The organism is Dactylosporangium sp. NPDC050688, assembly GCF_040654515.1.
GTDB lineage: Bacteria > Actinomycetota > Actinomycetes > Mycobacteriales > Micromonosporaceae > Dactylosporangium.
This window is the reverse complement of sequence record NZ_JBFAIC010000048.1, coordinates 1-56,530: the sequence shown is the minus strand read 5'-3', so window position 1 is coordinate 56,530 and position 56,530 is coordinate 1. Positions and strand designations below refer to the sequence as shown.

57 protein-coding genes and 1 tRNA gene (1 of these 58 cut by a window edge) are annotated in these 56,530 nt (G+C 72.5%); 30 read left to right on the top strand and 28 right to left on the bottom strand.

Annotated features, from left to right (window positions below):
* Positions 1-1,175, bottom strand: the 5' portion of a protein-coding gene (locus AB0H83_RS34715; protein ID WP_360102537.1) for a hypothetical protein. Its footprint begins 679 nt before the window's first position; only the first 1,175 of its 1,854 coding nucleotides appear in the window; its start codon is at positions 1,173-1,175; its stop codon lies beyond the left edge, outside the window.
* A 590-nt stretch (positions 1,176-1,765) separates the two neighbouring features.
* Entirely contained in the window at positions 1,766-3,484 is a 1,719-nt protein-coding gene (locus AB0H83_RS34710) for a copper resistance protein CopC (protein WP_360102535.1), read from the bottom strand.
* 131 nt (positions 3,485-3,615) lie between these two features.
* Between AB0H83_RS34710 and bcp the strand changes: the two genes are divergently transcribed.
* From bcp to AB0H83_RS34680, 6 genes are all read left to right on the top strand, one after another.
* Positions 3,616-4,089, top strand: a complete 474-nt coding sequence (gene bcp, locus AB0H83_RS34705) for a thioredoxin-dependent thiol peroxidase (protein ID WP_360102533.1) — start codon at positions 3,616-3,618, stop codon at positions 4,087-4,089.
* 66 nt (positions 4,090-4,155) lie between these two features.
* Entirely contained in the window at positions 4,156-5,727 is a 1,572-nt protein-coding gene (locus AB0H83_RS34700; protein ID WP_360102531.1) for a circularly permuted type 2 ATP-grasp protein, read from the top strand.
* 8 nt (positions 5,728-5,735) lie between these two features.
* Positions 5,736-6,683, top strand: a complete 948-nt coding sequence (locus AB0H83_RS34695; RefSeq protein ID WP_360102529.1) for an alpha-E domain-containing protein — start codon at positions 5,736-5,738, stop codon at positions 6,681-6,683.
* A gap of 85 nt (positions 6,684-6,768) precedes the next feature.
* Entirely contained in the window at positions 6,769-7,611 is an 843-nt protein-coding gene (locus tag AB0H83_RS34690; RefSeq protein WP_360102527.1) for a transglutaminase family protein, read from the top strand.
* 25 nt (positions 7,612-7,636) lie between these two features.
* Positions 7,637-7,709 (top strand) — tRNA-Leu (locus AB0H83_RS34685).
* Between the two features lie 52 nt (positions 7,710-7,761).
* Positions 7,762-8,493, top strand: a complete 732-nt coding sequence (locus tag AB0H83_RS34680; RefSeq protein WP_360102525.1) for a hypothetical protein — start codon at positions 7,762-7,764, stop codon at positions 8,491-8,493.
* A 397-nt stretch (positions 8,494-8,890) separates the two neighbouring features.
* On the opposite strand, the gene AB0H83_RS34675 is transcribed toward AB0H83_RS34680, so the two are convergent.
* The 3 genes from AB0H83_RS34675 to AB0H83_RS34665 are packed head-to-tail and all read right to left on the bottom strand — an operon-like array spanning position 8,891 to position 10,963.
* On the bottom strand, positions 8,891-9,382 hold the full coding sequence (locus AB0H83_RS34675) for a hypothetical protein (RefSeq protein WP_360102523.1): 492 nt from the start codon (positions 9,380-9,382) through the stop codon (positions 8,891-8,893).
* Between the two features lie 10 nt (positions 9,383-9,392).
* Complete coding sequence (locus tag AB0H83_RS34670; RefSeq protein ID WP_360102521.1) at positions 9,393-10,109, bottom strand: hypothetical protein; 717 nt, start codon at positions 10,107-10,109, stop codon at positions 9,393-9,395.
* A 38-nt stretch (positions 10,110-10,147) separates the two neighbouring features.
* Positions 10,148-10,963 (bottom strand): MOSC N-terminal beta barrel domain-containing protein, encoded by an 816-nt coding sequence (locus AB0H83_RS34665; protein ID WP_360102519.1) that lies wholly within the window; start codon positions 10,961-10,963, stop codon positions 10,148-10,150.
* Between the two features lie 96 nt (positions 10,964-11,059).
* On the opposite strand from AB0H83_RS34665, the gene AB0H83_RS34660 reads away from it, so the two are divergent.
* The 6 genes from AB0H83_RS34660 to hutH all read left to right on the top strand — a co-directional run bounded on the left by AB0H83_RS34660 (position 11,060) and on the right by hutH (position 18,983).
* Positions 11,060-11,920 carry a MurR/RpiR family transcriptional regulator gene (locus AB0H83_RS34660; RefSeq protein WP_360102517.1) on the top strand — a complete coding sequence of 287 codons (861 nt, stop codon included), beginning with the start codon at positions 11,060-11,062 and terminating at the stop codon, positions 11,918-11,920.
* A gap of 13 nt (positions 11,921-11,933) precedes the next feature.
* A complete protein-coding gene (gene hutU, locus AB0H83_RS34655; RefSeq protein ID WP_360102515.1) occupies positions 11,934-13,583 on the top strand; it encodes a urocanate hydratase in 1,650 nt (549 codons plus the stop codon).
* Between the two features lie 85 nt (positions 13,584-13,668).
* On the top strand, positions 13,669-14,874 hold the full coding sequence (locus AB0H83_RS34650) for an allantoate amidohydrolase (RefSeq protein ID WP_360102610.1): 1,206 nt from the start codon (positions 13,669-13,671) through the stop codon (positions 14,872-14,874).
* Complete coding sequence (locus AB0H83_RS34645; RefSeq protein WP_360102513.1) at positions 14,871-16,247, top strand: formimidoylglutamate deiminase; 1,377 nt, start codon at positions 14,871-14,873, stop codon at positions 16,245-16,247. Before AB0H83_RS34650 ends, AB0H83_RS34645 begins: the two co-directional genes overlap by 4 nt.
* A 49-nt stretch (positions 16,248-16,296) precedes the next feature.
* Complete coding sequence (gene hutI, locus AB0H83_RS34640; RefSeq protein WP_360102608.1) at positions 16,297-17,466, top strand: imidazolonepropionase; 1,170 nt, start codon at positions 16,297-16,299, stop codon at positions 17,464-17,466.
* A complete protein-coding gene (gene hutH, locus AB0H83_RS34635; protein ID WP_360102511.1) occupies positions 17,463-18,983 on the top strand; it encodes a histidine ammonia-lyase in 1,521 nt (506 codons plus the stop codon). Before hutI ends, hutH begins: the two co-directional genes overlap by 4 nt.
* A gap of 935 nt (positions 18,984-19,918) precedes the next feature.
* On the opposite strand, the gene rdgB is transcribed toward hutH, so the two are convergent.
* The 6 genes from rdgB to AB0H83_RS34605 all read right to left on the bottom strand — a co-directional run bounded on the left by rdgB (position 19,919) and on the right by AB0H83_RS34605 (position 25,226).
* Positions 19,919-20,515 (bottom strand): RdgB/HAM1 family non-canonical purine NTP pyrophosphatase, encoded by a 597-nt coding sequence (rdgB, locus tag AB0H83_RS34630; RefSeq protein ID WP_360102509.1) that lies wholly within the window; start codon positions 20,513-20,515, stop codon positions 19,919-19,921.
* Positions 20,512-21,240, bottom strand: a complete 729-nt coding sequence (gene rph / locus AB0H83_RS34625) for a ribonuclease PH (protein WP_360102507.1) — start codon at positions 21,238-21,240, stop codon at positions 20,512-20,514. Before rph ends, rdgB begins: the two co-directional genes overlap by 4 nt.
* Positions 21,241-21,254: 14 nt before the next feature.
* Positions 21,255-22,040, bottom strand: coding sequence for an SGNH/GDSL hydrolase family protein (locus tag AB0H83_RS34620; protein ID WP_360102505.1), 786 nt, complete (start codon positions 22,038-22,040; stop codon positions 21,255-21,257).
* A 111-nt stretch (positions 22,041-22,151) separates the two neighbouring features.
* A complete protein-coding gene (locus AB0H83_RS34615) occupies positions 22,152-23,258 on the bottom strand; it encodes a glycosyltransferase (protein WP_360102503.1) in 1,107 nt (368 codons plus the stop codon).
* Entirely contained in the window at positions 23,255-24,394 is a 1,140-nt protein-coding gene (locus AB0H83_RS34610; RefSeq protein WP_360102501.1) for a glycosyltransferase family 1 protein, read from the bottom strand. The genes AB0H83_RS34615 and AB0H83_RS34610 overlap by 4 nt, the downstream gene beginning before the upstream one ends.
* Before the next feature lie 79 nt (positions 24,395-24,473).
* Positions 24,474-25,226: an MBL fold metallo-hydrolase gene (locus AB0H83_RS34605; protein WP_360102499.1), complete on the bottom strand. Its 753-nt coding sequence runs from the start codon at positions 25,224-25,226 to the stop codon at positions 24,474-24,476.
* 349 nt (positions 25,227-25,575) lie between these two features.
* Here AB0H83_RS34605 and AB0H83_RS34600 point away from each other — a divergent pair, with 349 nt between their 5' ends.
* Positions 25,576-25,923 (top strand): hypothetical protein, encoded by a 348-nt coding sequence (locus AB0H83_RS34600; RefSeq protein ID WP_360102497.1) that lies wholly within the window; start codon positions 25,576-25,578, stop codon positions 25,921-25,923.
* A gap of 101 nt (positions 25,924-26,024) precedes the next feature.
* Here AB0H83_RS34600 and AB0H83_RS34595 read toward each other — a convergent pair whose 3' ends face one another.
* The 6 genes from AB0H83_RS34595 to AB0H83_RS34570 form a co-directional block, all read right to left on the bottom strand.
* Positions 26,025-26,975, bottom strand: coding sequence for a cysteine synthase (locus tag AB0H83_RS34595; RefSeq protein ID WP_360102495.1), 951 nt, complete (start codon positions 26,973-26,975; stop codon positions 26,025-26,027).
* Positions 26,976-26,980: 5 nt separating this feature from the next.
* The gene (locus tag AB0H83_RS34590) at positions 26,981-27,292 is read right to left on the bottom strand and encodes a MoaD family protein (RefSeq protein ID WP_033366108.1); all 312 of its coding nucleotides are present in this window, start codon (positions 27,290-27,292) and stop codon (positions 26,981-26,983) included.
* Positions 27,293-27,359: 67 nt separating this feature from the next.
* Positions 27,360-27,851, bottom strand: coding sequence for a M67 family metallopeptidase (locus AB0H83_RS34585; protein ID WP_360102493.1), 492 nt, complete (start codon positions 27,849-27,851; stop codon positions 27,360-27,362).
* A gap of 66 nt (positions 27,852-27,917) precedes the next feature.
* Entirely contained in the window at positions 27,918-28,358 is a 441-nt protein-coding gene (locus AB0H83_RS34580; protein ID WP_360102491.1) for a DUF2017 domain-containing protein, read from the bottom strand.
* A 59-nt stretch (positions 28,359-28,417) separates the two neighbouring features.
* The gene (gene clpS, locus AB0H83_RS34575) at positions 28,418-28,714 is read right to left on the bottom strand and encodes an ATP-dependent Clp protease adapter ClpS (protein ID WP_033366007.1); all 297 of its coding nucleotides are present in this window, start codon (positions 28,712-28,714) and stop codon (positions 28,418-28,420) included.
* Positions 28,715-28,729: 15 nt separating this feature from the next.
* Entirely contained in the window at positions 28,730-30,151 is a 1,422-nt protein-coding gene (locus AB0H83_RS34570) for a dynamin family protein (RefSeq protein ID WP_360102489.1), read from the bottom strand.
* 231 nt (positions 30,152-30,382) lie between these two features.
* Between AB0H83_RS34570 and AB0H83_RS34565 the strand changes: the two genes are divergently transcribed.
* From AB0H83_RS34565 to AB0H83_RS34550, 4 genes are all read left to right on the top strand, one after another.
* Positions 30,383-33,007, top strand: coding sequence for a LuxR C-terminal-related transcriptional regulator (locus AB0H83_RS34565; protein ID WP_360102487.1), 2,625 nt, complete (start codon positions 30,383-30,385; stop codon positions 33,005-33,007).
* A 17-nt stretch (positions 33,008-33,024) separates the two neighbouring features.
* A complete protein-coding gene (locus AB0H83_RS34560) occupies positions 33,025-34,308 on the top strand; it encodes a nicotinate phosphoribosyltransferase (RefSeq protein ID WP_360102606.1) in 1,284 nt (427 codons plus the stop codon).
* A complete protein-coding gene (locus AB0H83_RS34555; protein WP_360102485.1) occupies positions 34,305-34,877 on the top strand; it encodes an isochorismatase family protein in 573 nt (190 codons plus the stop codon). Before AB0H83_RS34560 ends, AB0H83_RS34555 begins: the two co-directional genes overlap by 4 nt.
* A 212-nt stretch (positions 34,878-35,089) precedes the next feature.
* Positions 35,090-35,467: an STAS domain-containing protein gene (locus AB0H83_RS34550; RefSeq protein ID WP_360102483.1), complete on the top strand. Its 378-nt coding sequence runs from the start codon at positions 35,090-35,092 to the stop codon at positions 35,465-35,467.
* Between the two features lie 1,757 nt (positions 35,468-37,224).
* Here the strand turns inward: AB0H83_RS34550 and ctaD are convergent.
* Positions 37,225-38,961, bottom strand: coding sequence for a cytochrome c oxidase subunit I (ctaD, locus tag AB0H83_RS34545; RefSeq protein WP_360102481.1), 1,737 nt, complete (start codon positions 38,959-38,961; stop codon positions 37,225-37,227).
* A gap of 140 nt (positions 38,962-39,101) precedes the next feature.
* On the bottom strand, positions 39,102-39,386 hold the full coding sequence (locus tag AB0H83_RS34540; protein ID WP_360102479.1) for a hypothetical protein: 285 nt from the start codon (positions 39,384-39,386) through the stop codon (positions 39,102-39,104).
* A gap of 311 nt (positions 39,387-39,697) precedes the next feature.
* Here AB0H83_RS34540 and AB0H83_RS34535 point away from each other — a divergent pair, with 311 nt between their 5' ends.
* The 4 genes from AB0H83_RS34535 (at position 39,698) to AB0H83_RS34520 (ending at position 43,333) form a co-directional block, all read left to right on the top strand.
* Complete coding sequence (locus tag AB0H83_RS34535) at positions 39,698-40,702, top strand: LacI family DNA-binding transcriptional regulator (protein ID WP_360102477.1); 1,005 nt, start codon at positions 39,698-39,700, stop codon at positions 40,700-40,702.
* Positions 40,703-40,837: 135 nt separating this feature from the next.
* A complete protein-coding gene (locus AB0H83_RS34530; RefSeq protein WP_360102475.1) occupies positions 40,838-41,425 on the top strand; it encodes a transcriptional regulator in 588 nt (195 codons plus the stop codon).
* 36 nt (positions 41,426-41,461) lie between these two features.
* A complete protein-coding gene (locus AB0H83_RS34525; RefSeq protein WP_360102473.1) occupies positions 41,462-42,196 on the top strand; it encodes a hypothetical protein in 735 nt (244 codons plus the stop codon).
* Between the two features lie 177 nt (positions 42,197-42,373).
* The gene (locus tag AB0H83_RS34520; protein ID WP_360102471.1) at positions 42,374-43,333 is read left to right on the top strand and encodes an acetylxylan esterase; all 960 of its coding nucleotides are present in this window, start codon (positions 42,374-42,376) and stop codon (positions 43,331-43,333) included.
* Between the two features lie 61 nt (positions 43,334-43,394).
* Here the strand turns inward: AB0H83_RS34520 and AB0H83_RS34515 are convergent, their stop codons facing one another.
* Positions 43,395-43,601 (bottom strand): RNA-binding S4 domain-containing protein, encoded by a 207-nt coding sequence (locus AB0H83_RS34515; RefSeq protein WP_360102469.1) that lies wholly within the window; start codon positions 43,599-43,601, stop codon positions 43,395-43,397.
* The gene (locus AB0H83_RS34510) at positions 43,598-43,993 is read right to left on the bottom strand and encodes an ankyrin repeat domain-containing protein (protein WP_360102467.1); all 396 of its coding nucleotides are present in this window, start codon (positions 43,991-43,993) and stop codon (positions 43,598-43,600) included. The genes AB0H83_RS34515 and AB0H83_RS34510 overlap by 4 nt, the downstream gene beginning before the upstream one ends.
* 100 nt (positions 43,994-44,093) lie before the next feature.
* On the opposite strand from AB0H83_RS34510, the gene AB0H83_RS34505 reads away from it, so the two are divergent.
* The 7 genes from AB0H83_RS34505 (at position 44,094) to AB0H83_RS34475 (ending at position 48,923) form a co-directional block, all read left to right on the top strand.
* On the top strand, positions 44,094-44,399 hold the full coding sequence (locus tag AB0H83_RS34505; protein WP_360102465.1) for a hypothetical protein: 306 nt from the start codon (positions 44,094-44,096) through the stop codon (positions 44,397-44,399).
* 329 nt (positions 44,400-44,728) lie between these two features.
* The gene (locus tag AB0H83_RS34500; protein WP_360102463.1) at positions 44,729-45,538 is read left to right on the top strand and encodes a M20/M25/M40 family metallo-hydrolase; all 810 of its coding nucleotides are present in this window, start codon (positions 44,729-44,731) and stop codon (positions 45,536-45,538) included.
* A gap of 93 nt (positions 45,539-45,631) precedes the next feature.
* Positions 45,632-46,249 (top strand): response regulator transcription factor, encoded by a 618-nt coding sequence (locus AB0H83_RS34495; protein ID WP_360102461.1) that lies wholly within the window; start codon positions 45,632-45,634, stop codon positions 46,247-46,249.
* A gap of 23 nt (positions 46,250-46,272) precedes the next feature.
* Positions 46,273-46,935 carry a phosphotransferase gene (locus AB0H83_RS34490; protein WP_360102459.1) on the top strand — a complete coding sequence of 221 codons (663 nt, stop codon included), beginning with the start codon at positions 46,273-46,275 and terminating at the stop codon, positions 46,933-46,935.
* 162 nt (positions 46,936-47,097) lie between these two features.
* Complete coding sequence (locus tag AB0H83_RS34485; RefSeq protein ID WP_360102457.1) at positions 47,098-47,319, top strand: hypothetical protein; 222 nt, start codon at positions 47,098-47,100, stop codon at positions 47,317-47,319.
* Between the two features lie 74 nt (positions 47,320-47,393).
* The gene (locus tag AB0H83_RS34480; RefSeq protein ID WP_360102455.1) at positions 47,394-48,266 is read left to right on the top strand and encodes a class III extradiol ring-cleavage dioxygenase; all 873 of its coding nucleotides are present in this window, start codon (positions 47,394-47,396) and stop codon (positions 48,264-48,266) included.
* A gap of 3 nt (positions 48,267-48,269) precedes the next feature.
* Positions 48,270-48,923, top strand: a complete 654-nt coding sequence (locus AB0H83_RS34475) for an MOSC domain-containing protein (RefSeq protein ID WP_360102453.1) — start codon at positions 48,270-48,272, stop codon at positions 48,921-48,923.
* On the opposite strand, the gene AB0H83_RS34470 is transcribed toward AB0H83_RS34475, so the two are convergent.
* Both AB0H83_RS34470 and AB0H83_RS34465 read right to left on the bottom strand, forming a co-directional pair.
* Entirely contained in the window at positions 48,913-49,446 is a 534-nt protein-coding gene (locus AB0H83_RS34470) for a hypothetical protein (protein WP_360102451.1), read from the bottom strand. The two genes, AB0H83_RS34475 and AB0H83_RS34470, sit on opposite strands and share 11 nt — an antisense overlap.
* A gap of 23 nt (positions 49,447-49,469) precedes the next feature.
* The gene (locus AB0H83_RS34465) at positions 49,470-50,447 is read right to left on the bottom strand and encodes a hypothetical protein (protein ID WP_360102449.1); all 978 of its coding nucleotides are present in this window, start codon (positions 50,445-50,447) and stop codon (positions 49,470-49,472) included.
* A gap of 101 nt (positions 50,448-50,548) precedes the next feature.
* On the opposite strand from AB0H83_RS34465, the gene AB0H83_RS34460 reads away from it, so the two are divergent.
* Positions 50,549-52,780, top strand: coding sequence for a bifunctional diguanylate cyclase/phosphodiesterase (locus tag AB0H83_RS34460; protein ID WP_360102447.1), 2,232 nt, complete (start codon positions 50,549-50,551; stop codon positions 52,778-52,780).
* On the opposite strand, the gene AB0H83_RS34455 is transcribed toward AB0H83_RS34460, so the two are convergent.
* The 5 genes from AB0H83_RS34455 to AB0H83_RS34435 form a co-directional block, all read right to left on the bottom strand.
* Positions 52,781-53,377 carry a thymidine kinase gene (locus AB0H83_RS34455; protein ID WP_360102445.1) on the bottom strand — a complete coding sequence of 199 codons (597 nt, stop codon included), beginning with the start codon at positions 53,375-53,377 and terminating at the stop codon, positions 52,781-52,783.
* A gap of 150 nt (positions 53,378-53,527) precedes the next feature.
* Entirely contained in the window at positions 53,528-54,307 is a 780-nt protein-coding gene (locus AB0H83_RS34450) for a hypothetical protein (protein WP_360102443.1), read from the bottom strand.
* Between the two features lie 72 nt (positions 54,308-54,379).
* Positions 54,380-55,150 (bottom strand): hypothetical protein, encoded by a 771-nt coding sequence (locus AB0H83_RS34445; protein ID WP_360102441.1) that lies wholly within the window; start codon positions 55,148-55,150, stop codon positions 54,380-54,382.
* Positions 55,151-55,196: 46 nt separating this feature from the next.
* Positions 55,197-55,544, bottom strand: a complete 348-nt coding sequence (locus tag AB0H83_RS34440; protein ID WP_360102439.1) for a hypothetical protein — start codon at positions 55,542-55,544, stop codon at positions 55,197-55,199.
* A 65-nt stretch (positions 55,545-55,609) separates the two neighbouring features.
* Entirely contained in the window at positions 55,610-56,071 is a 462-nt protein-coding gene (locus tag AB0H83_RS34435) for a hypothetical protein (RefSeq protein ID WP_360102437.1), read from the bottom strand.
* A 274-nt stretch (positions 56,072-56,345) separates the two neighbouring features.
* Here AB0H83_RS34435 and AB0H83_RS34430 point away from each other — a divergent pair.
* Positions 56,346-56,530: helix-turn-helix transcriptional regulator (locus AB0H83_RS34430; RefSeq protein WP_360102435.1), on the top strand; the 185-nt coding region annotated here is incomplete at its 3' end.

Here is a 56,530-nt window from a genome sequence, read left to right as displayed (position 1 = left end):
AGGCCGGCCCGGGTGCCGCCCTTCGTCGGCTGGGACGGCAGCGTCGGCAGCACCAGCCGCTCCTCGGCCCGCCGCGGCGGCCAGGCGAGGATCAGCAGCGCCAGCAGGAACACCGCCGTGCCGAGCATGAGCAGCCCACCGGCCGTCGGCCCGAGCCACGCCGGCGCCAGCCGGGCCGTCACCGCCGCGTCGATCCCCGCGGTGCCGTCCGCGTTCATCACCACGAGCGCCAGGTGCCGCCCCCGCAGCGCCGACGGCGACCAGGTCAGCTGCGCCGCCCCGTCGACCGTGACGCTCTTCGCCAGCCAGAACACCTGCCCCGCCGGCCCCGCGCCACCGCCCGCCGCCGGCCCCGTGCCACCGCCCACCGCCGGACCCGCGGCATTCGGGTCGGCGGGGTTCGCCCCGGCGGGGTTCGCCGCGTTCGGGTCGGCACCGGTGGCGTTCGGATCGGTGCCGGCGCCGGTCGCGTTCGGGTCAGCGCCGGTCGTCCCCGTGCCCGTCGCGCCGGGGCCAGCGGCGGCCGCGTCGGGGTTCCCAGCGGTAGCGTCGGGGTTCCCGGCGGCCGCGTTCGAGTCGCCGGTGGTCGCATTCGGATCACCGGCGGCCGTGTTCGGGTCGCCGGCAGTCGCGCCGGGGTCGCCGCCGACCGTGTCCGGGTCGCCGGTCGACGTGTCCGGTCCGGACGTGGCGCCGGGGTTTCCCACGCCCGGCTCGCCGGAGGCGGCGGCCTGCGCCCCGGCGCCGGGGTCGCCCTGCCGGCCGGCGCTCGCCGCGGCGGCGCGGGTCTCGACCTCGGTCAGCTCGACGGGCAGCGGACCGCGGGCCAGCCGCACCCGCGACACCTGCGCCTGGACCTGCCCGCCGAGGTACCGCTGCACCGCCGTGTCCTCCGCCAGCCCGATGAACAGAGGGCCGCCGGAGCCGACCGCCGACAGGCTGAGCGTCGTCTGCCCACCCCGCGCGAACGGCGCGTCGGCTCGCAGCAGCGCGTCGATGTCCGGCACCACCACCGCACGCCCACTGGAACGCAACCGCTCCAGCCGCGCCGTGAACGTGTCGTCACCGGCACGATGCTCCATGGCCACCCAGAGTCCGCCACCGGCAAGCGCCACCGGCACCGCGATGAGCAGCAGCAGCGCGCCGACACCTGCCCGAACCAGACGCACGACCATGGCAGCGGCCCCTTCCCCCAGCAATCCGAAGCCGACAATACCGCCAAAAATCCGCCTAATTACCTTCTTTCCACCAAACCCGCTGATCGACGCCGAATTCCCCGCCTACGCGCCAGATCGGCCGTGTGCAATACAGCGACCCCGTCATCCGAGACCCACAAGACCCCACTCGGCAGACCGCGCAGCCCCGCCGAACCCGACCACCGCCGGGCACCGCCAAAGGCACCCACCGCGAGACGCCACTGACGCCCGCCACCAACCTGACCACCGCCAGGCACCGCGAAGACATCCACCGCGAGACACCACCGAAGACCCCGGCGAGGCAGCCCCGGACGCAGCAACCGCACAGCGCCGTCGCCGACCCGGACACCACCGCCCGAATCCCACGACGCCCCGCCCCCACCGAATACGCAAAAGGCGCATCAGTCCTCAGACGAACAAGACGCCAACCACACGCCGACCCGCCGCCCGGCCCGGGCACACCGCCGGCCCGGACTCGCCGACCCAGCCGGACAACGCCAGTTGCGCCGGAGCCGCCAACCGAGCCAGACCCGCCGGATGCCGGCTGAGAGCACGCCACTCCCCAAACATCAGCCCCGGATCGGCACCTGCACGGCGATCGTCGTCTGGTTCAGTTCGTCGACCCGGACGGTGAACTTCAGCTCCCACGTCCCCGCCGGCGTCAGCGTCACCGAACCCGACGCGTGGTCCGGCGTGATCGCCAGCGTCGGCACCACGATCGGCTCGATGCCCTTCGACGGCAGCGCCGCCGTCGCCTTCCACTCCGCGACCGACTGCGGTCCCGAGCCGTCGGGCTTCATCGCGTACAGGTGGACGGTGTTCGGCCCGACCCGCCCCGGCGACACGTCAACCTCGAGCTTCACCAGGTTGGTCGTGACCGTCGTGCTGAACGGCCCCTGGGCCGCGTTGTCCCCCGCCTGCGCGCTGCGGGCCGGAGTCGTCTGCACCAGTACCGACGTGAACCCCAGCACGACGACGGCGATCAGCACCTCGATCATGACGGCGCGGCGCAGCCGCAGCCGGTCGGCGGGTTCGGCCGGCGGCGCGTCCACCAGCTCGTCCTCGTCCTCAGCCTCGTCGTCGTCGGCCGTGGCGGGCGCGGGCGTGAAGCGCCGATTGGTGATCCGCCGCGAGTACGCCGCGACGCCCAGCACCACGGCCAGCAGCCCGACCTTGATCATGACGAGGCGCCCGTACGTGGTGCCGGTCAGCGCGTCGACGGTGCCGATCTCCACGAGGGCCTGCGCGGTGCCGGCGAGGACGAGCACGGTGATCGCCAGCATCGCCCACCCCGACCAGACCGGCACGATGGCCGTGAGCTCGCGGGTGTCGGCGCGGCGCAGCAGGAACGCGAACAGCATCACCAGGCCGCCGAGCCACACCGACATCGCGGCGAGATGCGCGGCGTCGGCGACGACGGTGAGCGTCGGCACCGGCGAGGCGCTCGGGTGCCCGGAGATCGGCCAGGTGGCGAGGCCGACCACGCCGAGGATGACCAGCAGCGTCTGGTCGATCTTGCCGGCGCGCCCGGCGATCAGGGGGCGCAGCAGCACCGCGACGGCGACCGCGACCGCGACCCGGATCAGGTGTGCGGCGCCGAACGGGGTGCCGAGCACGTCCCGGGTCGCCGTCGAGGACACGTCGAAGAGGGTCGTGCCGGACGTGTACGGGATCTGCAGGTACAACTCGAGCACCGCGCCGATGGCCAGCAGGCCGGCACCCGTCAGCGCCACCCTGCCGGGGTCGCGGGCGGACAGCCGGCGCGGCCACAGGGCGAACAGCACGAGGGTCGGGCCGACCAGCAGGACCAGGCCGGCGAAGCCGATGAAACGGGCGCCGGACATCGCGTTCTTCACCAGGGCGTCGGTCTTGACGTCGGCGCCGGTGTCGGCTTCGCCGGGCACGGCGGAGACCTGCCCGTAGGAGAAGCTGTAGCCGCCGCTCACGGGGTGGCTGTCCGCGGAGATGACCCGGTAGCTGACCAGATACGTGCCCTTGGGCCCGTCCGCCTTGAGCGGGATGACGAGCTCGGTGTCGCGCGCGACGGGCTTACCGGCGTCGGCGCGGGTGCCGTCAGGTGCGGTGACCCGGATCTTGTCGGCGACGATCCGCACGGGCTCGCTGAACGTGAGCGTGATCTCGCCGGGCAGCTGGTCCACGACACTGCCGGCGACCGGAGCGGTGCGCTCCAGGAGCGCGTGCGCGCTGGCGGGCGCGGCAGGCAGCACCAGGGTCAGCAACGCTCCGAAGAGCGCCGCCAGGGCAATGGACCATGAGCGGCGGGTCATGCCGACCATGATTTCGCGCTTTTGGCGCCGATGCCGCTGCGGGGGTCAGGTTTATACGATGCGTCACGGTGCATGGACGTACCGCTATCCGGCGCCATCGCTGCCACACTCGCGCGATAGAGTGCCGGACCATGACGACGACACGCCTGGAGCCAGGTGACACGGCTCCCGAGTTCACGTTGCAGACGGATCGCGACGAGCCCCTGTCGCTCGCCGACCTCCGGGGCCGCAAGGTCGTCCTCTACGCCTATCCCGCGGCGATGACGCCCGGCTGCACCAAGCAGGCGTGCGACTTCCGTGACAATCTCGCCTCGCTGAAGGCGGCGGGCTACGAGGTGATCGGCATCTCGCCGGACTCCCCGGCGAAGCTGGCGCAGTTCCGCGAGCGCGACGCGATCACGTTCCCGCTCGTGTCGGACCCCGACCGGTCGGTGCTGAAGGCCTACGGCGCGTTCGGCGAGAAGCAGAACTACGGGCGCACCGTGCTGGGCGTGATCCGCTCGACGTTCGTCATCGACGAGAAGGGACACATCGAGCGCGCTCTGTACAACGTCAAGGCGACCGGGCACGTGGCGAAGCTGCGACGGGACCTCGGCCTGGACTGATAGCAAGATCGGCGGCGAAAACACACTGGTAATGCGGCTGAAACGGTCCGTGCCTAGGCTCTCGTCATGGCGGACATCTTCGACGACTACTCGATGTCCGGGGCGTCCGGAGCGATGTTCGAAGCGTGGGACGAGATGTTCGAGCGCCCCGGTCAGCCGCGCTCGCCGTATCGTTCGCTGTTCGCCGCGCTGCAGCCGCTCGCCCCGGCCGATCTGCGGTTCCGCGCCGACCAGCTGGCCCGGGTCTTCACCGACCGGGGAGTCACGTTCGCCTTTGCCGGCGAGGAGCGGCCCTTCCCGCTGGACCTGATCCCCCGCATCCTCGACGCCGGCGAGTGGGACCTGCTGACGTCCGCCGTCCAGCAGCGGGTCAAGGCGCTGGAGGCGTTCCTCGCCGACATCTACGGCGCCGGGCGGGTGTTCGCCGACGGCGTCGTGCCGCGCAAGCTGATCACCACCAGCGCGCACTTCCACCGGCAGGCGTATGGCATCGAGCCGGCCAACGGGGTGCGGGTGCACATCAGCGGCGTCGACCTGATCCGGGACGAGGAGGGCAGGTTCCGCGTCCTGGAGGACAACCTGCGCATCCCGTCCGGGGTGTCCTACGTGATCGAGAACCGGCGCGCCCTGACCCACACCATGCCGGCGCTGTTCGCCGAGGCGCGGGTCAGGCCGGTCGACGACTACCCGGCCCGGCTACTGGCGGCGCTGCGGGCCGCGGCGCCGGAGGGCGTCGAGGACCCCACGGTCGTGGTGCTGACGCCGGGCGTCTACAACGCGGCCTACTTCGAGCACGCGCTGCTCGCCCGGCTCATGGGCGTGGAGCTGGTCGAGGGCCGCGACCTGATCTGCAGCGGCAACCGCGTGCGCATGCGCACCACGCAGGGCGAGCGTCCGGTGCACGTGGTGTACCGGCGGGTCGACGACGAGTTCATCGACCCGCTGCACTTCCGGCCCGACTCGGTCATCGGCTGCCCGGGCATCGTCAACGCGGCCCGCTCCGGCCACGTCACCCTTGCCAACGCGGTGGGCAACGGGGTCGCCGACGACAAGCTCGTCTACACGTACGTGCCGGACCTCATCCGGTACTACCTGTCGGAGGAGCCGCTCATCGACAACGTCGAGACGTACCGCCTCGACGACCGCGACCCCGACGTTCTGCACGACGTGCTCGGCCGGCTCGACCAGCTGGTCCTCAAGCCGGTCGACGGCGCGGGCGGCAAAGGCATCGTGATCGGGCCGCAGGCGTCCGAGGAGACCCTCGTCGCGCTGAGGAAGCAGGTCGAGAAGGACCCGCGGGGCTGGATCGCGCAGCGCCCCGTGGCACTGTCGACGTCCCCGACGCTGCTCGGCGACCGGGTCGCGCCGCGCCACATCGACCTGCGGCCGTTCGCGGTCAACGACGGCAACGAGATCTGGCTGGTGCCCGGCGGCCTGACCCGCGTGGCGCTGCCGGAGGGCGCGCTCGTGGTCAACTCCAGCCAGGGCGGCGGCTCGAAGGACACCTGGGTGCTCGCGCACCACACCGACCCGGCGCCGGCCGCGCCGCGGGCGAGGCTCGTGCCGGAGCCGCGGGACACCGGCGGCAGCCCCCGTGACAGCGGGCCGGCCGCCGCGCAGCTCGCCGGACAGCAGTAGGAGGGGCCGTGCTCAGCCGTATCGCGGAGTCCCTGTTCTGGATCGGCCGCTATATCGAGCGCGCCGACGACACCGCCCGCATCCTCGACGCGTTCCTCGGCCGGCTCCTGGAGGACCCGTGGGCCGATGAGGACGCCGCATGCCGGACGCTGATGTCGGTGCTCGGCGCGCCGGCGCCGCAGGACCGCCGGATCACCACCGGCGACGTGCTGGAGCTGCTGGCGTTCGACGCCGAGGACCCGAGCGCGATCTCCGGCGCCATCGTGGCGGCCCGCGACAACGCGCGCGGGGTCCGCGAGACGATCTCCAGTGAGATGTGGGAGTGCCTCAACGTCACCTGGCACACCCTCGCGTCGCGGCGCGTCGCAGCCGAGCGGCTCGGCCCGACCGTCTTCCTCAGCTATGTCCGAGAACGGGCCGCGGTACTGGCGGGGCTCGCGGAATCGACGATGAGCCGCGACGACGGGTGGCGCTTCCTGGTGCTGGGCCGCAGCCTGGAGCGCGTCGACATGACCGCCCGGCTGCTGTCGATCCAGACGAACACCACCGACGAGGTCACCGGCTGGCGGACCGTGCTGCGCTCCTGCGGCGCCGACGAGGCGTTCCTGCGCACGCACGGCGGGACGTTCGAGCCGCAGCGGGTGACGGAGTTCCTGCTGCTGGACCGGCTTTTCCCGCGCTCGGTGCTGCACGCGCTGGGCACCGCCGAGCAGTGCCTGCGCGACCTGGCGCCGACGACGGAGCGGGCCGGCGTGACCGACGCGGCACGCCGGCCGATCGGGCAGATCAGGACGCGCCTGGAGTACGCCGACACCACCACCCTGCTCGCCGAGCTGCCGCAGCACCTGCGGGCGCTGCAGCAGACCTGCGCCACGGCCAGCGCGGCGATCACCGCCCGCTACTTCCCGCAGTCCACGCCCGTCACCTGGGGCACCGTCGCATGGGGTGGATCATGAGCGGTACGCAGCGAAGCGGAGTAGCCGCTCATCATGGGCGCAGTCTCGGCTCAGGCCGACACCGGAGCGCAGCGGAGGTGGCGGCATGAGCTGGCGTCTGAAGATCAGGCATGTCACCGGGTACAAGTACGCGGGCAACGTCTCGGCGTCCTACAACGAGGCCAGGCTGACCCCACTGACGCTGCCGTGGCAGACGACGCTGTTCAGCCAGGTCGAGGTGACGCCCGGCGCGACCACGTACCGGTACTACGACTACTGGGCGACCCAGGTCACCGCGTTCGATCTGCACCGGCCGCACCAGCAGCTGCGGGTCGTGTCCAGCAGCCTGGTCGAGGTGTCGCCGCCGCCGCTGCCGATGGTCAATCTGAGCTGGTCGGAGCTGGCCACCGACACGGTCCTCGACACGCACGCGGAACTGCTCACCGAGAGCCCGTTGACGGCCGTCGACACGGCGCTCGTCGAGGAGGCGTGGGATGCCATCGCCGGCAGGTCGCCACAGGAGTCCGCCGAGGCGTTGTCGCACTGGGTACGCCAGAACGTCGCCTACGTGCCGGGATCCACGGGCGTGCAGACCAGCGCGCGGGAGGCGTGGAAGCTACGCAAGGGCGTCTGCCAGGACATCGCGCACCTGACCGTCGGGCTGCTGCGGGCCAGGGGCATCCCGGCCCGGTACGTGTCGGGCTACCTGCACCCGAAGGTCGAGGCGGAGGTCGGCGAGACGGTCGCCGGGCAGAGCCACGCCTGGGTCGAATGGTGGGCCGGCGAATGGACCGGGTTCGATCCTACGAACGGCGTCCCGGTCGGCCCGCGGCACGTGGTGGTAGCCCGCGGCCGGGACTACGACGACGTGCCGCCGCTGCGCGGGGTGTATCACGGCGCGCCGAGCAAACACCTCGGGGTCACGGTGGAGATCACGCGGCTGGCGTGAGTAAAGTGATGCCCGGTCGTGGCGTGGGGCCGTAGCCCAATGGCAGAGGCACACGGTTTAGGTCCGTGCCAGTGTGAGTTCGACTCTCACCGGCCCCACTGTTTTCTCGGATGATTTCCGTCGCGCCCGGCTCGTACACTCGGGCGCATTATGACGAAGCTGAACCAGATCATCGCGGTGGAGAAGGGCGTCAAGTCGCGCTCCTTCCAGGAACTCACCGACGCGCACCACGTGCTGCAGAAGCCAGCCCTGCTGGCCGGCATCGCACGCACCTACCGGCCGAAGGACGAGGAGGGCGAGCAGCTGCCGCCCGAGTCGACCCGCGTGCAGGTCAAGGCCGACGAGGTCCTGCGGCAGACCGCCACCATCCTGACCCGGCTCTTCGACGTCACGGCGACGAAGGACTGGACCAACTGCGTCGCGCGCGCCGATGTCGTCGTCGACGGCACGCCGCTGCTGCGTGACGTGCCGGTGTCCTACCTGCTGTTCCTGGAGAAGCAGCTGGTCGACCTGCTGACGTTCGTGCGGAAGCTGCCGGTGCTGGACGCGTCCGAGTCGTGGGCGTATGACGCCTCCGCCGACTGCTACGCCACGGAGCCGACGCAGACCACCCGCACCAAGCGGATCCCGCGCAACCACGTGAAGGCCGAGGCGACCGAGAAGCACCCGGCGCAGGTCGAGGTGTATTACGAGGACGTCGTGATCGGCTACTGGAAGACCGTGAAGTTCTCCGGTGCGCTGCCCGCGCAGCGGATCAACGAGCTGGTGGAGCGGGTCGAGAAGCTGCAGGCCGCGGTGAAGTTCGCCCGCGAGGAGGCCAACTCGGCGGAGGTCGTGCAGCAGGAGGCCGGCGAGAAAGTGTTTCGCTTCCTCTTCGGCTGACGGCTAGGATCGGCGGTGCGCAAGGAGCGCAGACTGAACCTGAGGCTCAGTTTGACAGGTGCGCGCGGTGTCAATGTGGAGGTTCGATTCCTTCCGCCGTCACTCGTGACGGCGTAGCCCAATGGCAGAGGCGGCCGCGGGAGCCGAAACACAAACTCAACTTCTCGCTCCAGTCTGAGCATTCGCCGTTCAACACCGGATCGACCGTTCACAGACCTTGTCGTCGAGGCTACGGGTTCAACTCCCGTTCGGGCCTCCAACCTCGGCCCGATAGCTCAATCGCAGAGCGCGACGCCTTCAAACTGATCTGTGACCTTAAACGTGCCGGTGTGTGCAATTGGGCGGCACACCGAGGCCCGGGGATGGACACTCCCCGGGCTTCACCAATTCCGCCGCGTCAGCGGGCCGCGCTGCGCATCCGGTTCAGGGCCGCCTCGGCCTCGTCGGGGTCGTCGACGCTGACCGTGAACTGGCGACCGGCGAAGTCGAACAGCAGGGCCGGCCCGGACCGTACGATGACCGCCCGCCCGCGACCGGGCACCCAGGTCCATCCCCAGCGCTGGGCGAGATTGGACTGGACGTCGACGGCGCGCATGCTGCTGACCATCCGCAGCGGCACCGTGATCGGCGGCATCGGCAGCAGCCCGTGGCGGATCCGCACGTTGTACATGCTGATCTGCACCCCGACGTGCGCCATCGCGGCGGCCCAGACCAGGGCGGCGAGGCTGGCCGCGCCGAGCAGCGCCGCGGCGGCCAGGGCGTTCGGCTGCTCGATCGGGTGCTCGGGGAAGAGCATCACCGCGGCAGCGGCGCAGGCCACCCCGACGACGAGCCCGACACCGGCACGGCGGTGCCCGATCGCCTGTCCCGACCACAGCAGAAACGACACGCGCGTTGTTCTACCAGAGCGACGCGCCGCGCTGCTGTGACGGTGCACACGCGCGGGCCGCTTCGGCGAGGTGTGTCAGGGATTGGACGACGGCGTTGCTGCCCTCGCCGCCGTGCAGCATCTTGCGCGGCTCGCGGATGCGTTCGACACCGATGGCGTGGGCGCCGGCCCGCTGGGTCGCGGACATGGCGGAGAACGTCGCGCAGACCACCGCTGTCTCGCCGGGCAGCGCGCCGATCGCCGCCAGTACCGGCGCCATCGTGCGCACCGCGGGGTGCCGCATCGCGAAGCCCCGCCCGAGCGCCGGTCCCACGAGGGACCGCAGGCCGTGCTGATGCAGGAAGCGCCCGACGGCCGACTCGCTGTGCGGCGCGTACACGGTGACGGTCCGGCCGGTGGCCCGGCACGCCTCCAGCAGGGCATGGGTGCCCGGCGTCACCGGTGCCCGGCCGGCGGCGTCGACCTCGGCGTCGTGGACCAGCTGCTCGGCCCGGCGGCCCGGGTCCTCGCCGGCCGTGTACGCCTCGGCCAGCATGTCGAACGGGTTGTCGCCGGCGCCGATCAGGATGGACATCCGGTGCCCGGTCTCCAGCAGCATGTCGCGGACCTGCCGGGCGACCGCCTCGGGCTCGGGCAGGAGGTTGCCCAGCACGCTGAACGTCAGTACCACGTGCGCGGTGCGGTCCAGGATCCCGGCGAGGTGGGGCCGGACCCGCAGGGGTGTCACCCCTTGATCATGACGGTTCACCGGCCCCGGCGGGTCCGTTATGCCACGATCACCTCGTCGCCCACGGCGATCTTGCCTCGTCCGTCGAACCCCTCCAGGTCTGGGATCAGGTTGACGCCGAACAGCAGCCCCTGCGGGAACCGGCGGCGCTGCCCGAGGATCCGCAGCGGCTGCCGGCCCTTCTCGCCGGTCTCCGGGTCGACGGTGGTCAGCACGCAGCGACTGCATGCCTTCGGCACGCGGAAGGACACGTCGCCGATGACGACGCGGCCGCCGACCCACCCGTCCTCCGCCCAGGCCGGGGCGCCGCTGACGACCACGTTGGGCCGGAACCTGGTCATCGGGACCGGCTCCTCGCCCGCCTCGACCAGCCAGTCGTTGACCGCGTCGAGCGAGGCGGCGTTGGCCAGCAGCAGCGGGTACCCGTCGGCGAAGCTGACCCGGTCGCCGGGCTCACCGTACTCCGGGTCGACCGGGCGGCGGGTCGGGTCGTCCAGGTACACCAGCGTGGCGGGGCGGCCGATCACACCGGAGATCCACTGGTCGGCGGGCCGCCCGGCCGGCGTCGCGGCGATCGACAGGAAGAAGTGCCGCACGTCGGTCGTGTCGCCGGACGGGTATGGCACCCACAGGTCCTGCGCGCCGGCCGCCCGCAGCAGCAGGCCCCCGTCGCGCGGCTCCGGGCGGATGCGCCCGAGCTGCGGGGTCTCGCGCTGGGTGATCAGCTTCGCGGCGCCGTCGACGATGAGCCAGCGGCGGTCGCCGGCCAGCCCCCAGGGCTCCACCTCGGCGGCGTCGGCCTCCACCCGGTAGCAGCTCTTGACGGGATACGTCGCCAAACAGGTCAACCGCACCTCGCGAGCGTTGCACGGGTACCCCCTGGTTAGGCAACACTCCTGAATGACTTGATGCACTTGACCGAGGCGTGAATGGAGGCATACATTCGTGCCATGACCTCGGAGATGGAGCGACGGCTGCTGGAGCTGTTCGACGGGCAGCGACTCACGCCCGCCCAGCGGCGCATCGCCCGCTGCCTGGTCGACAACGCCGGCCAGGCCGGCTACCTGTCCAGCGGCGACCTGGCGACGCTCGCCGGGGTGAGCCAGCCGTCGGTCACCCGCTTCGCGACCGCGCTTGGCTTCGACGGCTATCACTCACTGCGCGACCAGATCCGGGTCACGTTCGACGGTTATGCGCACCGCCCGCCCCGCGACGACGAGCCGGCCGAGTCCGAGACCAACCAGTTCCAGCAGGCACTGAGCGCCGAGATCGCCAACCTGCAGCGCCTCGCCGACGCGCTCGCCGATCCCAAGCCGCTCGCCGCGGCGGGCGCACTGCTGATCGGCAGCCGGCCGCTACCCGTGTTCGGCATGCGGGCGGCCCGTGCGCTCGCCGACGCGTTCACCTACTTCGCCGCGAAGATCCACCCTGACGTGCGGCTGCTGCACGAGCACGGCAGCCTGCTCGCGGATCGGCTGGATCAGGCGCGCGGGGCGGGCGCAGTTGCCATGCTGGCGTTTGTGCTGCCCCGGTATCCGCGTGAGGCGGTCGACGCGCTGCGGGAGGCCCGCGCCGCCGGGCTGACCGTCGTGACCGTCACCGACTCGCCGGTCAGCCCGGCCGCCGCCGAGTCCGACCTCGTGCTGCCCGCGCCGGTGGGGTCGCGGCTGGTGTTCGACTCCCACAGCGCCCCGACGGCGATGGTGACGATGCTGCTGCAGGCCATGTGCGACGCCACCCCGACCGAGTCCCAGGCCCGCCTCGAGTCCTTCGAGCGGTCCGCCGCCACCCGCCAGGTCTTCCTGCCCTAACCCGAGGAGTTCCATGGAGACGGTCCGTGCCGCTCGCGGCACCACGCTGACGGCCCGTGGCTGGCAGCAGGAAGCCGCGCTGCGCATGCTGATGAACAACCTCGATCCCGAGGTCGCCGAGCGGCCGCAGGACCTGGTGGTCTACGGCGGCACCGGCAAGGCCGCCCGCGACTGGCCGTCGCTGCGCGCGCTGATGCGCACGCTCACCACGCTCGGCCCCGACGAGACGATGCTGGTGCAGTCCGGCCGCCCGGTCGGCGTGCTGCAGACCCACGAGTGGGCGCCGCGGGTGCTCATCGCCAACTCCAACCTCGTCGGCGACTGGGCGAACTGGCCCGAGTTCCGCCGCCTGGAGGCGCTCGGCCTGACCATGTATGGGCAGATGACCGCCGGCTCGTGGATCTACATCGGCACGCAGGGGATCCTGCAGGGCACCTATGAGACGTTCGCCGCGGTCGCGGCGAAGCGGTTCGGCGGCACCCTCGCCGGCACGCTGACACTCACCGCGGGCTGCGGCGGCATGGGCGGCGCACAGCCGCTCGCCGTCACCATGAACGGCGGGGCCTGCCTGATCATCGACGTCGACCGGGCGAAGCTGGAGCGCCGGGTCGCGAGCCGCTATCTCGACGTCGTGGCCGACTCCCTCGAAGAGGGGGTGCGGCTCGCGGTCGAGGCGCAGATCGCCCGCCGCGCGCTGTCGGTCGGCGTCGTCGGCAACGCCGCGCTGCTGCTGCCCGAGCTGCTGCGCATGGGGGTGCCGGTCGACATCGTCACCGACCAGACCTCGGCGCACGACCCGCTGTCCTACGTGCCGAGCGGGGTCGAGCCCGGCGACGCCGCAGACTACGCCGCGGCGAAGCCCGAGGAGTTCACCGACCGGGCCCGCCACTCGATGGCCCGGCACGTGGAGGCCATGGTCGGGTTCCTCGACCGGGGCGCCGAGGTCTTCGACTACGGCAACTCGATCCGGGGCGAGGCGCAGCTGGGCGGGTATGACCGGGCGTTCGCGTTCCCCGGGTTCGTCCCGGCGTACATCCGGCCGCTGTTCTGCGAGGGCAAGGGCCCGTTCCGGTGGGCCGCGCTGTCGGGCAACCCCGCCGACATCGCCGCCACCGACCGGGCCGTGCTCGACCTGTTCCCCGACAACGACTCGCTGCACCGCTGGATCCGCATGGCCGGTGAGCGGGTCGCGTTCCAGGGGCTGCCGGCCAGAATCTGCTGGCTCGGGCAGGGTGAGCGCGACAAGGCCGGCCTCAGGTTCAACGAGATGGTCGCCGACGGCACCGTCGAGGCGCCGCTGGTGATCGGCCGCGACCACCTCGACACCGGCTCCGTCGCCTCGCCCTACCGGGAGACCGAGGCGATGCGCGACGGGTCCGACGCGATCGCCGACTGGCCGCTGCTCAACGCGCTGGTCAACACCGCCTCCGGCGCGTCGTGGGTGTCGATCCACCACGGCGGCGGGGTCGGGATCGGCCGGTCGATCCACGCCGGTCAGGTCTCCGTCGCCGACGGCACCGAGCTCGCGGCGCAGAAGCTGGCCCGGGTCCTGACCAACGACCCGGCGATGGGCGTGATCCGGCACGTCGACGCCGGCTATGACGAGGCCGCCGAGGTCGCCGAGCGCACCGGGCTGCGCGTGCCCATGCGGGAGGGGTCGTGACGGGCTCCTCGGGCCGGGACGGTCTTGAAGGGCGCGGCCGGTCGGGCCGGCGCCGGAGCACGGGGGAAAGGGTGGCGGCATGACGATGACCGCTGAGCGGTTCGCCGCGTTGTGGGGTTCGCTGAGCCCGATCGGCAGGGCCGGCGGCGACGGGGGCTACGTGCGGCACTCGTGGACCGACGCCGACATGGTCTGCCGGGAGTGGTTCGTCGAGGAGGCCCTCGACCGCGACCTGGAGGTCGAGGTCGACCGCAACGGCAACCTGTGGGCGTGGTGGGGCTCCCCCGACGGCGAGGGGGCGGTCGTCACCGGCAGCCACCTCGACTCGGTGCCGCACGGCGGCGGCTACGACGGGCCGCTGGGCGTCGTGTCGGGGCTGCTCGCCGTCGACCGGCTCCGCGAGCGCGGCGTGCGCCCGTCCCGGCCGGTTGCGGTCGTGGTGTTCACCGAGGAGGAAGGCGCCCGCTTCGGCGTGCCGTGCCTGGGCTCGCGGCTGCTCACCGGCGCGTTCGACCCGGCGAAGGCGCTGCGGCTGCGCGACCGCGACGGGACCTACCTGGCCGAGGCGATGGGCAAGGCCGGTCTCGACGTCGACGCGCTCGGCCCCGACCCGCAGCGGCTGGCCCGCATCGGCGCGTTCGTCGAGCTGCACGTGGAGCAGGGCCGCGCCCTTGATGTGCTCGACGCGCCGGTCGGGGTGGCCAGCGGGATCTGGCCGCACGGGCGCTACCGGCTGGACTTCTCCGGCGAGGGCAACCACGCCGGCACGACGAGGATGCACGACCGGCGCGACCCGATGCTGACCCTCGCGCACACCGTCCTGGCCGCCGACGAGGCCGCGCGGACGCACGGCGCGCACGCGACCGTCGGCCGGGTCGACGTCGCGCCCAACGCCACCAACGCGATCGCCGCCCACGCCTCGGCGTGGCTGGACGCGAGGGCGGCCGACAGCGACACCCTCGACCGGCTCGTCGCCGCGATCCAGCAGCGGGCGGAGGAGCGGGCCCGCCACGACGGCACCCGGGTGACCCTCGAGGCGGAGTCGGTGACGGCGGAGGTCGCGTTCGCCGGCGACGTGAGCCGGCTGGCCGCGCTGGAGCTCGGCGCCCCCGTCCTGCCGACCGGCGCCGGCCACGACGCCGGCGTGCTGTCCAAGCATGTCGACACGGGCATGCTGTTCGTGCGCAACCCGACCGGCATCTCGCACGCGCCGCAGGAGTCGGCCTCCGACGCCGACTGCGCCGTGGGCGTCGAGAAGCTCACCGACCTGCTGGCCCGGCTGTGCCGATGAGCACCGTCCCGGCTTCGGCGGCAGCGCGGTTCCACTGCGAGTGGGCGTGGCTGCCGGGTGGTGTCGCGGCCGACGTGCTGATCGAGGTCGTCAACGGCAGGTTCGCCACGGTCACGCCCGGCGCGCCCGCCGGGCCCGGCGACGTCCGGCTGGCCGGGGTGACGCTGCCGGGGCTGGCCAATGCGCACTCGCACGCGTTCCACCGGGCGTTGCGCGGGCGGACCCAGGGCGGGCGGGGCACGTTCTGGACCTGGCGCGAGCAGATGTACGCGGTGGCCGGCGCCCTCGACCCCGACACCTACCACCGGCTCGCCACGGCCGTGTACGCCGAGATGGCGCTCGCCGGCGTCACCTGCGTCGGCGAGTTCCACTACCTGCACCACGGCCCCGGGGGCACGCCGTACGCGGACCCCAACGCGATGGGCGAGGCCCTGATCGCCGCGGCCGCCGACGCCGGCATCCGTATCACGCTGCTCGACACGCTGTACCTGACGGCGACCGTCGACGGCCGGCCCCTCGACGGCGTCCAGCGCCGCTTCGGCGACGCCGGCGTCGACGGCTGGGCGGACAGGGTGGCCCGGCTCCGCCCCCGCCCGCACGCGAGGATCGGCGCCGCCGCGCACAGCGTCCGGGCGGTCCCGGCCGCCGCGCTCACCGAGTTCGCCGGGCACACCGAGGGCGTGCCGGTCCACGTGCACCTGTCGGAGCAGCGCGCGGAGAACGACGCCTGCCTCGCGGCGCACGGCCGCACCCCGACGCAGCTGCTCGCCGACCGTGGCCTGATCGGCCCGTCGGTGACCGCCGTGCACGCCACCCACCTGACCGACACCGACCGCACCGATCTCGGCGACTCCGGCACCGGCGTCTGCTTCTGCCCCACCACCGAGCGCGACCTCGCCGACGGCATCGGCCACGCGCGCGCCCTGGTCGACGCGGGCAGCCCGCTGTCGCTCGGCAGCGACAGCCACGCCGTGATCGACCTGTTCGAGGAGGCCCGCGGCGTCGAGATGCACGAGCGGCTGCACACCGAGCACCGTGGCCACTTCACCGCCGCCGAGCTGCTCACCGCCGCGACCGCCACCGGGCACGCGTCCCTCGGCTGGGCCGACGCGGGCGGCATCGCCCCCGGCGCCCGCGCCGACCTGGTCACGGTCGCCCTGAGCTCCCCCCGCACCGCCGGCTGTGCTCCCGACGCGGTGCTGTTCGCCGCGACCGCCGCCGACGTCCGCCACGTCGTCGTCGACGGCCGCACCGTCGTCCGCGACGGCGTCCACGGCACGGTGCCCGACACCGGCGCCGCCCTGACGGCCGCGCTGCACGCCCTCGACGTGTCCACGCCACCGGCCGGCGCGCTGACCGGGAGGCCACGATGAGATCGACGCTGATCGGCACCGGCGTGCCCATGCTGACCGGGTGGCCGCGATGAGGTCGATGCTGGTCACCAACATCGGTGAGCTGGTCACCTGCGTGCCGGGGCAGGGCGAGGGGCCGCTGGGCATCCGCCGGCAGGCGGCGCTCGTGGTCGACGAGCGCGAGGTGGTGTGGATCGGCCGGGCCGTGGACGCGCCGCAGGCCGACGTGCGGGTCGACGCCGGTGGCGGCGCGGTCCTGCCCGGGTTCGTCGACAGCCACGCGCACCTGGTGTTCGCCGGCGACCGGGCCGCGGAGTTCGCCGCGCGGATGGCGGGTGAGCCGTACACGGGCGGCGGGATCCGCACGACGGTCGGGGCGACCAGGGCGGCCGGCGACGAGCAGCTGCGCACGAACGTGGCCCGGCTGCGGCAGGAGGCGCTACGGCAGGGCACCACCACCATGGAGATCAAGTCCGGCTACGGGCTGACCGTCGCGGACGAGGCCCGGTCGCTGCGGGTGGCGCGGGAGTTCAGCGCCGAGACGACGTTCCTCGGGGCGCACGTGGTGCCGGCCGAATACGCGGGACGCACCGACGACTACGTCAGCCTCGTCTGCGGTCCGATGCTGACCGCGGCGCAGGCGGCCGGGGCGCGGTGGATCGACGTGTTCTGCGAGCGGGGCGCGTTCGACGCCGACCACTCCCGGGCGATCCTGACCGTCGGCGCGGCCGCGGGGCTGGGCGTCCGGGTGCACGCCAACCAGCTGACCGCCGGGCCGGGGGTGCGGCTCGCGGTCGAGCTCGGGGCGGCCTCCGCGGACCACTGCACGCACCTGGCCCCGGCCGACATCGACGCGCTGGCCGGGTCCTCGACCGTGGCGACGCTGCTGCCGGGCGCCGAGTTCTCGACCCGCTCGCCGTATCCGCCGGCGCGGGCGCTGCTGGACGCCGGGGCGACCGTCGCGCTCGCCACGGACTGCAACCCGGGTTCGTCGTACACGACGTCGATGCCGTTCTGCGTGGCCCTCGCGGTGCGCGAGATGGCGATGACACCGGCCGAGGCCGTGCTCGCGGCCACCGCCGGCGGCGCCGCCGGCCTGCGCCGCGACGACGTCGGCCGGCTGCGGGTCGGGGCACGGGCCGACCTCATGATCCTCGACGCACCGTCGTATCTGCACCTGGCGTACCGGCCGGGTGTACCCCTGATATCCACCGTCATGCTCAATGGGGAGCTGGTTTGATCACCGTCACCGCCTCAGGCATCACCCCCGACGACCTCATCGCGGTCGCGCGGGGCAACGCGCGGGTGACCCTCGCGCAGGACGCGCTCGACGCCATGCGCACCAGCCGGTCGATCGTCGACGCCATCGAGCGCGACGGCCGCCCGGTCTACGGCGTGTCGACCGGCTTCGGCGCGCTGGCCAACACGTTCATCGCCCCGGAGCGGCGCGCCGAGCTGCAGCACGCGCTGATCCGCTCGCACGCGGCCGGGATCGGCGCCCCCATGCCGCGGGAGGTGGTGCGGGCGATGATGCTGCTGCGCGTCAGGTCCCTGGCCATGGGGCGTTCCGGGGTACGCCCGGAGATCGCCACCGGCCTCGTCGACCTGCTCAACGCGGACATCACCCCCTGGGTGCCGGAGCACGGCTCGCTCGGGGCGTCGGGCGACCTCGCGCCGCTCGCGCACTGCGCGCTGGTGCTCACCGGCGAGGGCTGGGTCCTCGCCAAGGACGGCACTCGCATCAGCGCCGCCGACGCCGGGGTCAGCCCCCTGGAGCTGTCGTCGAAGGAGGGGCTCGCGCTGATCAACGGCACCGACGGCATGCTGGGCATGCTGCTGCTGGCGATCGCCGACGCGGCGCACCTGTTCACGATGGCCGACGTGACCGCCGCGCTGTCGATCGAGGCGATGCTCGGCTCGGACCGGCCGTTCATGCCGGAGCTGCACACGATCCGGCCGCACCCCGGCCAGGCCGCCTCGGCCGCCAACCTGCACCGTCTCCTGCAGGGCTCCCCGATCATGGACTCGCACCGCGACGACCTCGAGCACGCGGTGCAGGACGCGTACTCGATGCGCTGCGCCCCGCAGGTCGCCGGCGCCGCCCGGGACACGCTGGAGTTCGCGACCACCGTCGCCGCCCGGGAGCTGCTGTCGATCGTCGACAACCCGGTCGTGCTCCCCGACGGCAGGGTCGAGTCGACCGGCAACTTCCACGGCGCGCCGCTCGGCTTCGCCGCCGACTACCTCGCGATCGCGGCGGCGGAGGTGGGCGCGATCGCCGAGCGCCGCGTCGACCGCATGCTCGACGTGTGCCGGTCGCGGGACCTGCCACCGTTCCTGACGCCCGACGCCGGGGTCAACTCGGGTCTGATGATCGCGCAGTACACGGCCGCGGGCATCGTCGCGGAGAACCGGCGCCTCGCCTCCCCCGCCAGCGTCGACTCCCTGCCGACGTCGGGCATGCAGGAGGACCACGTCTCGATGGGCTGGGCCGCGACCCGCAAGCTGCGCACCGTCCTGGACAACCTGTGCAGCATCCTCGCCGTCGAGCTGCTGTCCGCGGTCCGCGGCATCCAGCTCCGCGCCCCGCTCACCCCTTCGGTCGCCGGGCGGATCGCGACGGCGGCCGTCGAGGAGTACGCAGGCCGGCCGGGTCCGGACGTGTTCCTCGCCCCGGTCCTGGAGACCGCCCGCGCCACCGTCTCGGGCCGCGAGCTGCGCACCGCCATCGAACGGGAGATCGGCCCCCTGGCGTGACGGACCGAGGCCATGGAAGGAACGGGGTGACCGAGGGCTGACCAGGATGAGCACGGCGGGCCGAGCACCGGCCGGCGTGAGCGTGGCGGGCGGATGACCGGCCGGCGTCCCAGGACCGGCCGGCACGAGCCTGGCGGGCCGACGACCGGCCGGTATGAGCGGGCAGCGTCCCAGGACCGGCCGGCGTGAGCGTGGTCGGCTGGGCACCGGCTGGCGTGAGCGCGGACGTGACCGGCCGAGGCCTCCTGCCGCGCCGCGGGTAGGTGCCGCATGTCCAGCATGTCCAGGTCGGCCGGGAGGCCGATGCCGGCGGTGACAACCGTGGCGACGGCGCTCAGGGACTTCACATGAGTGCTGCGACCACTGACGTTCGCCGGGTTGGTGGTGTAGTGGTTCCTCGCCGTACGGGTGCGGCTGTGCTGGTGGGGTCGGCCTCAGCCAGGGGTTCCCGCCTCGAAGCCCTTCATGCTCGTTGCCGCCGGCCCTGCCTGGGCCGCGCGGCGGCCTCACGCGCGTGCGTGCGGCATCCCGGTGGTCGCCGTCCCGCCGGCCGGACCACCGCGGTGATCCAAGTCGCGCCCTGGCCATCTGGACGACCACGACGCGACTTCGATCAACCAGGCAAGATCACCAGTGAGCCGGTCGCGACCGGCCCGCCGCTTGCCGGCGGGATCGGCCACGTGCGCGACCCGTGGTGCGCCACCCCGACGCGCTCATCGAGGGCCCACCCCGACCGAAGCGCACTTCGGGCCCTCGCGCAGGTGCACCGCTACCGCCGCCAACCACGCCAACCACCCGCCTCGACCACAGCGATCCACGCCGATGTGAACAGCGGCCTGACCGACACCGTGAACGTCCGTGATCAGAGCACGAAAACCGGCTCCGAGCGCCGCCAGCCGAGGACAGGCGGTCGGTCAGCGGGTGGCGGTGGTGGGTCAGAGAGTGGCGGCCAGGGCGCGGAACGCCTTGCCGCGGTGGCTGATCGCGTCCTTGTCCGCCGGTGGCAGCTCGGCCGTCGTCAGCTCGTAGCCGTCGGCGACGAAGATCGGGTCGTAGCCGAACCCGCCGTCGCCGCGGGGGGTGCGGATGAGGCGGCCGCGCATCTCGCCGCGGTGGACGGCCTCGCGGCCGTCGGGCCAGACGAGGGCGGCGGCGCAGACGAAGGCGGCGCCGAGGTGCTCGTCGGGGACGTCGCCGATCTGGGCGAGGACCAGTCGGAGGTTGGCGCCGTCGCGGTCTGGGGTGCCGCTGGGCAGGCCGGACCAGCGGGCGCTGAAGACGCCGGGCATGCCGTTGAGGGCGTCGACGGCCAGGCCGGAATCGTCCCCGACGCTGGGCAGGCCGGTGATGGAGGCCGCCTCGCGGGCCTTGAGCAGCGCGTTCTCCTCGAAGGTGAGGCCCGTCTCGGGGGCCTCGGGGTACATGGGCACGTCGTCGAGGCCGAGCAGCTCGACGTGCGGGGCCGACTCGGCCAGGACCCGGCGCAGCTCGACGAGCTTCTTCGTGTTGCGGGTGGCGAGCAGCAGTTTCATCCGGCGAGCGCCTTCTGCTGGAGGGCCGTGAGCTCGGCGCAGCCGAGGGCGCCCAGGTCGACGAGGAGGTCGAGCTCGGCGCGGGTGAAGACGGCCTGCTCGCCGGTGCCCTGGACCTCGACGAAGTCGCCGGTGCCGGTGCAGACGACGTTCATGTCGACGTCGGCGACGACGTCCTCCTCGTAGCACAGGTCGAGGCGCGGCTCGCCGGCGATGATGCCGACGCTGACCGCGGCGACCGAGCGGTGCAGGACCTGCGCAGGCTTGCCGGCGAGCTTCTTGTTGGCGGCCAGGTAGGCGACGGCATCGGCGAGGGCCACGTACGCGCCGGTGATGGCGGCGGTGCGGGTGCCGCCGTCGGCCTGCAGGACGTCGCAGTCCAGGACGATCGAGTTCTCGCCGAGGGCCTTCAGGTCGATGCAGGCGCGGAGGCTGCGGCCGATGAGGCGGGAGATCTCGTGGGTACGGCCACCGATCTTGCCCTTGACGCTCTCCCGGTCATTGCGGGTGGTCGTGGCGCGGGGCAGCATCGCGTACTCGGCGGTGAGCCAGCCCAGGCCGGAGCCCTTGCGCCAGCGCGGCACCCCTTCGGTGACGCTGGCCGTGCACAGCACCCGGGTGTTGCCGAACTCGATGAGCACGGACCCCTCCGGGTGCATGCTCCACTGGCGGTTGATCGATACGGGTCGAAGTTGATCTGCTGCGCGAGCATCCGGTCGAGCCATACGGTCCAGCCTAGTCAAGCGACGTGGTCCGGCACCGGCAGGCCCGGGGCGAGGTCGGAAGGGCGGTGCAGCTCGGCGTACGCGAGGGCGAGCAGGCCCGGCAGCAGGTCGGTGGAGCGGCGGATCATCCAGCGGGTGCCCTGGGTCGCCATCCACCACGTCTGCGCGGCCCGGGTCGGGGGCGGGCTGCTGGGCGTGGGGTCGGGCCGGGTGCCGACGCCGGGGCCGAGCCGGGCGGCGAGCAGGTCGTAGAACGCGCAGGCCAGGAAGCGGTGCCCGCGCTCGCTCGGGTGCAGCCGGTCGACGCTCCACATGCGGCGGTCGTACGACCAGGGGTGGCCGGCCGCGTCGAAATGCACGGTGCGGTGCCGGGCGGCGACGCGGTCGGCGGCGGCGTTGAGGTCGCGCATCCGGCGGGCCAGGGGGCGCGCGAGGGGCCCGGGCAGCCCGAACATGCGGCCGGGGTCGGGCAGCCGGATGGTGAGGACCTCGGCCCCGCCGGCGCGCAGCGCGGCCACGGTGCGCTCCAGGTTGGCCGCGACCCGGGCCGGGTCGAACGGGCTGCGCAGGGTGTCGTTGGTGCCGGCGATGACGGCGGCGACGTCGGGGCGCAGGTCGAGGGCGCGGGGCAGCTGGTCGCTGACGACGTCGGCGGTCTGCGCGCCGCTGCCGGCGAGGTTGTGCAGGCGGGCGCCGAGCGCCGCGGCGAGGATCGGCGCCCAGCCGCGCCAGGAGCCGTCGGGCATCCGGTCGCCGTACCCGGCGGTGGTGGAGTCGCCGAGCGCGACGAAGACGGTCACAGCACACCCGCCGAAACGAGCGGCACATCCGCCGAAACGAGCGCACCGAACGCGACGATGAGGGTCACGACACACCCGCCGCGACCAGGACACCGAACGCGCAGAAGACGGTCACGGCACACCCGCCGGGACGGGGGCGCCGTGCACGGCCAGGAACCCGGCGACCGCCGCCGGCCACGAGTACCGCTCGGCGCGGTCCCGGGCGGCCCGCCGCCGCTCGTCGACGGGTCGGGCGAGCACTTGCCGTACACCTGCCGCGAAATCGGACTCGACGGCCGTCCCGGCGCCGCCGACCACCTCCGGCAGCGCCGATGCCGAGGACACCACGACGGGCGTCCCGCAGGCGAGGGCCTCAAGGGCGGCCAGGCCGAACGTCTCGATCGGCCCCGGGGCGACGACGACGTCGGCGGTGGCGAGGAGCTCGGCGACGGCGGTGCGGTCGGCGACGAACTCGGTGAAGTGCACCGCGTGCCCGCGCGCCTGCTCCTGCAGCCGGGGCCGCAGCGGGCCGTCGCCGGCGACGACGAGGACCGCGTCGACGCCCTGGGCGCGCAGGGCGATCAGCGTCTCGACGGACCGTGCGGGCTGTTTCTCGGCCGAGAGCCGCCCGCAGTGCACCAGCAGCACCTGGCCGGGGACGGCGTAGCGCGCCCGCAGCGCCGCCGACGCCCGCGAGGGGTGGAACAGGTCGAGGTCGACGCCGAGGGGTACGCGCACCAGGTTGCCCGCGCCGATCCGGTCGAACTCGGCGGCGGCCCAGGCGGTGGTGCACAGGACCCGGTCGTAGGCGCGGTGGCTGCGGGCGTTGAGCAGGTCGGCGCAGGCGGCGCCGGCCGGACCGGCGAAGCCCAGCAGCCCGGCGAGGCTCTCGTGGGACACCATGACGGACGGGATGCCCCGGTCGCGGGCCCACCGGCCGGTCCAGCGCAGCGTGAACCGGTCGGAGACCTCGAGCCGGTCGGGCTGCAGCCGGTCGAGGAGTCGGGCGAGCCGGCGCCGGTGGACGAGGACCCGGTAGCCCCCGGTGCCGGGCACGACCGGGCCGGGCAGCGTGATCACCCGGCCCTGCGCGTCGGTCACGTCGGCGTGCTCCTCACCGGGGACAATGAGGATCGGCTCGTGGCCGGCGGCGGCGTAGCCCTCGCCGAGGGCGCGCAGGGCGGTGCGCAGGCCGCCGGAGCGGGGCATGACGAAGTTCGCCAGGCGCACGATCCTCACGCGGACACCGCCGGCACGGCCATGGGCAGCACGTCGCGGTAGTGCCCGATCAGCTCGTCGCCGACCGCCGACCAGGAGCGCGACCCGACGGCGACCCGGGCGGCGACGCCCATCGCGTGGCGGCGCTCGGTGTCGGCCGCCAGCTCGGCGACCGCGTCGCGCAGCGCCAGCGCGTCGCACGGCGGCACGAGCAGCCCGGTGCGCCCGTCGTCGACGAGGTCGAGCGGGCCACCCTGGGCGGGCGCGACCACCGGTACCCCGGACGCGAGGGCCTCCTGGACGGTCTGCCCGAACGTCTCGAACGGCCCGGTGTGGGCGAACACGTCGAGGCTGGCGAACACGCGGGCGAGCTGGTCGCCGCGGCGCTCGCCCAGGAAGGCGGCGCCGGGCATGGCGCGCTCCAGGGCGGGGCGGGCCGGGCCGTCACCGACGATCACGACCCGGACGCCGGGGATGCGGCTCACCGGGGCGAGCAGGTCGACGCGCTTCTCGACGGCGAGGCGGCCGACATAGCCGATGAGCACGGACCGGTCGGTGCCGAGCAGGGCCCGGCGCAGGGCGGCGCTGCGGCGGCCGGGGTCGAAGCGGGCCGCGTCGACGCCGCGGCGCCACAGCCAGACGCGCTCGATGCCGTGGCCGTGCAGGGCGGTCGCGGCGGCCGTCGACGGCGCGAGGGTCCGGTCGGCGGCGTTGTGGATGCGCCGCAGCCAGCGCCAGGCGGCCTGCTCGCCGATTCCGGAGTGGTAGTACAGGCGGGCGTAGGCGGGCACGTCCGTCTGGTACACCGCGACGGTCGGCAGCCCGAGCGACGCGGCGACCGTCATGCCGCGCGCGCCGAGCACGAACGGGCTGGCCAGGTGCACCAGGTCGGTGCGGTGGGCGCGCAGCGCCGCGATGAGGCGGCGGCTGGGCAGCCCGAGCCGGAAGGTCCCGTAGCCGGGGGTGGCGACCGAGGGGACCCGGATGATCTCGTACGGGAAGGCGCCGGTGACCGCCCGTGCCCCGGAGGAAGGCTGCGGGGCGATCACGAGCGGCTCGTGGCCGCGCGCGACGAGATGTTCGGCGACCCGGACGACGGAGTGGGCGACGCCGTTCACATCGGGCGGGAACGACTCGGTGACGATCGCGATCCGCATGCCGTCACCATGGGGGCGGCGTCCATGCGGGTGGCCACCATCGACTGACGAATCGGCGAACCCTGCCTAAATAGACGGGCTAGATGTCGTACCTCGCGCCGGGCCGCACGATGTCGATCGGGCCCTCGAACGCGGCCTTCGCGGCCTCGAGGGTGAGCGCCTCGCTGCCCCACGCGGGCACCAGGTGGGTCAGCAGCAGCCGCCCGACCTCGGCCTTGGTGGCGTGCTCCGCCGCCTCGCGCCCGGTGAGGTGCAGGTCGGGCGGGTTGTCGGCGCCGTCGAGGTAGCTGGCCTCGCACAGGAACAGGTCGGCGCCCTGGGCGAGGCGGATCAGCTGGTCGCAGGGGGCGGTGTCGGCGGAGTACGTGATGACCCGTCCCCCGTGCTCGATGCGCACCCCGTAGGTCTCGATCGGGTGGTTGACCCGGTCGACCGTGACGTGGAACGGCCCGATCGGGAAGCTGCCCGGCTGCAGCGAGTAGAATGTGTACACGTCGCTGATCGCCATCGGCTCGTTCTCCCCGCCGTACGCGGCGGAGATGCGGTCGGGCGCGGCGACCGGCGCGTAGACCGGCAGCGGCGGCAGCGGGCCGGACGGCGCGTAGCGCCGGGCCACGATGTAGGAGCACGCGTCGAGCATGTGATCGCAGTGCAGGTGCGTCAGCAGGATGGCGTCGACGTTGTACAGGCCTGAGAACCGCTGCAGCGTCGACATCGAGCCGGGACCGAAGTCCACGAGCAGCCGGAACCCGTCGGCCTCGATGAGATACGCCGAGCAGGGCGCCTCGGGGCCCGGGAAGCTGCCGGCGCAGCCGAGAACGGTGAGCCTCATGCTTCCCCTAACAACAACGCCAAGACGCCGTCTCCCATCGCTCTGGTCACGCCTGGGCGCCAAGTGTGGATCACGCCGGTCAGGTGAGGATAGTTCGTGCGCCCGGGATGCCGGATGACGGCACCGGTACCGCTACCGGGCGCTGACGGACGGCACCGGCTGGGGTTGCCCGGCCGGTTGCTGCCGATGGGCACGTCCGTCACGTGGCGCAGCCTACGCCGGACTGGCAGGCAAGGCTGAACGATCGGACGGCAGATGTCGCCAACGTGACAGGGTCGCGTGACCCGGCGCACCCGGCCTCGTTGAGATTCGTAAGCCACCGAACGACCCCCCGGCACCAGGAGCGGACGTGACCGTCGACGTGTCCATGACCAAACGCCTGCGCCAGCAGCTTCCCGCCGCCTTCCGGCTGCCCACCGACCGGGACCCGGCGCCTGAGCAGCGGCACCTGGCCGCCGTGTGCGGCTGGGCGGCGGCGCTCGGCCTCGGGGGCATGGCGGTGGCGCTGCGGGCGTTCGTGGGGCTGATCGGCGCCTACCGCGGCTGGTACGCGCCGACGGTCATCGTCATCGGCCTGATCGGGCTGACGTGCACGATCGCCGCGTTCGCCAGCGTGCACCGGCGCCGGCTGCCGTTCGCGCTGCTGGGGGCGGCGACGGTGAGCCTGGTGCTCGGCTGGATCGTGACCGGCCTCTGACCATCGGCCGCACGGGGCGGCCTCTGACCGCTGGCCGCACCGGGGCGGCCTCTGACCGCCTGCGGCCGCACAGGTGCGGCCTCAGGCGTGCGTGCGGGGTTCTACGCCCAGAGCTGGCCGTCGAGGGCGGACTCGGCGTCGGCGAGGGTGCCGCCGTAGGCGCCGGTCGACAGGTACTTCCAGCCGCCGTCGGCGACCAGGAACACCACGTCGGCCCGCTTGCCGGCCTTGAGCGCCTGGTGCGCGACGGCGAGCGCCGCGTGCAGCACCGCGCCGGCGGAGAAGCCCACGAACATGCCCTCGACCTCGACCAGCTGCCGGGTGCGCAGCACCGAGTCGCGGGTGCCGACGGAGAACCGCCGGGTGAGGACCTTCGCGTCGTAGAGCTCCGGGACGTAGCCCTCGTCCAGGTTGCGCAGGCCGTAGACCAGCTCGCCGTACCGCGGCTCGGCGGCGATGATCTCGATGTCCTCGACCTTCTCGCGCAGGTAGCGCCCGATGCCCATGAGCGTGCCCGTGGTGCCCAGACCGGCCACGAAGTGCGTGATGGTCGGCATGTCCCGCAGGATCTCCGGGCCGGTCGACTCGTAGTGCGCCCTGGCGTTGGCCTCGTTGCCGTACTGGTACAGCATCACCCAGTCCGGGTGCTCCGCGGCGATCTCCTTCGCCACGGCGACGGCCCGGTTGGACCCGCCGGCCGCCTCCGAGAAGATGATCTCGGCGCCATACATGCGCAGCAGCGCGGTGCGCTCCGAGGACACGTTCTCGGGCATGACGCAGACCAGCCGGTAACCGCGCAGCTTGGCCACCATCGCCAGGGCGATGCCGGTGTTGCCGCTGGTCGGCTCGATGATCGTGTCACCGGGGCGGAGGCGGCCCGCTTCCTCGGCCGCCTTCACCATCCACAGCGCCACCCGGTCCTTCACACTGCCCGTCGGGTTGCGGTCCTCGAGCTTGGCCCACAGGCGGACCTCGGGACTCGGCGACAGCCGGGGCAACCCGACGAGCGGCGTGTTTCCGCACGCATCGAGCACGGACTCGTAGCGCGCCACGAAGATCAGCCCCGCAGTGCGTGGGCGGCCGCGAACGCGAACGCGCCACCCGCGACGGCGGGCAGGATCGTCACCGAGTCGCCGTCGCTGAGCTTCGCGTCGAGCGCGCCCAGGAACCGGACGTCCTCGTCGTTGACGTAGACATTGACGAAGCGGTGCAGGCCGCCCTCGGGGGTCAGCAGGCGGGCCTTGATGCCCGAGTGCCGGCTGTCCAGGTCGGTGAGCAGGTCGGCGATGGTGTCGCCGGAGCCCTCGACGGTCTTGGCACCGCCGGTGTAGCTGCGCAGGATGGTCGGGATGCGAACCTCGATAGCCATGATCATTTCCTCTTCTTGTACGAGCGGAGCACGGGACGACTGGACACGGTGCGACGGCGAGCGGCTGTCAGCTGCTCGCGCGACACTCGTAGTCGACGGTCGTCGGGCTCTGCCCGAAGAGATATGACTGGACGGCGTGTGAGTCCACGACTGCATTAACTACCTGAACCGGTTCTTCGGTGACGGCTCCGTCCACGATGCGGAACGACCTGATCTCGGTCTGCTCCGGGTCGCGGGTCGAAACCAGCAGATAGTGCGCATTCGGCTCACCGGCGAAGGACACGTCGGTCCGCGACGGATACGCCTCGGTGGCGGTGTGCGAGTGGTAGACGACCACCGGCTCCTCGTCCGCGTCGTCCATCTCCCGCCACAGCCGCAGCTGCTCCACCGAGTCGAACTCGTAGAACGTCATCGAGCGAGCCGCATTCGCCATCGGCACGTGCCGGGCGGGGGTGTCCGAACCGGCCGGTCCCGCCACGATCCCGCACGCCTCGTCGGGGTGGTCCCGGCGCGCGTGCGCAACGATCGCGTCGAGGATCGCAGCGTCAATGGTCAGCACGACTGACAGCTTACCGAAACCCGAAGGCAACTCGCTCGTGACCGACCTCACGGTCACTGCGTGCGCTCAGTAGCCCATCAGGGCGCCGACCAGGCTCTCCTGCAGGTAGGTCAGGTACTGGTACACCGACAGCTGCCCCACCCGGGCAGACGTCGGGTCCTTGAGGATCGCCTCGTCGAGCTCCGCCTCGATGTCGACGTCGTCGTCGTCGATGCCGAGCCGCATCCCGAGCGTGAGCCGCACGTCGGTGAGCGCCCGCAGCCACGCCTCGGCCTGCTCCTCGTCGAGGGCCACCTCGCCACCCTCCACGGGCAGCACGTCCAGCAGCAGCGCGGCCTGCTCCAGCTTCGCCGAGCGGAGGTCGTCCTCCATGTACCGGCGCAGCTCCGCCGAGGCGCCGGCGTCGTCGCGGTACACGTCGGGGAACAGCCGCTCGATCACCGGGTCACTGCGGTCGAAGCCGTCCGACAGCAGCGTGATGACCTCGAGCATGACCTCGTTGAGCACGGCCGCCTCGGCGGGACCGAACCGCGCGATACAGACTGTGCCATTCCGGATAAACATTGTCACGATTTATCCACCGTCGCCCAGAGGCCGTAGGCCTGCAGCCGGGAGGCGTCATATTCCATCTTCTCCCGGGGACCGCTGGAGACGATCGCCTTGCCCTTGTGATGCACGTCGAGCATGAGGCGTTCGGCCTTCTCCTTGCTGAATCCGAACAGTTTCTGCAGGACCCACGTCACGTAGCTCATGAGGTTGACCGGATCGTTCCAGACCACGGTCACCCACGGACGGTCGGTCTCGGGCACCTCATCAGCCTCGAGACGGGTCTCTTCGATCGGTACGACCTGCGGCGCCGCCATACCAACATGGTGCCATCAAGCGAGCAGCACGCCATGGTCGACCGCGTCCCCACCGATGATGACCAGCGCCTGGCGCAGCGCGCCGTAGCGCTCGCCCAGCTCGTGACCCACCTCGACCTCGATCTCGCGCAACGCGTGCTGCAACCAGCGGCGGCAGTCCTTCTTGTCGGCGTGCTTGGGCGGGCCGCCCGGGGCGACCTTCGGCTGCCAGAGTGCGTAACAGCTGGCGTTGAGGGCGATGCCCAGCGAGGGCAGCACCTGGTCGGCCGGCTCGGGGCCGCCGACGGCGGAGAGGTTGTCCACCGCTGTCGCGCCCGCCACCGTGGCCACCGCCGACGTGGCGGTCAGCAGCAGGGCGTGGTTGCGGTCGCGGTCGTCGTCGCGCAGCGAGTCCACCGCGCGGCGGGCCGCGGCGGTGACCCTGGCCAGGACCACCGCGTCGGGCTCGGTGTCCAGCAGCTCGGTGAAGACCGTGCCGATCACCTCGCGGGTGTCGGCGTGCAGCTGGCGGGTGGTGCGCACGGACAGCGCGTGCAGCTCCCGGTCGAGCACGTGCGGCAGCTCCGGGCAGCCCTTGCCGGAGCCGAGCTCCTGCACGCACCGCACGTGGATCGTCGCCAGGTCGATCGAGACCCGCTGGACGGCGGCCACCCGGCGGGCGGCGATCTCGCGCTCGAGCAGGTCCTGCCACTCGTCGCCGGCACGGGAGACGGTCGCCGCGGCGACCCCGACCGGCGCGGGGCGCGGCTCGGCCCAGGTCTCCAGCTCGTGGCGCAGCTCGGCGACGCCGAAGACCGCGCCGGGCTCAAGCGACACCGGGAACCAGGGCGCCGAGGCCAGCATCTGGCCGCGCGAGGCGAGCAGGGCCCGGTTGGCCACCAGCATCTCGGGCCAGCCGTCGTGCTGGTCGATGCGCGTCAGCACGAACGCGATCCGCTCGACCCGGTCCGCCGCGGCGGCGAGCAGGTCCAGGTCGGCGCGCGCCAGCGGCGCGGCGGCGTCGGCGACGAACAGCAGGCCGAGGCCCCGTTCGGCGGCGTCGAGGATGATCTCGGCGTTGGCGGCGTCCAGGCCCCCGCTGCCGGGCGTGTCGACCAGCGCGACGCGCTTGAGCAGACCTTCGGAGTGGGTGATCTCGATGCGCCGAGCGGGGCGGGCCGGGCCGGGCCGCGGGTCGCGCTGGCCGGTCATGAACGCGTCGACGACGGTGCGCGACTCCCGGTGACCGGGGACGAACGCGCGGGTCTCGGGCTTGTCGCCGTGCCGGAAGACCAGCCAGGCGTCGCCGGCCGGGGCCGGCTCGGCGCGCCGGATCAGGGCGTTGAGCAGTGCGGTCTTGCCGCTGCGCGGCGAGCCCGCGATCACCGCGTAGCTGCGGGCGCCGGGCGCGGAGCGGGTCTCGGGCTGGCGGTGACCCCTGCTCCCGCGGACCGGCATGGCAGACACTGGACCCCCGGGCGTCGTGACTGTCAGATCGATCAGCGGCGCCTGCATGATCCCAGACCCCATGTGCGACCTCCTTGAACACGGCCGGTAAGCATCGGAACGCTACGTGAACGGGCACTTACGGAGGCAGTGCTCCGGCTACTCAACTGAGTCCGAACGCACTACTCAAGTTCGCGCATCGGCGGGTACTCGCAGTAATCGACCTATCGATATGCTGCGACGGTGCCCCCGTGGAGCTTTGTCGGTCGAAACGCTGAACTGGTCCGTCTCTCCGAGGCAGCCACCGGCTCTACCGGTCGCGGCTTAATTCTGGGCGGCCCGCCAGGCATCGGCAAGAGCCGATTGCTGCGCGAGGGCGTCAACGCCCTTGACCAGGACAGGCTCGCCGTCTGGACCGCGACGGCGAACGCCGCCACGGCCGGTCTGCCGCTAGGCGGGCTGGCCCAGGTGCTGCCGCCCGACCAGCCGGCGGGCGGCTCGCCGGCCGGCCTGCTGCGGTGGGCCGTCGACGCGCTGCACCGCCAGGCCGCGGGCCGGCCGATCGTCGTGGCCATCGACGACGCCCACCTGCTCGACCCGCTGTCCGCCGCGCTCGTCTACTACGTCGCCCGCTCCGAGAACGCGACGGTGATCGGCACCGTGCGCACCGGCGAGCCGGTGCACGACCCGATCAGCGCGCTGTGGAAGGACGACCTGGTCGAGCGGATCGAGCTCACCCCGCTGACCCTGCAGGAGACCTCCGACCTGCTGCAGCAGGTGCTCGGCGGGCCGGTCGACTCAGCCTCCATCGACCGGCTGCAGCAGCTGTCGCAGGGCAACGCGCTGCTGCTGCGCGAGCTGGTCATCGCCGCGCACGCCAGCGGCGAGATCATCGAGAGCTACGGGATGCAGCGCTGGACGGGCAAGGTCGACCTCGCCCCGACCCTGACCGAGGTGGTGGACGCCCGCATCGGCAAGCTCACCCCGCAGGAGCGCGCCGTGCTGGAGCTGGTCGCGTTCGGCGAGCCGATCGGGCTGCCGCTGCTGGTCAGCGCCACCGACCTCAACACCGTGGAGACTGCCGAGGAGCGGCAGCTGATCCGGGTGGTCGTGGAGGACCGGCGCACCACAGTCCGCCTCGCCCATCCCCTGTACGGCGAGGTCGTGCGCCGCCGCTGCCCGGTCACCCGGGTCCGCCGGCTGCTGGCCGACCTGGCCACGCTGGTGGAGAGCAGCGGCGCCCGGCGCCGCGACGACCTGCTCCGCGTCGCCGTCTGGCGGCTGGACAGCGACACCGCCCGCGACCCGCAGCAGCTGCTGATGGCGTGCCGGCTGGCGTTCGCCACCTACGACATGGCGCTGGCGATGCGGCTGGGCAAGGCGGCCCTCGCGGCCGGCGGCGGGTTCGACGCCGCGGAGACCCTGGCCACCATCCTCATGTTCGTCAACATGCCCGAGGAGGCCGTGGCGATCCTCGACGCCAACAAGGACCAGACCGTCGAGGAGTCCCAGCGCAGCCGGTGGCTCGCCATCCGGCACATCACCGCCCAGTGGGGTCTCGGCGACCCGGACACCGTTGACGACATCGACCGCCAGGCGTACGAGCTGAGCGACCTGCGCGAACGCTCCCTGGTGCTGGCCGTGGAGTCGACGATGCGGCTGCACCGGGGCGACAACGCCCAGGCGCTCACCCTCGCCCGCCAGGTCCTCGACAGCGCGGCCAGCGCCCCCGGCCCGCGGGCCCTCGCCCGCAGCAACATGGCCCAGCTGCAGGCCATGCGCGGCACCCCGGTGCAGACCGTCAAGGCGTTGGCCGCGGTCGACGCCGAGGCGGCGCAGTGGCGGGTCGAGCTGCCGTACTTCCAGCTCGGCATCGAACTCGCCCGCGGCACGGCCATGATCCTCGCCGCCGACCTGGAGGCCGTCGACGCGATCGTGGCCGCCGAGTTCGCCGGCATGGCCGACGCCGGCAACTTCAACATGGGCTCCGGCTACCTGCAGATCGTCCGCGCCCAGGCGGCCCGCCTGCGGGGACGGCTCACCGAGGCGGCCCGGGCCGCGTCGCAGGCCTGCGCGGCCCTGGCCACCGGCAAGGTCTTCGTCGCGCTCGCCCACGCCGAGCGGGCGCACGCCGCCGCCCTCGCCGGGGACGCGGCCGGCGCCGCGGAGGCGTTCGCGATCGCCGAGGCGTCGCACTACCGCTCGATGGAGGTGCTGTACCCCTGGCTCGAGGAGGCCCGGGCCTGGGTCGCGGTCGCGGCCGGCGACATCCCGACCGCCGCGGAGGTGCTGCGGCTGCTCGCGGCGCGCACCCGCAGCGACGGCTTCGCCGCGCACGAGATGTTCGCCCTGTACCACCTGGGCCGGCTGGGCTTCGCCGGCGAGGTCTGCGACCGCCTGGACGCGCTGTCGCACACCGTCGAGGGGCGCACCGCACCGGCGATGGCCTGGCACGTGCGGGCGATCGCCGGGGAGGACGGCGGCAGCCTGCTCGCGGTCGCCGAGGAGCTCGCCGATCAGGAGCTCAACCTGTACGCCGCGGAGGCCGCCGCCGGCGCCGTCACCCTGCTGCGGGGCATCCGCTCGCCGCAGACGCCGCGGGCCGCCCAGCGCCTCGCCGAGCTGCGGCTGCTCTGCCCGACCGCGGCCACCCCCGCGCTGGTCGTGCCGCAGCCGATGCTGACCGGCCGGGAGCGGCAGATCGCCCGGCTCGCCGCCGCCGGCGTCCCGTCGAAGGAGATCGCCGACCAGCTGTACCTGTCCTCCCGTACCGTGGACAACCACCTCATGCGGGTCTACGCCAAGCTCGGTGTGACCGGGCGCGCAGAACTGGCCGCGGCCCTGCGCTCCCTGCCGCCCGAGGAGTGAATAGGCTGGGCCGTGTGATCACGAGCGCGCTGCTGACCGACCATTACGAGCTGACGATGCTGTCGGCGGCACTGCGCGACGGCACCGCGTCGCGCAGCTGCGTCTTCGAGGTGTTCGCCCGCCGCCTGCCCACCGGCCGGCGCTACGGCGTCGTCGCGGGCACCGGGCGGCTCGTGGAGCACCTCAGCTCCTTCCGCTTCTCCGCCGAGGACGTCGATTTCCTGCTCAGCCGCGGGATCGTGGCGCCGGAGACGGCCGAGTGGCTGGCCGCGTACCGCTTCACCGGCGACATCGACGGCTACGCCGAGGGTGAGCTGTTCTTCCCCGGCTCGCCGATCCTCACCGTCAGCGGCACGTTCGCCGAGTGTGTCGTGCTGGAGACGCTGGTCCTGTCGATCCTCAACCACGACAGCGCGATCGCCGCCGGCGCCGCCCGCATGGTCACCGCTGCCCGCGGCCGCGCCGTGATCGAGATGGGCTCGCGCCGCACGCACGAGGAGGCCGCGGTCGCCGCGGCGCGCGCCGCCTACCTGGCCGGCTTCGCCTACACCTCCAACCTGGAGGCCGGCCGGCGCTACGGCATCCCGACCACCGGCACCGCCGCGCACGCCTTCACGTTGCTGCACGACACCGAGCAGGCGGCGTTCGCCTCGCAGGTGGCGACCCTGGGCAAGCAGACCACGCTGCTGGTCGACACGTACGACATCGCCCAGGGCATCCGCAACGCGATCGCCGTCGCCGGACCCGACCTGCGGGCCGTGCGCATCGACTCGGGCGACCTGTCGGTCCTCGCCGCGCACTCCCGGGCCCTGCTGGACTCCCTCGGCGCGACCGAGACCCAGATCATCGTCTCCGGCGACCTCGACGAGTACGCGATCGCCGCCCTGGCCGCCGAGCCTGTCGATGCGTACGGTGCCGGCACCGCCGTCGTCGTCGGCTCCGGCGCCCCGACCGCCGGCCTGGTCTACAAGCTGGTCGAGGTCGACGGCCGCCCGGTGGTCAAGCGCTCCGAGAACAAGGGCACCGTCGGCGGCCGCAAGACCGCCGTGCGCCGGCACAAGCCGACCGGCACCGCCACCGAGGAGATCGTCGTGTCCATGGGCGCGCCGGCGCCCGAGGCCAACGACCGCGCGCTGCAGCGGGCGTTCATCCGCGCCGGCGAGCCGGCGCCCGACCTGCCCGACCTGGCCGCCTCCCGGGAGCACCTGCGCCAGTGCCTCATCTCCATCCCCTGGGAGGGGCTCAAGCTGTCCGCCGGTGACCCGGCGGTTCCCGTCCAGATGCTTGGGGGCTCCGCATGACCCGCGCTTTGATCATCGTCGACGTCCAGAACGACTTCTGCGAGGGCGGCTCGCTCGCCGTCGGCGGCGGCGCGTCCGTCGCGGCGGCCATCTCCGCCGCCGTGGCCGGCGGGTCGTGGGACCACGTCGTGGCCACCCAGGACCACCACATCAACCCCGGCGCCCACTTCGCCGAGGCGCCCGACTACGTGTCGACCTGGCCCGTGCACTGCGTGGTCGGCACCGGCGGCGTCGACTTCCACCCGTCGCTGGACGTGTCCCGGGTCGAGGCGGTGTTCACCAAGGGCGAGTACGAGGCGGCGTACTCCGGCTTCCAGGGCTCCTCCTCCGGCGTCGACCTCGCGACCTGGCTGCGCGACCGGTCCGTCTCCGACGTCGACGTGGTCGGCATCGCCACCGACCACTGCGTGCGAGCGACCGCAGTCGATGCCCAGAATTCGGGATTTGTTACAACCGTGCTGCTGGACCTCACGGCGGGGGTCGCCCGGCCGACCGTGGACGCCGCCCTGGCTGAGCTGCGCGCCGCCGGTGTCACCCTTGTTGGTGAACCGGTCGTGGCCACGAGCTGACCATCCGGCGGATGGCACGGAACTGGACTTGCCGTGTAACAACCGACGTGTACCGTCATCCCGGCAAGCGGTTCCGCATCGATGTGAGAACTTCTCACGTCACAACGTAAGGACCACCTACACGGAGCGTGGCGAAAAAGGTGAGACTTCGCTACGCTTGCGGGACCTCGAAGGGTCGTCCATGGTGGACAGCCCAGCACCAGGAGGGTCACGTGAAGTTGTCGATCGAAACCCGCCCTGCAGATCAGCGAGAAGCGGCGCTGAGCCTGAGCGGCGAAATCGACTATGAGACCGCTCAGGAGCTCCGCACAGCGGTAAGTTCAGTGCTCGACGGCAATATCGACACGCTCGTCATCGACCTCGCCGGCGTCACGTTCCTCGACTCCACCGGCATCGGCACCCTCGTGGTCGCCAAGCGCATCTGCCACAGCATGGGCGTCAAGCTGCACATCCGCCGCCCAAACCCGTTCATCGCGCGCCTGTTCGCGGTGGTCGGCGTCAGCGACATCCTCGGGGTCCCGATCCCGCCGGGCACGGTCTCCGGCCGCCTCCCGCAGCCCCGCGAGCGCAACGTCACCCAGCCCGCCTGACGCCGAGAAGCCCACGCGGTCCGGACCTTGGACCCCGCACGTCCAAGGTCCACCGTTTTCCGCCTCTACCTTTTCCGGCACTTCCTGTCGCACTACGTGACCACCCGGCTGCCGTCCGTTCTTGGGCGATACGCCTGCCTTACGCCGATTCACCCGTCAGCGTGGATCATCTCCATTCCGGTTACTCGCCGTCGCCGCCCCTTCGAGGGCGGCGATTCGCTGCGATCGGGTGAATCACCCGATCGGTCCGCGGTGCCGCCTCCCCGGGTGGCGGGGGCAAGTCGCTCGGCCGCCGCGGCAAGGGCCACGCAGTCCCATCAACTGGGACGGCCCCCAATGCGGCGCTCCCGACAACCAGCCGGACCTCCTGCGGCCGCTGAACCGGACCTCCTGCGGCCGCTGAAGTGGCCCAGGACGGCCGAAACGCCGATCGTCGTAAGCGGGGAAGGGCCAGGCAACCCAGTTGTGCAGCGGCGCAAGCAACCGCCGCGGCGACCGGCAATCGGCGGTGATCGACGGCGCCCGCATTCGCGTTACAACAGCCTCCGGCGCCACGCTCCGGCCGCCGCCACGCTCCGGGCGCGGTACCCCTCGAAGTCCGACAGGCTCCCGGGAGGCGCACCGACCAGCCGCCGGGTAGGCACAGCGACCAGCCGCCGGGTGCACAGTGACCAAGCCGCCGGGATAAGGCGCAGTGACACCGGCATCACAGGACCGCCGGCACCAGGACCGCCGGCTCCACAGGACTTCGGGACCGCAGAGCCGCGCCTCACGTGCCGGGGCTTCTGCCCCCGGCCCCCTGAGGACCGTCGAAGCCGCCGCGGCAGCCGCAACAGCTGGCACCAGCTGGGCAGCCCGCCGCGCCGGTCGGGAATGCGCACGCTGCTGGTGATCCTCTTCACGACCGGGATCGCCGGAATGGCCGCGACCACCGCGGGAAGGCACTGGACGGCAGCCAGAGCGACCTGCCCGCAGCGGTCAGGGGCGGCTGCGGCGGCCGGGCCACCAGATCGGACTGGAACAACGGAGGCAGAGGGGACACGGCCGCGGTTGCAGCTTGTCGGTGGCGCCAGTATCGGCCTCGTGATCAAGGGGCGGGTGGCGTCGCACTCAGCAGGACGCGCCGCCGGGCTGTGAGGCGTCCGCCGGCTGGGGCGCGGCCGGCGCGAGAACGGGTGCCACAGGTGAGTCACTCTCCGTGGACGCTGACCGCCATGACGAGCGATGGCTCCCACGCACGTACGCCAACGTGCGTGTGCGCAGGCTGGACCACGGGGGTACAACCCGGTGGATCCCTGGAACCCGGTGGATCCCTGTTCTCCGGCGCACAGGGATCCACCGGGTTGTGCTGCCCGGTCGCGCACATGCCGCAGACGCCGTCCAGGGAGCGCACCGGAGCGCACCGCGAGAAGCGGGCACCTCAGGAGCCGAGCACCCGGTCCGAGCACTCAAGCACCGAGCGCCTCAGGAACCGAGCGCCTCAGGAACTGCGCGCCTCAGGAACTGCGCGCCTCAGGAACCGCGTGCCCGAAAGCGGCAGCCTGGGACCCAAACATCCCGAAAAGGCCCAGAAAGGTCCGAAAGGTCCGAAAGGCCCTGAGAACCGGGCACCCCCAAGCCCCGGGAGGCAAACACCCCGGGAAGCGAGCGCCCTGGAAAAGGGGCAGCCCCGACCTGGGCGGCCGGCGGAAGCGGCTGCGGTGGTCGGGGCTGCCAGTGGTCGGGCCCGCGTGAGCGGGGGTGGAACGGCGAAGCGGTTAGTGTTGCTCCTCGTAGGTGGCGCCGCCGTCGGCCTCGTGGCTGAGGGGGCGGGCGCCGCCGGTCGGCGGGGCCTCCAGGGAGTGGCCGGGCGCGTGTGCCGGGAAGCGGGCGTCGAAGGCCGGGCGCTCCGAGCGGATGCGGGGCATGCTGTCGAAGTTGCGCAGCGGGGGCGGGCAGGAGGTGGCCCACTCCAGGGACATGCCGTGGCCCCACGGGTCGTTGACCTCGACGACACGGCCGGTCTTGTAGGACTTCCACACGTTCCAGAGGAAGGGCAGCGTGGAGAGGCCGGTGATGAACGAGCCGATGGTCGAGACCGTGTTGAGCGTGGTGAAGCCGTCGGACTGCAGGTAGTCGGCATAACGGCGGGGCATGCCCTGCGTGCCGAGCCAGTGCTGCACCAGGAACGTGGTGTGGAAGCCGATCGTGGTGAGCCAGAAGTGGACCTTGCCGAGGCGCTCGTCGAGCATGCGGCCGGTCATCTTCGGGAACCAGAAGTAGACGCCGGCGTAGACGGCGAAGACGATCGTGCCGAAGAGCACGTAGTGGAAGTGGGCGACCACGAAGTACGTGTCGGACACGTGGAAGTCGATCGGCGGGCTGGCGAGCAGGACGCCGGAGAGACCACCGAAGAGGAAGGTCACCAGGAAGCCGATGGCGAACAGCATCGGTGTCTCGAAGGTGATCTGGCCCCGCCACATGGTGCCGATCCAGTTGAAGAACTTCATGCCGGTCGGCACGGCGATGACGAAGCTCAGGAACGAGAAGAACGGCATGAGCACCTGACCGGTCGCGAACATGTGGTGCGCCCACACGCTCATCGACAGGGCACCGATCGCGATGGTCGCGCCGACGAGGCCCTTGTAGCCGAAGACCGGCTTGCGACTGAAGACCGGGATGACCTCCGTGATGATGCCGAAGAACGGCAGCGCCACGATGTAGACCTCGGGGTGGCCGAAGAACCAGAACAGGTGCTGCCAGAGCATCGCGCCGCCGGTCTCCGCGTCGTAGACGTGGGCGCCGAGGCGGCGGTCGGCCTCCAGGGCGAGCAGCGCGGCGGCCAGGATCGGGAAGACCATGATGACCAGGACGCTGGTGACCAGGATGTTCCACGTGAACATCGGCATGCGGAACATCGTCATGCCGGGCGCGCGCAGCGTCAGGATCGTGGTGATCATGTTGACGGCGCCGAGGATGGTGCCGAGGCCGGACAGGACCAGGCCGACGATCCACAGGTCGGCGCCGACGCCGGGCGAGTGGACCATGCTGTTGAGGGGGGCGTAGGCGAACCAGCCGAAGTCGGCGGCGCCGCCCGGGGTGATGAAGCCGATCAGGGTGATCGAGCCACCGAACGCGTAGAGCCAGTAGGCGAACGAGTTCAGCCGGGGGAACGAGACGTCGGGCGCGCCGATCTGCAGCGGCGTGATGTAGTTCGCAAAGGCGAACACGATCGGCGTCGCGAAGAACAGCAGCATGATCGTGCCGTGCATGGTGAACAGCTGGTTGTACTGCTCCGGGGAGAGGAACTGCAGCCCCGGCCGGGCCAGCTCGGCGCGCATGAGCAGCGCCATGAAGCCACCGATCAGGAAGAACACGAACGACGTCGTGAGGTACATCAACCCGATCTGCTTGGCGTCCGTCGTGCGCAACAGCCGAGCGAACGCCGAGCCCTTGACCGGCTGGTGCACCGGCCAAGGCCTGGTGACGATCGGCTTTGGTGCAACGGTGGTCACGAAAGGCCTCCTGAGGCTGTTGAACCCGCTGGCGAGCCAGCTCCGCGAGGTGCCCGCCCGATCAACGTCGCGATCAACACGTTCACCTCGGAGGCAGGATAGTCTCCCGGTCCGACACAAAATCGCTGGGGGCACAAGACCTAACGGGTAGCAGGTGCAGAGCCACCCGCCGCGCCGAGGTTGAACGTGATGGCACCGGCCGCAACCGCCGCCAGGACCAGCAGCACGATGCCCCAGAAGATCAGCCGGTCCGCCGGTGTCGGCGCCTTCCACGCCCCCGCGATCCGGGCGGAGACCGGGACCGGCTCGGGCACCACCTGCGTGACGGCCTCGGACTCGGAGGCGTCCGGAACAGCGGGCGCCGGCGTGCGCACCGGCAGCGCCCGCAAGAGGATCAAGGTCGCGCCGGCGAGCACCAGCAGCACCCCGAGCACCGTGATGATAACGGCAATCCAGTCACGCATCGCGAATCTCCCAGATAGCACCGGACAGGACCGACGAGCACAGAACCGGACGAAACCCTAGAGACGGCCGCGCATCGACGCATCGCCAGGCTAGGAGATCCACGCAGGTCACGCCAGAGCCGTCCGCGGCGTGACGGCCGGTGAAATTTACAGTCGAAACCCCGGTAGTGAAACCTGGCGGCAATCTCGTGTTGACAGTACGGAAACCGTGTATGACGCTCCGGTATGGAAGCGCTCCCAAAATCGACGCCTTGCTATCCGAGGAGGTCGCGATGTCGATTACCGCCGCTGCCGAACACCCCACGCTCGCCCATGTCGCCGCGCTCGCCGGTGTTTCTTCCGCCACCGCCTCCCGCGTGCTCAACGGCTCCGCCCGAGTCAGCCCAACCGCCCGCCAGCAGGTCCGTGACGCCGTCGATCGGCTCGGCTACGTCCGGCAGCGCGCCGCCCGCGCCGTCGACCGTCGCCCCCGCTCGGTCGCCGCCGTGGTCTGCGAGCCCAACGCACGACTGTTCGCCGATCCGTTCTACTCCCGTGTGCTCGCGGGCGCCAGTGCGGCGTTCGCCGAGCGGGACATGCCCATGCTGCTCGCCGCCGGGGAACGACCGGCGTCACTGCAGCGGTACCTCAGCAGCGGCCACATCGACGGGGTCCTGCTGATCTACTGCCGCAGCAGCCACCCCCTGGTCGTGACCCTGCCCGCGCTCGGCGTGCCGGTCACGCTCATCGGCCGGCCGCTGCAGACCAGCACCCTGCCGTACGTCGACGCGGACAACCGCGGCGGCGCGCGGCAGGCCGTCGAGCACCTGGCCCGCACCGGCCGCAAGCGCATCGTCACGATCGCCGGCCCGCCGGACGTGTCCGCGGGCGTGGACCGGCTGGCCGGGTTCCGCGAAGGTCTCGAGCGGGCCGGGCTGGAGCCGGGCCCGATCGCCTACGGCGACTTCACCCGGCCCGCCGGCGTGCACGCCATGACCCGGCTGCTGGACCACCGGCCGACCCTCGACGCGGTGTTCGCCGCGTCGGACCTGATGGCCGTCGGGGCGCTGCACGCGCTGCGGCAGGCGGGACGGCGGGTGCCGGAGGACGTCGCCGTCATCGGCTTCGACGACCTGCCCCTCGCGGCCTTCACCCAGCCGCCGCTCACCACGATCAAGCAACCGGTCGAGGAGATCGGCGCGGCCGCGGCCCGCCAGCTGCTGTCGCTCATGAACGGTGAGCCCGTCGAGGCCTCCCCGGTCCTGCCCACCACCCTGGTCCGACGGCAGTCGGCATGACCGGCCCGCAGCGCAGCGAGGAGCCGGGCATCATCGGCGCAGTTCCAAGGTCAGGGCGGCGCCGGAGCGCAGCGGAGGTGCTGGCATGACCTCCGAACTGCATCCAAACGGGGCCGGCCCGACGAACAACAGGGTATGCAACGGCTACTGGAGGCGGCCCGGTCACTGGACACCGGCACGGTCGCGCGCACCGTCCGGGAGCTGATGGAGGCGCGCGGCGTGATCGAGGTCTGGACCGTTGTGTGCGTCCCGGCGCTGCACGAGGTGACCGGGGACGTCACCGTCGAGCATGCTCTCAGCCAGGGACTCGCACACGGTCTGGACCTCGTCAGCGCGCCGCGGCACGACGACATCAGGACCAACCACGTCCTGCTGGCGTGCGCGCCCCGCGAGGCGCACTCGCTGCCGCTGCGCGCCCTGGCCGCGGCCCTGTTCGAGCGGCGCATCGGCACGTTCCTGCTCGGCGCGGAGGTGCCGTGGAGTGCGCTGCGGGCCGCGGTGCGGCGCACGGTGCCCGGCACCGCGATCGTGTGGTCGCAGCAGCCGGGCACCGCCGACCCGGCCTCGCTGCTCGCCATCGCCGGCCGGTTCCCGGGCACCCGGTTCGCCTCGGCCGGGCCCGGCTGGGAGCCCGTGCCGGCCGGGCTGGCCCACCTCTCGTCGATCGAGGTCGCCGTTTCCGCATGTGTACCGGTGGCCGCCGGTCGGGCTCCCGACGCGTAGTGGTCCTCCCGGCACGAAACCGCTACCGTGCCGGGCATGACCGAGCTGGACCCGCCCGCGTACACCGGGAAGCGCAGGGCCGGCATCGGCGGTCAGCCACGCTTCGTATTCGCCGCGGTGCTCGTCGTCGTCGCGCTGATGGCATTGCTGCTGCGGGTCCTGACCGGCGGCGGCTCGCAGCCCGAGGACCGGCTGTCGGCCGAGCCGCTGGGGCCGCTCGTGCCGACCGGTCCGGCCGCCATGGCGGGGGCGAGCCGCACCGGCTCCCCCAGCGCCAGGCCGAGCCACAGCGCGTCGGCGTCACCGGCTGCCTCCACCGCGCCGTCGGTGTCGGCGTCGGCCGTGGCGCCGTCGGTGCCCGGCTCGCCGAGCGCCACCGGTACCGCTGCCAAAACGATCGAAGCGGAGGCCGCGGCGAACCGCCGGCCCAGCCAGATGACCGTGCGGGAGGTCTCCGCCGCCTCCGGCGGCCGGGCCGTCACGGGCATCGGCAACAACCGGATCCTGACGTTCACCGGCGTCACCGCCCAGCAGGCCGGCGAGGTCACACTCACCGTCGCCTACCTGTCCACCGATGACCGCGCCTGCTGGCTGCGCGCCGGGCGCGGCAGCTGGCAGCACGTCCGCTTCCCGTCCAGCGGCGCGTGGGACCGGGTCGCGACCATCGCACTCACCGTGCGCCTCGAGGCGGGCCAGAACACGATCGAGGCCGGGAACACCATCGGCAGTTGGTGCCCCGACCTCGATCGCATCACCGTTGCCCCCCGCTGACCACCCCAGCTGCGGCAACATGTTGATGTGCAACGTTTGGCGTGACCGTGCGCCGGGTGGACCATCCAGGGAGGCTTCCGGTTTTGTCCGGCGCCGGTCACATCCCAAATACTGCGGGGCGGACCTGAGTCACACCCGTAATCGCGCTGGGAAGTTCCTGGTAATAGGGTCGCCGCCATGGCGCTCTTCGACCTGCCCCTCGCCGAGCTGCGGCAGCACCGCTGCGCGACGCCCGAGCCCGCCGACTTCGACGCGTTCTGGGCCGCGACCCTCGACGAGGCGCGCGAGCTGGCCGCGCCGGCCGTGCTGACCCCGGCCGACACCGGCCTGCGGGCGGTCGGCACGACCGACGTGACGTTCACCGGGTTCGCCGGCCAGCCGGTCAAGGCGTGGCTCAACCGCCCGGCCGGCGCCGAAGGGCCGCTTCCCGTCGTCGTGGAATTCGTCGGGTACGGCGGGGGCCGCGGCTTCCCTCACGACTGGCTGCTCTGGTCGGCGGCCGGGTACGCCCACCTCGTGATGGACACCCGCGGCCAGGGCGGCGGCTGGCGGGCCGGCGACACCCCGGACCCGGACGGCTCGGGGCCGCAGTCGCCGGGCTTCCTGACCCGCGGCGTGCTCGACCCGCGGACCTACTACTACCGCCGCCTGATCACCGACGCGGTGCGGGCCGTGGAGACCGCCCGGGCGCTGCCGTTCGCGTCGCAGGTCCTGGTCAGCGGCATCAGCCAGGGCGGCGGCCTGGCCCTCGCCGCGGCCGGCCTGACCACGGTCGACGGCGTCGTGGCGGGCGTGCCGTTCCTGTGCGACATCCGCCGCGCGGTGACGATCACCGACCGGACGCCGTACGCCGAGTTCGCCGCCTTCTGCCGGCTCGACCCGGACCGGGCCGCCCGCGCCCTGGCCACCGTGGACTACGTGGACGGGGCGCACTTCGCCACCCGCATCACCGCCCCGGCGCTGGTGTCGGCCGCCCTGATGGACCTGACGTGCCCGCCGTCGACGGTGTTCGCGGCGTACAACGCGCTGCAGGGCCCGAAGGAGCTGGAGCTGTACGAGTGGGACGGCCACGACGGCGGCCAGGGCCACTTCTCCGCACGGTCGGTCGCGTTCGCCAACGCCCTGCTCGGACGGTGAGCGCCGGCCTGCCGGGACGGTGCGCGCAGATCGCTGCGGGCGGTGCGCGCCGGCTGGCCGGTCAGGCCACGCGCAGGGACTGGCCGAGGGTCGCCACGACGTCGCCGCGGTGCAGTTGCCGGCCGCGGCGGGTGTCGACCTCGCCGTTGACGGTCACCTCGCCGTAGGCGATGAGGTCCTTGCCCTCGCCGCCGGTCTCCAGCACGCCGGCGAGCTTCAGGAACTGGCCGAGGCGGATCATGTCGCCCCGGATCTGGACGTCTTTCATCGGGCATGCTCCAGCAGCGTCAGCATCTCGGGCAGGTTGAAGAAGCGGGCCGTGTCCAGCGCCGACGGGCCGCCCGCGGCGGGGTCCGCGCCGGCCGCCAGCAGCGCCCGCACCGACGCCTCCGACCGGCGGAAGACGGCCGCGGCGAGCGCGGTCTGACCCCGGTCGTTGGCCCGGTCGGCGTCCGCGCCGCGGGCCAGCAGCGCCTCCACCACCGGCGGGTGGTTGTGGTATGCGGCCAGGATCAGCAGCGTGTCGCCCTTGTCGTTGGTCAGGTTCACCGGCAGGCCGGCGTCCACGCTGGCCGCGAGCTCGCCGGCGGCGCCCGCGCGGGCCAGGTCGAACATGCGGTGCGCGAAGTCGAGGACGTCGGCGTCGATCGGTTCACTCACGCCAGCAGCGTAGCTGTCGGGCAGCCGACCGCCGGGCGCCGAACCCGATCCCGCCGCCCGACGTGTCACCTGGCAACGCTGCGAACAAGGAGACCCGAACATGCGCAAGATCGTGCTGACCATCGCGGTGGCCGCGGCCGCCCTGTCGCTGAGCGCCTGCGACTCGATCGACCTGACCAAGCAGGGCCAGGCCACGGAGGCACCCGCCGCGGCCGCCGCCGAGCAGACCAGCGCCGCCGAGCCGCCGGCCGCCGCGACCGTCGCCGGGGTGAAGGTCCGCGAGGACGCCACGCTCGGCAAGGTGGTGACCGACTGCCGGTGCGGGGCATCCCGGGCTGGTGGACGGTGCTGGACATCTCCTTCGGCGTGTTCGGCATCGTGCCGTTGCTGGTCGTCTGGCGGCTGATCAAGCGCCTGGAGCGGGAGGAGGCCCCGGGAGCTCGGCCGGACGACAACCAGCTTGCTCCCGAAAAAGCGTTGCCGAGCCTCGGCGGCCGTGGCTAGGTTGGTCGTACACGGGAAAGGAGGTGGTCCAACGTTGTGTAGCAATGGGACTCGTGAGGTGACTGTCCGCTAGCCGCCGTCCTCTGGACTCGCATTTCGTGCGGCCGCCCGGATGGCGGCACGGCGAATACGAGACAGTTTCCCAGCCCCCGAGGCTTTCCGGTGTCAGTCCAGCCGGCCCGCGCGCAGCCAGCGCAGGAACCTCGGGGGCTGTTCCATATCCTGATGCACATGATCTCCGCCGATCGTCTGCGCGGCCACGTCGCCGCGCTTGTCGCGCACGGGCCGCGCTGCGGCGACCTGCCCGGCGTGCCCGCCGCGCTGCGGTACATCACCGACGAGCTCAGCGGGCTCGGCCTGGTGGTGCGGGTCGAGCGGTACGGCAGTGAGCTGCACGACGTGAACCTCGTCGCCGAGATCGAGGGCGGCACGTCCGACGACGCCGTCGAGCTGGTGGCGCACTGGGACACCGTCGAGGGCACCCCTGGCGCCGACGACAACGCCAGCGGCGTGGCCGGCGTCCTGGAGGCCGCCCGGGCGCTGCGCGATCTGGACCTGCCGGCCCGCACCATCCGCTTCTGCCTGTTCGGCGGTGAGGAGGACGGGTTCCGGGGCAGCACCGCCCACGTCCGGCAGATCACCCCCGACACCGAGTCGATCGTGTTCGAGATGATCGGGCGGACGTCCCCGACGCAGTCGGCGCCGTCGTTCCTGCTGGACCCGCCGACGGTCGGCGACTTCATCGCGCTGATCGCCAACCCGGAGTCCGCCGGGCTCGCCGACGCGTTCGCATCCGCCGCCGCGCCGCACCTGCCGACGTTTCCGCTGGTCATGCCGACCGAGGCGATGGAGGTCGTGCTCCGCAGCGACCACGTGCCGTACTGGTCGACCGGCCGGAAGTCGCTGCTGGTCACCGACACCGCCGAGTTCCGCGTCCCGGAGTACCACGAGGCCACCGACACCCTGGACCGGCTCGACCTGGACTTCGCGGCGAAGGTGACCGCGGCCGCGGTCCGGACCGTCACCCGCCTGGCCGGCTGAACGCCGGGACGTCGTGATCTATATCACTGACGTCCAGGAACGACGGTGACGCACGGGCCGGAGGCGTCGGAGCGCGTGTGACAGCATCCCCTCGTGAGCCCGACGCCCATCCGGCTGCTGATCGCCGATGACCAGGCGCTCGTCCGCGGTGCCCTGGCCGCGCTGCTCGACCTGGAGCCGGACCTGACGGTCGTGGCCGAGGTCGGGCGCGGTGACGAGGTCGTCGCGGCGGCCCGCGAGCACCGGCCCGACGTGGCCCTGCTCGACGTCGAGATGCCCGGCGTCGACGGCATCACCGCGGCCGCCACGCTGCGCAAGGCGATGCCCGGCTGCAAGGTCCTGATGGTGACCACGTTCGGGCGGCCGGGGTACCTGCGGCGGGCGATGGCGGCCGGGGCGTCCGGCTTCGTGGTCAAGGACACCCCGGCGCGGCAGCTCGCCGACGCGGTGCGCCGCGTGGCCGCTGGGCTGCGGGTGGTGGACCCGACCCTGGCCGCGGAGACCCTCGCCAGCGGCGACAGCCCGCTGACCCCGCGGGAGGCCGACGTGCTGCGCGCGGCCCGGGAGGGCGGCACGGCCGCCGACGTCGCCGGGCAGCTCGGCCTGTCGGAGGGCACGGTGCGTAACCATCTATCGTCGGCGATCGGCAAGACCGGCGCGCGGACCCGCGCGGAAGCAGTACGGCTCGCCGATGAGAACGGTTGGTTGTAAGGGGCAACCAGTAGGGTGTGTGCATGACGGCACTTCTGGCGAGCGGTCGCGAGGCGGACGTCTACGCGCTCGACGAGCGGCGCGTGCTGCGGCGCTACCGGGCCGGCGGCGACGTGACCGCGGAGGCCGCCGTCATGCGGTATGTCGCCGACCACGGCTATCCGGTCCCCCGGGTCTACGAGGCGACCGGCGCCGACCTGATCCTGGAGCGGCTCGACGGGCCGACCATGCTGCAGGCCCTCGCCGACGGCTCGCTCGACCTCCGCGACGGCGGGACCGTCCTGGCGGACCTGCTGGAGCGGCTGCACAAGGTGCGGGTGCGCGCCGCGAAGGACCCCGGCACCAGGATCCTGCACCTCGACCTGCACCCGGAGAACGTGGTGATGACCGAGGGCGGCCCGGTCGTCATCGACTGGCGTAACAGCATCGAGGGCCCGCCGGAGCTCGATGTGGCGATGAGCGCCCTGATCGTCGCCCAGGTCGCGATCGAGCCGGGGCACGTGTTCGCCGAGCAGGCCGAGGTGTTTCTCGACGTGCTGCTGTCCTGCACCCGGGACAACCCGCTGTCCCAGCTGGAGGCCGCGGTGCGCCGCCGGGCCGCCGACCCCGCGCTGACCCCGGCGGAGCAGTCGCACCTGCACGAGGCGGCGATGCTCGTCACCACGATCTGCCGCGCCCACCACTGAGGCGGCGCGACCGCGCCCACCACTGAGGCGGCGCGACCGCGCCCACCACTGAAGCGGCGCGATACCGCGCGGCCGGGTGAGAAGCCCGCACCCGCATGGGCGCGGAGACTCACTCCCGGCAGGCGACGCCCCAGGCCCCGCCCGGGCGGCACGCTTTCAGCCATGGAGGAACTCTTCGTCCGGCAGGTCGACATCGGCGTGGCCGAGATGGACGTCGCGGTCGGCGACCAGTTGAGCACCACCCGCGTCGTGGTGGAGCACGCCACCGCCACCGACGGCCGAGGCGGCCCCGAACGGCAGTTGCTGCTCGTGTACGGCGCCGAGGAGACCCCCGCGGTCGCCGAAGCCCTGCTCCGCGCCGCCGAAACAGCGACCACACCCTGAGCGGAGAAAGAGCAGCAGAGACCGGCACCACACGTATATTGTTGAGCGCTCAACTACTTGCTACATTCGAAAGCATGACATCGCTGCCCGAGCTTGACCGACACCTCGCCACCGCGATCCCGGCCAGCCGGGATCAGCGCACCTGGACGCCCGACGACGGCGCCCTGCCCAGCATCTACCTCAGCCACGGCGCCCCGCCGCTGCTGGAGGACGGCCCGTGGATGCGGGAACTGTTCGACTGGGCCGCCGGCCTGCCCAAGCCGAAGGCCGTCCTCATCGTCAGTGCCCACTGGGAGTCCGCGCCGCTGAGCGTCTCCAGCTCGGCGGCCGGCACCCCGCTGGTCTACGACTTCGGCGGCTTCGCCCCGCACTTCTACCGATTGCAGTACGCCACCCCTGACGCGTCCGTCCTCGCCCGGCGGGTCGCCGCCGCGATGCCGGACTCTGAGCCCGTGCACGAGCACCGCAGCCGCGGCCTCGACCACGGCGCCTGGGTGCCGCTGATGGTGATGTACCCGCTCGGCGACGTCCCCGTGCTGCAGCTGAGCCTGCCCACCCATGACCCGGACCGCCTGCTGGAGCTCGGCCGCCGGCTGCGCCCGCTGCGCGAGGAGGGCGTGCTGGTGATCGGCTCGGGGTTCATGACGCACGGCCTGCCGTTCCTGCGCCGCGAGCACTGGCTCGGCGCCGGCGGCCCGCCCGGCTGGTCCACCGACTTCGACGCCTGGGCCGCCGAGGCCCTCGCCAAGGGCGACGTGGACACCTTGTCCAGGTACGCGAGCCAGGCGCCGGGCATGCCGTTCGCGCACCCGACGGCCGAGCACTACACGCCGCTGTTCGTCACGCTCGGTGCCGCCGACCGGCCCGACGCGCCCACGACCTCGGTGATCGACGGCTACTTCATGGGCCTGTCGAAACGGTCGGTGCAGGCGGACGCTACCGTCTAGCCCGTGGCCTACTTGATCTCCGTCAACGCCGGCACCCCGACCCCGACCGAGCATTCCAGCATGCCCATGACGGGCATCGACAAGCGACCCGTCGAGGGGCCGGTCCTCGTGCTGGTGCCCGGCCCGCAGGGCACCGCGCCGACCGGGATCGCCGGCGACGTGGTGTGCGACGTGCGGGTGCACGGCGGCCCGGACAAGGCGGTCTACGCGTACGCGCGGGAGAACCTCGACCGGTGGGCCACCGAGCTCGGCCGGGAGCTGTCCGGCGGGGTCTTCGGGGAGAACCTGACCACGTCGGGGCTGGACGTCACGGGCGCCCGGATCGGTGAACGCTGGCGCATCGGTGGTGAGGTGCTGCTGGAGGTGGCGTCGCCGCGGATCCCGTGCCGCACGTTCGCCGCCTGGCTCGGCGAGGCCGGCTGGATGCGCCGCTTCACGGAGCGGGCGGAGCCCGGCGCCTACCTGCGCGTGCTGCGCCCCGGCTCGATCCGGGCCGGCGACCCGATCGAGGTGGTGCACAGCCCCGCGCACGACGTGACGATCGGGGTGGCGTTCCGGGCGCTGACGGCCGAGCCGGAGCTGCTGCCGCTGCTGCTGCCCGTGGACGAGCTGCCCGAGCGCACCAAGGAGAAGGTGCGGGCCAGGCTCAGCCAGTAGGCAGGACCAGGGCGTACGCCCGCGGGAAGCCCATCCGGGGGATCCGCTGCTGCTGGATCTCCTCGATCGTGACCTCGCGGACCTGCCCGGATCCCGGCTCGAAGCAGCGCAGCACGGTCTCCTGCGGGTGCGCGGTGATCAGTACCCAGTGCCGCGGCACGCCCTTGCCGACGAGCATCGCGACCGGCCACCCGGTGTCGACCGCGGCGCAGACGTCGGCGAGGCGGTCCCGGCGGCCGCGGAAGAGCCGCCAGCCGTACCGGGTGCCGAGCTCCGCGGCGTGCGCCGTGATCGTCGCCGCGACGCCCCATGGGGTGGTGCCGAGCTTGCGCGGCCAGATCCGGTTCGCGGCGGCGTGGATGCGGTGCTGCTCGGCACCGTAGTCGGCGACGGCATCGGCGTACACGGGATCCAGCAGTGCCGACGCCACCATGGCGACGGTGGGTCCACAGGTGAACCCGTCGGTCTGCCGGACCCCGGTCCGCAGTTCCGCGGCGGTGAAATCGACACCCCAGGCAAGCATGCCCAGAGACTAGACCGCCCCGGTCAGACAGCGCGAGCGACGGCGATCTTCGTCCCCGAGCGCTGCCCCGCCTCGTAGAACATGTACTGGACACCGCCGTCGGTGCCGAACGACGGCGCGGCGGAGCGGTTGTTGTCGGGCGCGCCGGACAGCGCGGCGTGGAAAACGCCGAGGTGGATCTCCTTGTCGAAGTTGTTGCCGACCTCGGTGAGGAACATGTCCCCGGAGCTGCCGTGGTAGACGACGTAGGTGGTGTTGTTGCGGTACAGCAGGTGCGGGCCGCTCAGGTCGCTCTGCCCGTCGGCCGCGGGCGAGACGAGCGGGTTGGGGTCGAACTGCCAGGACTTGCCGTCGTTGGACCAGCCCCAGAAGATCCGCCGGCCGTTCTTGAGCCCCATGAAGACCATGACGTATTTGTTGCCGAGCGCGGCGATGCGGTGCTCGAACACCCTCGCGTACGTGGCCTCGCTGGTGCCGGGCACCATCGCGGTGGTCAGCACGGTGCCGTAGTAGGTGAAGTGGATGCCGTCGCTGGAGATGGCGAGGCGGGTGGTGGTGTTCTCGCCGTGGTAGTACATGAAGAACTGCCGGGTGCTGGCGTTCCACAGCACGTGCGGCGACGAGACGTGGCTGACGGAGTAGTAGGGCGACCAGGTGCGGCTGATGATCGGGTTCGCCGGGTACTCAGTGAACGGGCCGGACAGCGAGTTGCCGTAGGCGAGGCAGATCCCGCCGGGCGCGTCGTGGGGCGCGTAGTAGAGGTAGTAGCGGCCGCGGGCCCCGCTGATCTTGTCGTACATGCCGCGGATGCAGGGGAAGATGAGTTCCCCGGTGGGGTTGTAGGCCAGGCTGGCGGGCAGCGGCTGACCGAGGTACGCGTAGGTGGGGAATCCCGCGGGGGCGGCGGCGAACGCGGGCTGCGCAGCGATGTTGGGGATGGCGAGTGCGCCGGCCACACCGGCGGCACCGGCCAGCACCTGGCGGCGGGTTACAGGTGACATGTGACCGAGTCTCGGAAACCCGCCCGCGGAGCACAAGAGGGTAATACGTATTACTTACGAGAGCCCTCAACCGCACCCGGCGTGCTGCCGATAACCAACCCGTGGAGACGTGGGTCGCCAGGCAGCTGTGGCTCGCCTGGTTGCTGATCGGTGGCCTGTGCGCGGCCGCCTGTCCGCTGCTGCCCGAGGGCACCTACGTCGCCGAGGTCGGCTTCGAGCTCATCGGCCTCACCGCGGCCACGATGGTGCTGGTCGGCGTGCGGCGCAACCGCCCGCCGCGGCGGGCGCTGTGGTACTGGTTCACCGGCGGCGTCGGCATGCTGGTCCTCGGCGACGTCACCTGGGCCGTCCACCAGTACGTGCTGCACCGCACCCCGTTCCCCTCGCTCGCCGACGTGTTCTACCTCGGCGCGTACCCGCTGCTCGCGGCCGGCCTGTGGCTGCTGATGCGCCGGCACGGCCGGGACGTCGCCGGGCTGATCGACGCGTGCATCGCCGCCGCCGGCACCGGCCTGCTGTTCTGGGTGTTCGTGATGCGGCCGGTCGCCGAGGCCGCCGACGTGCCGTTCCTGGCGCGGCTGTGCTCGCTGGCGTACCCGTCGGCGGACGTGCTGCTGCTGGTGCTGCTGGCCCGGCTGCTCGCCGGGCGGGCCGCGAGGACCGCCAGCTTCTGGCTGCTCGCGGCCGGCCTGTCGCTGATGTTCATCACCGACGTGGCGTACTCGCTGGTGTCGACGCACGACATCCTCGCCGGTGGGTTCCTGGTCTTCGGGTGGCTGCTGTCGTACGTGTGCCTCGGCGCCGCCGCACTGCACCCGTCGATGCGGGGCTTGGACGAGCCGACCGACGGGCTGGAGACGGCGCTGTCCAAGCGCCGGCTGACGGTGCTGGCGGTCAGCTCGCTCATCGCGCCGGCGCTGCTGTTGCAGCAGGGCGCGGCGGGCGGCGACATCGACTGGCTCGCCATCGGGCTGGTCGCGGTGGTGGTGTTCTCGCTGGTACTGGTCCGCATCGCCGGGCTGGTCGGCAAGGTGCAGGACCAGGCGGACCAGCTCAGCGAACTGGTCATGCGCGACGACCTGACGGGCCTGCCGAACCGCCGCTACCTGGAGGAGCTGATCCGCGACGAGCTGGCCGCCGGCACCGTGCCGCCGCAGGTCGCGTTCATCGACCTCGACGACTTCAAGCGGATCAACGACGGGCTCGGCCACGCCGTCGGCGACCAGCTGCTCACCGCCGTCGGCAAGCGGCTGCGCGGGGTACTGCGCCCCGGCGACGTCGTGGCCCGCCTCGGCGGCGACGAGTTCGCCGTCCTCATGCCCGCCGCCAGCGCCCCGGCCGCCGACGCGATGGTCGCCGAGCTGGCCGCCGCGCTGCAGGAGCCGGTGTTCGCCGGCGACCAGCACCTGCTCGTGCAGGCGAGCATCGGCGTCACCGACGCGGCCGGCACCCGCGACCCGTTCGAGGTGCTGCGCCGCGCCGACGTGGCGATGTACGCCGCGAAGGAGGACAAGGCCCGCCAGCAGCGCTTCAGACCCGAGCTCGACGAGCGCGCCTCGGCGCACGCCCAGCTCGGCGCCCAGCTGCGCGAGGCCCTCGACCAGGGGCAGTTCCAGCTGGTGTACCAGCCGATCGTGGCGCTGCCGCACGGCCAGATCGTGGGTGTCGAGGCGCTCATCCGCTGGCACCACCCGGCGCTGGGCTTCATGAGCCCGGCCGACTTCATCCCCGTCGCCGAGCAGAACGGGCAGATCGTCGAGCTCGGCGCCTGGATCCTGCTCGAGGCGTGCTCCCAGGGCGCGACCTGGCTGGCCGCCCTCGGCGACGCCGCGCCCGGCAAGGTCTCGGTCAACGTCTCGGCCCGGCAGCTCGCCGAGCCCGACTTCCCCGAGGTGGTCGCCGCGGTCCTGGCCGCGACGGGGTTCCCGGCGGAGCGCCTGGCGATCGAGGTGACGGAGACCGCGGTCTTCGGCGGCGGCCGGGCGATCGAGGCCCTCGACGCCGTGCACGGGCTCGGCGTGCGGATCGCGCTGGACGACTTCGGCACCGGCCACTCGTCGCTGGGGCTGCTGCAGACCTGCCCCGTCGACATCCTCAAGGTCGACAAGTCGTTCGTCGACGACATCACGATGGCGGGGCGGCACTCGGTGATCGCGACCGCGCTCATCAACGTCAGCGACGGGCTGAACCTCGACGCGATCGCCGAGGGCGTGGAGACCGCCGAGCAGGCGCAGGAGCTCTACCGCCTCGGCTACCGCTTCGCACAGGGGTACCACTTCGGCCGCCCGGTCGCCCAGCCCTCCTTCGCCCTGGCCTCGGCCGCGGCGGCGTAGCTACGCGGCCGTGCGCTGCTGGCGCGGCAGGGACCGCGCGGCCGTGGCCGGCAGCACCACGCAGCTGCGGCAGCGCGCCTCATAGGTGTACGTGCCGTCGTCGGGCAGCGCGGTCGACAGCGCCAGCTCGCGCAGCATCGGCTCGCCGTGCTCGAGGACCTGCGTGTAGACGGCGCTGAACCCGCGGCACACGTCGCACACCGCCCGCCGGTAGGTCACCGACGCCGGGCCCAGCTCCAGCAGCGCCCGCACCGGCGCGAACAGCTCGCCGCGGTGGTCCAGGTCGATGCCGGCGGCGACGACCCTGGTGCCCCGCTCCAGCAGGGTCCGCACGACCGCCATGTCGGCCATCGCGAACATGTGCACCTCGTCGATGCCGACCACGTCCACGTCGTCGTCGAGCGCGGCGGCGAGGGAGCTCGCCTTCACCGTCGCGAGCGCGGCGCCGCTGCGCGACACGACCCCCGCGTCGCGGACGTGCCGGGCACTCTGGAACACCTTGTGCCGCACGTCGGTGAACTGCAACGGCGACAGCAGGCTCACCAGCTCGAGGGACTTGCCACTCTTCATCGGCCCGAGGATGACGGTCAGATCCACGGCGGTCAGGCTACCGCGTCGACCGGCGCCACTCGCACACGTGTCCGATCTGTGGCGCGACCGACGACGCGCGGCTGGCGGTGCGCGGCCGACGACGCGCGGCTGGCGGCACGCCGCCGACGGGGCCGGCCGGAGCGGCGGGGCGCGGGTTCAGGCGCCGGTGAGGGCCAGGTCCTCGCCGGCGCGGATGCCGGGGCCGGCGAGCGTGGTCAGGTGGCCGTCGGCGTCGGCGTGCACGACGCGGGTGCTCGCGTGGTACCGGATGCTCAGGTTCTCCGCGAAGTGCCGCCCGTTGAGCAGCCCACCGGCCGCCATCACGGTGCCGATGTCCAGCGCCCAGTACCGGTGACCCTGGTGCCCGTCGCGGTAGTGCACGGCGACCTCGCCGGACAGGTACGCGTCGTAGACGATCCGCACGCCGAGGTTCATGCCGAGCGAGACCACCTCGTCGCCGGGGCGCCCCGGCGGCAGGTCGACGCTCGCGGACTCGACCGTGCCGGTGCCCCACGCATGGCTGTAGTCCAGGGCGCCACCGCCGGCCGGGAACGTGATCGAGTACCGGACCGGCGCGGTCGGGCTGACCCCGCCCGCCGGCGACCACAGGTGGGTCGCGGTGGACATGAGCCGGGCGCCGTCCCCGGCCAGCGGGAGGCTGACCGGCATCGAGCCGACCCCGGTGACGGAGGCGCTCTGCACGACCAGGGTCGTGGTGACCGGGCACCAGTCGTGCGAGCGGTGCAGGAACCCGTCGAGCTGCGCCAGGTCCGGCGCGGCGCCCAGGCACGCCGCGACCGCCTCGGTCAGCGCCTCGCCGGACAGGCCGAACAGCTCGGTCTCGTCCCCGGTCACCGGATGATGGTCGGTGCCGGCCGCGTTGACGCTGGACGAGGCGTAGCAGAGCCCCGCGATGATCGACAGCTCGATGCCCATGACCGGCCCCCTGGGTCGTAACGCCACCGTTACGAAGCGTCCCACCCGTTTCGGGGGCACTGGCCGGGAATGCTAAAACCGCACCGAAGACGGGGTCAGCGACTGCAGCCGCGGCGCCGCGCGCACCTGCTGGGTCGCCTGCAGACTGGCGCTGAACGCCTCGTCGTCCAAGCTCCGCTTGGAGGACGCCGCCAGGTCCGCCGCGGCGGCTGCCTCCCGCTCGAGGGTCGAGGCCTGCTGGTACGCGCGGAACAGCCGGTCCCGGACGATCCTGCGCAGCCGCAGCTGCTGGGCGAACGGATGCTCGGCCGGGTCCCAGCCGTTGCGGTGCATGAGGGCGTCGGCCAGGTGCGCCGCGGAGATCTCCCCCTGCTGGTGCGCGGCGTTGACCATCCGGACCAGGTGCTGCCGGCGGGTCGCCGGGTCGTCCTCGGTCAGCGGGAACGCGTTGGCCAGCTCCAGCCGCCGCACCGCCTGCTCGGCCTCCTCGTACGCCCGCCACGCCGCCTCCCGCGTGCGCTGCGCCGCCTCCCACTCCTCACGCCGCCGCGCCGCCACCACCGAGGTGCGGGACGCGGCGACGGCCAGCTCGTCGCTGTACCGCTGCAGCTCACGCAACTCGGCCTCGCGCTGCTCGATCGCGAGCTGGCGCTCCCTGACCGCCTCCGGGTCCCGGACGGCCTTGCGCAGCCGGGCCCACCACGACGGCCCGGGCGCCGCGTCCTGGCGCTTGGAGAGCAACGAGAGGATGGCGAACGTGATCACGACTGCGGCGAGCAGCGCGGCCCAGATGGCCAGCGCCTCCCGCATCCCGTGGGCAAGGTCCTGCGCGGCGGCGTCCATGAGTGCACCTCGAGGGGGGATCGAGCGGCAAGAGGGGGTCTGCGTCTCAGGCCGAGGTGCGGGGTGGCGCGCGGCCGGCAGCCACCCCCATTGTGACACCGTCAAGAACAACAACAACAGCGGCCACGGTACGACCAGTGCCCGCACCGACCCGGGGATACCCCGGCTCGACCCAGAGCCCCGCCGCCACGTCCACGACCCCCCGGCGCGCGACCACCGGCGCCGCAGCCCTCACCGCCACCACGGCCGCCGCGGCGACGGGCCCCGCCGGACGGTCCACAGTGGACGGCGGCAGCGCCGGAGTGAAGCCGGCACCCAGGATCAGCGCACACAGGGCAACCGCCAGCCGTCGCACGCCACGCCGCAGACGGCTGACCGGCGTAACGACGTACATGACTCAAACATGCCCCTTCAAGGTGCAGGCCGCAACCGGGGGTGACCCGGCCCACTGCCCCGCCGCTACGCGCAGGCGGCCCGGAACGCCTCGATCGCCGCATTCAGCGGAGCCTTGTCCGGCTTGGACATGGCATCGACGTACTTGTCCGCGATCGCCCCCATGGCGTCGGCCACCTGCTTCGCCGCCCCGGCCACCGGCCCGCCGCCAGCCTCGGTGATGTGCGAGTAGATGACGGCCGCCCCGGCGGAGTACGCGGCACTGACCGCGTGATGCCCGGCGGGCGGGCCGATCGCCTCGGCCTCGGCGACCTTGGGCAGGATCGCCTTGATGTCGCCGTCGACGGCGGCACAGACCGCTTTGGCGTCGCCACTCTTGCCGGTCGCCTGGCCGCCCTTGTCGGTCGCCTGGCCGCCTGACGCCGTCGTCGTCGCCCCGGAGGCGCTGCTTCCGGCCTCCTGCTCGCACCCGGCCACCCCACCGAGCAGCACCACCACCGCGAACACCTGCAACACAGTCGCCCGCACAGCCATATTCACCCCCGTTCGTGTCTCGGTCCGCGGGACCGTACCAACTCCCCCCGCCGCCCGCTGACCCGTTTCCAGCCGCCGTCACACAGCCGGCCAGGACGTCCTCGGCCCTTGACAGCTGAGACTCCTCCGGCCTTCTCGAAAGCCGACCGGCCCAGCACCGGACCGACGGTCACCGACCTCATCCGGACGCCCCGCCAAGCGTGGCGGCCATTGCCCGCCTGCAGCGCGGCGTGGCGCGGCGGAACGTGTCGACGCCATCCGCGCCGAGATGGCGGAAGCCGATCGCGTCTACGCTGAGAGCCCCGCCCCAGTGCGCAAGGCCGCCGATCTCCCCCAAGCCGACCTCCCCAAGGCCATAGGCGTCGCACAGTCAGAGATCAGCCGCATCGAGAGCCGCCCCGACATGCTGCTGTCCACGCTTGCCAGCTACCTCGCCGCAGCCGGCGATCGGCC

Coding starts and splice junctions, on each gene's coding strand:
- hutI (WP_360102608.1), top strand. CDS start 16,297: ATGAGGTCGATGCTGGTCACCAACATCGGTGAGCTGGTCACCTGCGTG.
- AB0H83_RS34710 (WP_360102535.1), bottom strand. CDS start 3,484: ATGACCCGCCGCTCATGGTCCATTGCCCTGGCGGCGCTCTTCGGAGCG.
- AB0H83_RS34485 (WP_360102457.1), top strand. CDS start 47,098: ATGGAGGAACTCTTCGTCCGGCAGGTCGACATCGGCGTGGCCGAGATG.
- bcp (WP_360102533.1), top strand. CDS start 3,616: ATGACGACGACACGCCTGGAGCCAGGTGACACGGCTCCCGAGTTCACG.
- AB0H83_RS34500 (WP_360102463.1), top strand. CDS start 44,729: ATGATCTCCGCCGATCGTCTGCGCGGCCACGTCGCCGCGCTTGTCGCG.
- AB0H83_RS34700 (WP_360102531.1), top strand. CDS start 4,156: ATGGCGGACATCTTCGACGACTACTCGATGTCCGGGGCGTCCGGAGCG.
- AB0H83_RS34515 (WP_360102469.1), bottom strand. CDS start 43,601: ATGAAAGACGTCCAGATCCGGGGCGACATGATCCGCCTCGGCCAGTTC.
- AB0H83_RS34465 (WP_360102449.1), bottom strand. CDS start 50,447: ATGTCACCTGTAACCCGCCGCCAGGTGCTGGCCGGTGCCGCCGGTGTG.
- AB0H83_RS34690 (WP_360102527.1), top strand. CDS start 6,769: ATGAGCTGGCGTCTGAAGATCAGGCATGTCACCGGGTACAAGTACGCG.
- AB0H83_RS34440 (WP_360102439.1), bottom strand. CDS start 55,544: ATGTACGTCGTTACGCCGGTCAGCCGTCTGCGGCGTGGCGTGCGACGG.
- AB0H83_RS34445 (WP_360102441.1), bottom strand. CDS start 55,150: ATGGACGCCGCCGCGCAGGACCTTGCCCACGGGATGCGGGAGGCGCTG.
- AB0H83_RS34450 (WP_360102443.1), bottom strand. CDS start 54,307: ATGGGCATCGAGCTGTCGATCATCGCGGGGCTCTGCTACGCCTCGTCC.
- AB0H83_RS34470 (WP_360102451.1), bottom strand. CDS start 49,446: ATGCTTGCCTGGGGTGTCGATTTCACCGCCGCGGAACTGCGGACCGGG.
- AB0H83_RS34480 (WP_360102455.1), top strand. CDS start 47,394: ATGACATCGCTGCCCGAGCTTGACCGACACCTCGCCACCGCGATCCCG.
- AB0H83_RS34570 (WP_360102489.1), bottom strand. CDS start 30,151: ATGCCGGTCCGCGGGAGCAGGGGTCACCGCCAGCCCGAGACCCGCTCC.
- AB0H83_RS34555 (WP_360102485.1), top strand. CDS start 34,305: ATGACCCGCGCTTTGATCATCGTCGACGTCCAGAACGACTTCTGCGAG.
- AB0H83_RS34525 (WP_360102473.1), top strand. CDS start 41,462: ATGACCGAGCTGGACCCGCCCGCGTACACCGGGAAGCGCAGGGCCGGC.
- AB0H83_RS34590 (WP_033366108.1), bottom strand. CDS start 27,292: ATGGCTATCGAGGTTCGCATCCCGACCATCCTGCGCAGCTACACCGGC.
- AB0H83_RS34610 (WP_360102501.1), bottom strand. CDS start 24,394: ATGCGGATCGCGATCGTCACCGAGTCGTTCCCGCCCGATGTGAACGGC.
- AB0H83_RS34680 (WP_360102525.1), top strand. CDS start 7,762: ATGACGAAGCTGAACCAGATCATCGCGGTGGAGAAGGGCGTCAAGTCG.
- clpS (WP_033366007.1), bottom strand. CDS start 28,714: ATGGCGGCGCCGCAGGTCGTACCGATCGAAGAGACCCGTCTCGAGGCT.
- AB0H83_RS34535 (WP_360102477.1), top strand. CDS start 39,698: ATGTCGATTACCGCCGCTGCCGAACACCCCACGCTCGCCCATGTCGCC.
- hutU (WP_360102515.1), top strand. CDS start 11,934: ATGGAGACGGTCCGTGCCGCTCGCGGCACCACGCTGACGGCCCGTGGC.
- AB0H83_RS34520 (WP_360102471.1), top strand. CDS start 42,374: ATGGCGCTCTTCGACCTGCCCCTCGCCGAGCTGCGGCAGCACCGCTGC.
- rdgB (WP_360102509.1), bottom strand. CDS start 20,515: ATGAAACTGCTGCTCGCCACCCGCAACACGAAGAAGCTCGTCGAGCTG.
- AB0H83_RS34650 (WP_360102610.1), top strand. CDS start 13,669: ATGACCGCTGAGCGGTTCGCCGCGTTGTGGGGTTCGCTGAGCCCGATC.
- AB0H83_RS34490 (WP_360102459.1), top strand. CDS start 46,273: ATGACGGCACTTCTGGCGAGCGGTCGCGAGGCGGACGTCTACGCGCTC.
- AB0H83_RS34530 (WP_360102475.1), top strand. CDS start 40,838: ATGCAACGGCTACTGGAGGCGGCCCGGTCACTGGACACCGGCACGGTC.
- AB0H83_RS34605 (WP_360102499.1), bottom strand. CDS start 25,226: ATGAGGCTCACCGTTCTCGGCTGCGCCGGCAGCTTCCCGGGCCCCGAG.
- rph (WP_360102507.1), bottom strand. CDS start 21,240: ATGGCTCGACCGGATGCTCGCGCAGCAGATCAACTTCGACCCGTATCG.
- AB0H83_RS34505 (WP_360102465.1), top strand. CDS start 44,094: ATGCGCAAGATCGTGCTGACCATCGCGGTGGCCGCGGCCGCCCTGTCG.
- AB0H83_RS34660 (WP_360102517.1), top strand. CDS start 11,060: ATGACCTCGGAGATGGAGCGACGGCTGCTGGAGCTGTTCGACGGGCAG.
- AB0H83_RS34645 (WP_360102513.1), top strand. CDS start 14,871: ATGAGCACCGTCCCGGCTTCGGCGGCAGCGCGGTTCCACTGCGAGTGG.